General features: G+C 72.1%; 53 protein-coding genes and 2 pseudogenes (2 of these 55 only partly in view). 31 read left to right on the top strand and 24 right to left on the bottom strand.

The genetic code is table 11. The features are described 5' to 3' along the window. The 6 genes from gltB to AMETH_RS25360 form a co-directional block, all read left to right on the top strand. Positions 1-1059 carry the end of a glutamate synthase large subunit gene (gltB, locus tag AMETH_RS25385; protein ID WP_017983993.1) on the top strand. 3516 nt of this gene lie to the left of the window's left edge, so 1059 of the gene's 4575 nt are visible here — the last part of the coding sequence; the start codon falls outside the window, past its left edge; the stop codon is at positions 1057-1059. After that, on the top strand, positions 1052-2560 hold the full coding sequence (locus AMETH_RS25380; protein WP_017983992.1) for a glutamate synthase subunit beta: 1509 nt from the start codon (positions 1052-1054) through the stop codon (positions 2558-2560). The genes gltB and AMETH_RS25380 overlap by 8 nt, the downstream gene beginning before the upstream one ends. Positions 2561-2682: 122 nt before the next feature. Further along, positions 2683-3612: a trypsin-like serine peptidase gene (locus AMETH_RS25375; RefSeq protein ID WP_017983991.1), complete on the top strand. Its 930-nt coding sequence runs from the start codon at positions 2683-2685 to the stop codon at positions 3610-3612. Between the two features lie 46 nt (positions 3613-3658). Further along, the gene (locus AMETH_RS25370) at positions 3659-4192 is read left to right on the top strand and encodes a GNAT family N-acetyltransferase (protein WP_017983990.1); all 534 of its coding nucleotides are present in this window, start codon (positions 3659-3661) and stop codon (positions 4190-4192) included. 39 nt (positions 4193-4231) lie between these two features. Beyond that, positions 4232-4567 carry a hypothetical protein gene (locus AMETH_RS25365; protein WP_156131725.1) on the top strand — a complete coding sequence of 112 codons (336 nt, stop codon included), beginning with the start codon at positions 4232-4234 and terminating at the stop codon, positions 4565-4567. Then, entirely contained in the window at positions 4564-5955 is a 1392-nt protein-coding gene (locus AMETH_RS25360; RefSeq protein ID WP_026153352.1) for a class II 3-deoxy-7-phosphoheptulonate synthase, read from the top strand. The genes AMETH_RS25365 and AMETH_RS25360 overlap by 4 nt, the downstream gene beginning before the upstream one ends. Before the next feature lie 164 nt (positions 5956-6119). Here AMETH_RS25360 and AMETH_RS25355 read toward each other — a convergent pair whose 3' ends face one another. The 3 genes from AMETH_RS25355 to pknB form a co-directional block, all read right to left on the bottom strand. Continuing rightward, positions 6120-6698, bottom strand: a complete 579-nt coding sequence (locus AMETH_RS25355; protein WP_017983988.1) for a 2'-5' RNA ligase family protein — start codon at positions 6696-6698, stop codon at positions 6120-6122. 32 nt (positions 6699-6730) lie between these two features. Further along, positions 6731-8050, bottom strand: coding sequence for a wax ester/triacylglycerol synthase family O-acyltransferase (locus AMETH_RS25350; RefSeq protein ID WP_223842931.1), 1320 nt, complete (start codon positions 8048-8050; stop codon positions 6731-6733). A 166-nt stretch (positions 8051-8216) separates the two neighbouring features. Continuing rightward, positions 8217-10205: a Stk1 family PASTA domain-containing Ser/Thr kinase gene (gene pknB / locus AMETH_RS25345; protein ID WP_017983986.1), complete on the bottom strand. Its 1989-nt coding sequence runs from the start codon at positions 10203-10205 to the stop codon at positions 8217-8219. Positions 10206-10330: 125 nt separating this feature from the next. Between pknB and AMETH_RS25340 the strand changes: the two genes are divergently transcribed. Then, a complete protein-coding gene (locus AMETH_RS25340; protein WP_017983985.1) occupies positions 10331-10699 on the top strand; it encodes an Rv2175c family DNA-binding protein in 369 nt (122 codons plus the stop codon). Between the two features lie 45 nt (positions 10700-10744). Here AMETH_RS25340 and AMETH_RS25335 read toward each other — a convergent pair whose 3' ends face one another. Further along, a complete protein-coding gene (locus AMETH_RS25335) occupies positions 10745-11530 on the bottom strand; it encodes an LLM class F420-dependent oxidoreductase (RefSeq protein ID WP_017983984.1) in 786 nt (261 codons plus the stop codon). Between the two features lie 109 nt (positions 11531-11639). After that, a complete protein-coding gene (locus tag AMETH_RS25330; RefSeq protein WP_017983983.1) occupies positions 11640-12710 on the bottom strand; it encodes a polyprenyl synthetase family protein in 1071 nt (356 codons plus the stop codon). 78 nt (positions 12711-12788) lie between these two features. Between AMETH_RS25330 and AMETH_RS25325 the strand changes: the two genes are divergently transcribed. Continuing rightward, a complete protein-coding gene (locus AMETH_RS25325) occupies positions 12789-13583 on the top strand; it encodes a PIG-L family deacetylase (RefSeq protein WP_017983982.1) in 795 nt (264 codons plus the stop codon). Here AMETH_RS25325 and AMETH_RS25320 read toward each other — a convergent pair. After that, positions 13580-14017, bottom strand: coding sequence for a VOC family protein (locus AMETH_RS25320; protein ID WP_026153351.1), 438 nt, complete (start codon positions 14015-14017; stop codon positions 13580-13582). The genes AMETH_RS25325 and AMETH_RS25320 overlap by 4 nt on opposite strands. Positions 14018-14026: 9 nt before the next feature. Here AMETH_RS25320 and AMETH_RS25315 point away from each other — a divergent pair, with 9 nt between their 5' ends. Continuing rightward, on the top strand, positions 14027-14779 hold the full coding sequence (locus tag AMETH_RS25315) for a helix-turn-helix domain-containing protein (protein ID WP_017983980.1): 753 nt from the start codon (positions 14027-14029) through the stop codon (positions 14777-14779). A gap of 49 nt (positions 14780-14828) precedes the next feature. On the opposite strand, the gene AMETH_RS25310 is transcribed toward AMETH_RS25315, so the two are convergent. Beyond that, on the bottom strand, positions 14829-15386 hold the full coding sequence (locus AMETH_RS25310; protein WP_017983979.1) for a helix-turn-helix domain-containing protein: 558 nt from the start codon (positions 15384-15386) through the stop codon (positions 14829-14831). A 69-nt stretch (positions 15387-15455) separates the two neighbouring features. On the opposite strand from AMETH_RS25310, the gene AMETH_RS25305 reads away from it, so the two are divergent. After that, on the top strand, positions 15456-16118 hold the full coding sequence (locus AMETH_RS25305; RefSeq protein ID WP_026153350.1) for an AzlC family ABC transporter permease: 663 nt from the start codon (positions 15456-15458) through the stop codon (positions 16116-16118). After that, positions 16115-16426 carry an AzlD domain-containing protein gene (locus AMETH_RS25300; protein WP_017983977.1) on the top strand — a complete coding sequence of 104 codons (312 nt, stop codon included), beginning with the start codon at positions 16115-16117 and terminating at the stop codon, positions 16424-16426. The genes AMETH_RS25305 and AMETH_RS25300 overlap by 4 nt, the downstream gene beginning before the upstream one ends. Here AMETH_RS25300 and AMETH_RS25295 read toward each other — a convergent pair. Beyond that, positions 16423-17175, bottom strand: a complete 753-nt coding sequence (locus AMETH_RS25295; protein ID WP_017983976.1) for a group II truncated hemoglobin — start codon at positions 17173-17175, stop codon at positions 16423-16425. The genes AMETH_RS25300 and AMETH_RS25295 overlap by 4 nt on opposite strands. Before the next feature lie 143 nt (positions 17176-17318). Between AMETH_RS25295 and AMETH_RS37310 the strand changes: the two are divergent. Next, positions 17319-17486 (top strand): annotated as a pseudogene (locus AMETH_RS37310) (winged helix-turn-helix transcriptional regulator); the annotation flags it as partial. A 111-nt stretch (positions 17487-17597) separates the two neighbouring features. Here AMETH_RS37310 and AMETH_RS25290 read toward each other — a convergent pair. Then, positions 17598-18452 carry a LysR family transcriptional regulator gene (locus AMETH_RS25290; protein ID WP_017983974.1) on the bottom strand — a complete coding sequence of 285 codons (855 nt, stop codon included), beginning with the start codon at positions 18450-18452 and terminating at the stop codon, positions 17598-17600. Between the two features lie 84 nt (positions 18453-18536). On the opposite strand from AMETH_RS25290, the gene AMETH_RS25285 reads away from it, so the two are divergent. From AMETH_RS25285 to AMETH_RS25270, 4 genes are all read left to right on the top strand, one after another. Continuing rightward, positions 18537-19544 carry a bile acid:sodium symporter family protein gene (locus AMETH_RS25285; RefSeq protein WP_017983973.1) on the top strand — a complete coding sequence of 336 codons (1008 nt, stop codon included), beginning with the start codon at positions 18537-18539 and terminating at the stop codon, positions 19542-19544. A 59-nt stretch (positions 19545-19603) separates the two neighbouring features. Next, positions 19604-20488, top strand: coding sequence for a methylenetetrahydrofolate reductase (locus tag AMETH_RS25280; protein ID WP_017983972.1), 885 nt, complete (start codon positions 19604-19606; stop codon positions 20486-20488). Positions 20489-20519: 31 nt separating this feature from the next. Next, complete coding sequence (locus AMETH_RS25275) at positions 20520-22181, top strand: DUF885 domain-containing protein (protein ID WP_017983971.1); 1662 nt, start codon at positions 20520-20522, stop codon at positions 22179-22181. A 170-nt stretch (positions 22182-22351) separates the two neighbouring features. Beyond that, on the top strand, positions 22352-23245 hold the full coding sequence (locus AMETH_RS25270) for a DMT family transporter (protein ID WP_017983970.1): 894 nt from the start codon (positions 22352-22354) through the stop codon (positions 23243-23245). On the opposite strand, the gene AMETH_RS25265 is transcribed toward AMETH_RS25270, so the two are convergent. Together AMETH_RS25265 and AMETH_RS25260 are read right to left on the bottom strand one after the other, a co-directional pair. Next, positions 23230-23799, bottom strand: a complete 570-nt coding sequence (locus AMETH_RS25265; protein ID WP_017983969.1) for a GNAT family N-acetyltransferase — start codon at positions 23797-23799, stop codon at positions 23230-23232. The genes AMETH_RS25270 and AMETH_RS25265 overlap by 16 nt on opposite strands. Beyond that, on the bottom strand, positions 23796-24296 hold the full coding sequence (locus AMETH_RS25260; protein ID WP_017983968.1) for a YbaK/EbsC family protein: 501 nt from the start codon (positions 24294-24296) through the stop codon (positions 23796-23798). Before AMETH_RS25260 ends, AMETH_RS25265 begins: the two co-directional genes overlap by 4 nt. 169 nt (positions 24297-24465) lie before the next feature. On the opposite strand from AMETH_RS25260, the gene AMETH_RS25255 reads away from it, so the two are divergent. After that, positions 24466-25050 (top strand): DUF5134 domain-containing protein, encoded by a 585-nt coding sequence (locus AMETH_RS25255; protein ID WP_017983967.1) that lies wholly within the window; start codon positions 24466-24468, stop codon positions 25048-25050. Between the two features lie 43 nt (positions 25051-25093). Next, complete coding sequence (locus AMETH_RS25250; protein ID WP_017983966.1) at positions 25094-25996, top strand: DUF2268 domain-containing putative Zn-dependent protease; 903 nt, start codon at positions 25094-25096, stop codon at positions 25994-25996. Here AMETH_RS25250 and AMETH_RS25245 read toward each other — a convergent pair. Beyond that, positions 25965-26519 (bottom strand): copper resistance CopC family protein, encoded by a 555-nt coding sequence (locus AMETH_RS25245; protein ID WP_017983965.1) that lies wholly within the window; start codon positions 26517-26519, stop codon positions 25965-25967. The two genes, AMETH_RS25250 and AMETH_RS25245, sit on opposite strands and share 32 nt — an antisense overlap. A 422-nt stretch (positions 26520-26941) precedes the next feature. Between AMETH_RS25245 and AMETH_RS25240 the strand changes: the two genes are divergently transcribed. From AMETH_RS25240 to AMETH_RS25225, 4 genes are all read left to right on the top strand, one after another. Further along, positions 26942-27454, top strand: a complete 513-nt coding sequence (locus AMETH_RS25240; RefSeq protein ID WP_026153349.1) for an SAV_6107 family HEPN domain-containing protein — start codon at positions 26942-26944, stop codon at positions 27452-27454. Further along, positions 27451-28215 carry a maleylpyruvate isomerase family mycothiol-dependent enzyme gene (locus AMETH_RS25235; protein WP_017983964.1) on the top strand — a complete coding sequence of 255 codons (765 nt, stop codon included), beginning with the start codon at positions 27451-27453 and terminating at the stop codon, positions 28213-28215. The genes AMETH_RS25240 and AMETH_RS25235 overlap by 4 nt, the downstream gene beginning before the upstream one ends. Positions 28216-28258: 43 nt before the next feature. After that, positions 28259-28987 carry a VOC family protein gene (locus tag AMETH_RS25230; protein WP_017983963.1) on the top strand — a complete coding sequence of 243 codons (729 nt, stop codon included), beginning with the start codon at positions 28259-28261 and terminating at the stop codon, positions 28985-28987. 117 nt (positions 28988-29104) lie between these two features. Beyond that, positions 29105-30181 (top strand): GNAT family N-acetyltransferase, encoded by a 1077-nt coding sequence (locus tag AMETH_RS25225; RefSeq protein ID WP_017983962.1) that lies wholly within the window; start codon positions 29105-29107, stop codon positions 30179-30181. A 238-nt stretch (positions 30182-30419) separates the two neighbouring features. Here the strand turns inward: AMETH_RS25225 and def are convergent, their stop codons facing one another. Continuing rightward, positions 30420-30920, bottom strand: coding sequence for a peptide deformylase (gene def, locus AMETH_RS25220; protein WP_017983961.1), 501 nt, complete (start codon positions 30918-30920; stop codon positions 30420-30422). 81 nt (positions 30921-31001) lie between these two features. After that, positions 31002-35618 (bottom strand): ATP-dependent helicase, encoded by a 4617-nt coding sequence (locus tag AMETH_RS25215; RefSeq protein WP_017983960.1) that lies wholly within the window; start codon positions 35616-35618, stop codon positions 31002-31004. A gap of 112 nt (positions 35619-35730) precedes the next feature. On the opposite strand from AMETH_RS25215, the gene AMETH_RS25210 reads away from it, so the two are divergent. Continuing rightward, positions 35731-37581 (top strand): Hsp70 family protein, encoded by a 1851-nt coding sequence (locus tag AMETH_RS25210; protein ID WP_017983959.1) that lies wholly within the window; start codon positions 35731-35733, stop codon positions 37579-37581. Here the strand turns inward: AMETH_RS25210 and AMETH_RS41700 are convergent, their stop codons facing one another. Next, positions 37582-37707, bottom strand: a complete 126-nt coding sequence (locus tag AMETH_RS41700) for a hypothetical protein (RefSeq protein ID WP_017983958.1) — start codon at positions 37705-37707, stop codon at positions 37582-37584. Between the two features lie 42 nt (positions 37708-37749). On the opposite strand from AMETH_RS41700, the gene AMETH_RS25205 reads away from it, so the two are divergent. From AMETH_RS25205 to AMETH_RS25195, 3 genes are all read left to right on the top strand, one after another. Further along, positions 37750-37944 carry a DUF3046 domain-containing protein gene (locus tag AMETH_RS25205; protein WP_017983957.1) on the top strand — a complete coding sequence of 65 codons (195 nt, stop codon included), beginning with the start codon at positions 37750-37752 and terminating at the stop codon, positions 37942-37944. 204 nt (positions 37945-38148) lie between these two features. Then, on the top strand, positions 38149-39189 hold the full coding sequence (gene recA / locus AMETH_RS25200; RefSeq protein ID WP_017983956.1) for a recombinase RecA: 1041 nt from the start codon (positions 38149-38151) through the stop codon (positions 39187-39189). A gap of 3 nt (positions 39190-39192) precedes the next feature. After that, positions 39193-39729 carry a regulatory protein RecX gene (locus tag AMETH_RS25195; protein ID WP_017983955.1) on the top strand — a complete coding sequence of 179 codons (537 nt, stop codon included), beginning with the start codon at positions 39193-39195 and terminating at the stop codon, positions 39727-39729. Between the two features lie 349 nt (positions 39730-40078). Here the strand turns inward: AMETH_RS25195 and AMETH_RS40795 are convergent, their stop codons facing one another. Together AMETH_RS40795 and AMETH_RS36040 are read right to left on the bottom strand one after the other, a co-directional pair. Then, a complete protein-coding gene (locus AMETH_RS40795; protein WP_267283496.1) occupies positions 40079-40234 on the bottom strand; it encodes an ArsR/SmtB family transcription factor in 156 nt (51 codons plus the stop codon). Beyond that, positions 40213-41643 carry a hypothetical protein gene (locus AMETH_RS36040; protein WP_017983953.1) on the bottom strand — a complete coding sequence of 477 codons (1431 nt, stop codon included), beginning with the start codon at positions 41641-41643 and terminating at the stop codon, positions 40213-40215. The genes AMETH_RS40795 and AMETH_RS36040 overlap by 22 nt, the downstream gene beginning before the upstream one ends. 66 nt (positions 41644-41709) lie before the next feature. Here AMETH_RS36040 and AMETH_RS42205 point away from each other — a divergent pair. Continuing rightward, positions 41710-42558: pseudogene (locus AMETH_RS42205) on the top strand (MFS transporter); the annotation flags it as partial. Positions 42559-42704: 146 nt separating this feature from the next. On the opposite strand, the gene AMETH_RS25180 reads toward AMETH_RS42205, so the two are convergent. From AMETH_RS25180 to edd, 5 genes are all read right to left on the bottom strand, one after another. Beyond that, a complete protein-coding gene (locus AMETH_RS25180) occupies positions 42705-43754 on the bottom strand; it encodes a pyridoxal phosphate-dependent aminotransferase (RefSeq protein ID WP_017983952.1) in 1050 nt (349 codons plus the stop codon). After that, positions 43696-45213, bottom strand: coding sequence for an aminotransferase-like domain-containing protein (locus tag AMETH_RS25175; RefSeq protein WP_017983951.1), 1518 nt, complete (start codon positions 45211-45213; stop codon positions 43696-43698). The genes AMETH_RS25180 and AMETH_RS25175 overlap by 59 nt, the downstream gene beginning before the upstream one ends. Before the next feature lie 10 nt (positions 45214-45223). After that, entirely contained in the window at positions 45224-46660 is a 1437-nt protein-coding gene (locus tag AMETH_RS25170; RefSeq protein ID WP_017983950.1) for a lipase maturation factor family protein, read from the bottom strand. A 211-nt stretch (positions 46661-46871) separates the two neighbouring features. Beyond that, on the bottom strand, positions 46872-47495 hold the full coding sequence (eda, locus tag AMETH_RS25165) for a bifunctional 4-hydroxy-2-oxoglutarate aldolase/2-dehydro-3-deoxy-phosphogluconate aldolase (protein ID WP_026153347.1): 624 nt from the start codon (positions 47493-47495) through the stop codon (positions 46872-46874). An 8-nt stretch (positions 47496-47503) separates the two neighbouring features. Beyond that, positions 47504-49372 carry a phosphogluconate dehydratase gene (gene edd, locus AMETH_RS25160; RefSeq protein ID WP_017983948.1) on the bottom strand — a complete coding sequence of 623 codons (1869 nt, stop codon included), beginning with the start codon at positions 49370-49372 and terminating at the stop codon, positions 47504-47506. Positions 49373-49607: 235 nt separating this feature from the next. On the opposite strand from edd, the gene AMETH_RS25155 reads away from it, so the two are divergent. From AMETH_RS25155 to AMETH_RS25140, 4 genes are read left to right on the top strand one after another with little or no spacing between them, the layout of a single operon-like run. Further along, complete coding sequence (locus AMETH_RS25155; RefSeq protein ID WP_017983947.1) at positions 49608-49898, top strand: hypothetical protein; 291 nt, start codon at positions 49608-49610, stop codon at positions 49896-49898. After that, positions 49895-50701: a hypothetical protein gene (locus tag AMETH_RS25150; RefSeq protein ID WP_017983946.1), complete on the top strand. Its 807-nt coding sequence runs from the start codon at positions 49895-49897 to the stop codon at positions 50699-50701. The genes AMETH_RS25155 and AMETH_RS25150 overlap by 4 nt, the downstream gene beginning before the upstream one ends. A 29-nt stretch (positions 50702-50730) precedes the next feature. Further along, entirely contained in the window at positions 50731-52644 is a 1914-nt protein-coding gene (locus AMETH_RS25145; RefSeq protein WP_017983945.1) for a fumarate reductase/succinate dehydrogenase flavoprotein subunit, read from the top strand. Next, on the top strand, positions 52641-53396 hold the full coding sequence (locus AMETH_RS25140; RefSeq protein ID WP_017983944.1) for a succinate dehydrogenase/fumarate reductase iron-sulfur subunit: 756 nt from the start codon (positions 52641-52643) through the stop codon (positions 53394-53396). Before AMETH_RS25145 ends, AMETH_RS25140 begins: the two co-directional genes overlap by 4 nt. Here AMETH_RS25140 and AMETH_RS25135 read toward each other — a convergent pair whose 3' ends face one another. Continuing rightward, positions 53397-55109 carry a P-loop NTPase fold protein gene (locus AMETH_RS25135; RefSeq protein ID WP_017983943.1) on the bottom strand — a complete coding sequence of 571 codons (1713 nt, stop codon included), beginning with the start codon at positions 55107-55109 and terminating at the stop codon, positions 53397-53399. It abuts the gene before it with no gap. Positions 55110-55125: 16 nt separating this feature from the next. Continuing rightward, positions 55126-56090, bottom strand: partial view of an ROK family transcriptional regulator gene (locus AMETH_RS25130; RefSeq protein ID WP_017983942.1) — the 3' portion only. Its footprint extends 199 nt past the window's final position; only the last 965 of its 1164 coding nucleotides appear in the window; its start codon lies off the right edge, out of view; the stop codon is at positions 55126-55128.

Below are 56090 nucleotides of genomic sequence, written 5' to 3'. Positions count from 1 at the left end.
TACTTCCGGTTCGTCGCGCAGGAGGTCCGGGAACTGCTGGCGGAGCTGGGTTTCCGCACCCTGGACGAGGCGATCGGCCGCGCCGACGTGCTGGACACCGACGACGCCGTCGACCACTGGAAGGCCAGCGGCCTGGACCTGTCGCCGATCTTCGAGATGCCGACCGACACCCCGTACGGCGGCGCCCGGCGCAAGATCCGCGAGCAGGACCACGGCCTCGAGCACGCACTGGACCGCACGCTCATCCAGCTGTCCGAGGCGGCGCTGGAGGACGCGCACCCGGTCCGGCTGGAACTGCCGGTGCGCAACGTCAACCGCACCGTCGGCACGCTGCTCGGCTCGGAGATCACCCGCCGCTACGGCGGGGAGGGCCTGCCCGACGGCACGATCCACATCCGCCTCGTCGGCTCGGCGGGGCAGTCGCTGGGCGCGTTCCTGCCGCGCGGCGTCACGCTGGAGATGGTGGGCGACGCCAACGACTACGTCGGCAAGGGCCTGTCCGGCGGCCGCATCATCGTGCGGCCGCACCCGGACGCGACGTTCGCCGCCGAACGTCAGGTCATCGCCGGCAACACGCTGGCCTACGGCGCCACCGCGGGGGAGATGTTCCTGCGCGGGCACGTGGGCGAGCGGTTCTGCGTACGCAACTCGGGCGCCACCGTCGTCGCCGAGGGCGTGGGCGACCACGCCTTCGAATACATGACCGGTGGCCGTGCCGTGGTGCTCGGTCCGACCGGCCGCAACCTCGCCGCGGGCATGTCCGGCGGTATCGGCTACGTCCTCGACCTCGACGAGGGCAGCGTCAACCGCGAGATGGTCGAGCTGCTCCCGCTCGAGCCCGAGGATCTGAACTGGTTGAAGGACATCGTGACCCGTCACCACGAACTCACCCGCTCGGCGGTCGCCGCGTCGCTGCTCGGCGACTGGCCGCGCCGGTCGGCGAGCTTCACGAAGGTCATGCCGCGCGACTACAGGCGCGTGCTGGAGGCGACCAAGGCCGCGAAGGCCGCAGGCCGCGACGTCGACGAGGCGATCATGGAGGTGGCGTCTCGTGGCTGACCCCAAGGGCTTCCTGAAGTACGAGCGGGTCGAGCCGCCCAAGCGCCCCAAGGAGCACCGCGCCGAGGACTGGCGCGAGGTCTACGTCGACCTCGAACCGGCCGAGCGCGACCAGCAGGTGCGCACCCAGGCCACCCGCTGCATGGACTGCGGCATCCCGTTCTGCCACTCGGCCGGTTCCGGCTGCCCGCTGGGCAACCTGATCCCGGAGTGGAACGACCTGGTGCGCCGCGGCGACTGGACCGCGGCCAGCGACCGGCTGCACGCCACCAACAACTTCCCGGAGTTCACCGGGAAGCTGTGCCCGGCGCCGTGCGAGGCGGGCTGCACGCTGTCCATCTCGCCGTTGTCCGGCGGGCCGGTCGCGATCAAGCGCGTGGAGGCGACGATCGCGGAGAAGTCGTGGGAGCTGGGCCTGGCCCAGCCGCAGGTCGCCGAGGTGGCCAGCGGTCAGCGCGTCGCCGTGGTCGGGTCCGGCCCGGCCGGGCTCGCCGCCGCCCAGCAGCTCACCCGCGCCGGGCACGACGTGACCGTCTTCGAGCGGGACGACCGGCTCGGCGGGCTGCTCCGCTACGGCATCCCCGAGTTCAAGATGGAGAAGAAGCACCTCGACAAGCGCCTGGCCCAGCTCAAGAAGGAGGGCACGCAGTTCGTCACGGGCTGCGAGGTCGGCGTCGACGTCACCGTCGAGGAGCTTTGGGCGCGCTACGACGCGGTCGTGCTGGCCGTCGGCGCGCTGCGTGGCCGCGACGACACCACCACGCCGGGCCGGGAGCTCAAGGGCATCCACCTGGCGATGGAGCACCTGGTGCCCGCCAACAAGCAGTGCGAGGGCGACGGCCCGTCGCCGATCCACGCGCGCGGCAAGCACGTGGTGATCATCGGCGGCGGTGACACCGGCGCCGACTCCTACGGCACCGCGATCCGCCAGGGCGCGGCCTCGGTGGTCCAGCTGGACCAGTACCCGATGCCGCCGACGACCCGCGACGACGAGCGCTCGCCGTGGCCCACCTGGCCGTACGTGCTGCGCACCTACCCGGCGCACGAGGAGGGCGGCGAGCGGAAGTTCGGCGTCGCCGTGCGGCGGTTCGTGGGTGACGAGAACGGGCACGTCCGCGCGATCGAGCTGCAGCGGGTCAAGGTCGTGAAGGACCCGGAGACCGGGCGCCGCGAGGTGCTGCCGGTGTCGGACGAGATCGAGGAGATCCCGGCCGACCTGGTGTTGTTGGCCATCGGTTTCGAGGGCGTGGAGCACATGCGGCTGCTCGACGACCTGGGCATCCAGCTGACCCGGCGCGGCACCATCTCGTGCGGCCCCGACTGGCAGACCGAGGCGCCCGGCGTGTTCGTCTGCGGTGACGCGCACCGCGGCGCCTCGCTGGTGGTGTGGGCTATCGCGGAGGGCCGCTCGGTGGCCAACGCCGTCGACGCCTACCTGACCGGCGCGTCGGACCTGCCCGCCCCGGTGCACCCGACGGCTCTGCCGCTCGCTGTGGTGTAACGCAACCAAATATCGCGCATCGGCCGTTCGGGCTCACCCTGGGCCCGAACGGCCGATTGTTCACCCCGTCGCGTCCGCCTAACTTTCGGTGACAACGGGTCGACCGGCAGACGGGTGGCGTCATGAAGCGAACAGGTATCCGGGCACTGGTCCTCGCGGCGGTCGCCGCGGTCACCACGGCGGTGTTCAACGCGCCCGCCACGGCGGCGCCCGGCCCGGCGGTCCACGTCCACGGCGCCGGTGCCGCGGAGTACTGGACGCCGGAGAAGATGCGCTCGGCCAAACCGCTCGACGGCCTAATGACCGCCGCGCGGGACCTCAGCGCCGACGTCCGCACCGCGGTGCCGCGCCTGCTCCCGTCGCGGACCTCGAAGGTCGGCACCGGCGACCCGTGGACCGGCGGCGGCGCGGTCACCCACACCTCGGGACGGGTGTTCTTCACCTTCAACGGTTCCCCGGCCTCCTGCAGCGGGGACGCTGTCACCAGCGCCAACAGCAGCGTCGTCATCACCGCTGGACACTGCGTGAAGTACCAGGGCAGCTGGCACACCAACTGGGTCTTCGTGCCGGGCTACGACAACGGCAACGCCCCGTACGGCGAGTGGGCGGCCACCACGACCCTCACCACGCCGCAGTGGCAGGCGAGCGAGGACCTCAACTACGACGTCGGCGCCGCCGTCGTCGCCCCGCTCAACGGCCAGTACCTCACCGATGTCGTCGGCTCGCAGGGCATCGCGTTCAACCAGCCGCGCGGGCAGGTGATGTACAGCTTCGGCTACCCGGCCGAGCCGCCGTACGACGGCAGCGAGCTGACCTACTGCGCCGGCCGCACCTTCAACGACACGTTCGGCAGCAACGACCTCGGAATGCGCTGCAACATGACCGGCGGCTCCAGCGGCGGCCCGTGGTTGCTCAACTTCAACGAGGCGACCGGGACCGGCATCCAGAACTCGGTGAACAGCTTCGGCTACACGTTCCTGCCCGGCGTGATGTTCGGCCCGTACTTCGGCGCGGACGCGGAGGCGCTCTACAACGCGGCGGCTGCCCGGTAGTTCATATTCGGTTGCTGCGGCCGGTCCGGTCGGATAGGAAGCCCGCATGCTGAAGGGCGAGAAGGTCGGGCTGCGGGCCCGGTACGACGAGGACATCCCGATCCTGCGGACCGAGCTCTACGACGACGTCGTCAACGGTTCCCGGGCCGAAAGCCGGCCGTGGCGGCCGATCTCGCCGAGCTCGAAGGACCGGCGGCTGCACGTCGACGACAGCGGGGAGGAACACGTCCCGTTCTCGGTCGTCGAGCTGGCGGGCGACACGCTGGTCGGCACCGCGACGCTGTGGGGGATCGACACCCACAACCGGTCCGCGCACATCGGGCTGGGACTGCTGCCGTCCGCGCGCGGCAAGGGTTACGGCAGCGACGTGGTCGCGGTGCTGTGCCACTACGGCTTCGTGGTGCGCGGCCTGCAGCGGCTGCAGATCGAGACGCTGGCGGACAACTTCGCGATGCTGCGGGCGGCGGAGCGCAACGGCTTCGTCCGGGAGGGCGTGCTGCGCAAGTCAGCGTGGGTGATGGGCGAGTTCCTGGACGAGGTGCTCCTCGGGCTCCTCGCGCACGAGTGGAAGGCGCGCTAGGGCTCTTCCGGGAGCAGCTGACAGGCAATGGTGACCGCGGTGAGCCGCGTCGGCGAGGCGATCACGTCGGTGGCGGCGGTCGTGATCATCGTGTTCCTGTCGTTGTTCGGGTTCTTCCGTTCGATGGGCCCGTCACTGGCGATCGCGGTCACCCTGACCGACGACCCGAGTCCGGACGCGGCGATCGACACCGTGGCGGGCCAGCTGCGGACGGCCGCGCACGACGGCGCCCCACCCGGGACTCGCGCCGGGGAGCGTGGGACTCGCGGGCGGGGCGGCGAGTTCGACACTCGGACGCGCGAGTTCCACGTTCGGGGTGGCCCCCGCCACCTCGGGGCGGATCGTCCCAGCGCACCCCATATCCTGGGGTGGTGAACTGGACCGTGGACGTGCCCGTCGACACCCTTCCCGAGCTGCCGCCCCTGCCGCCGGAACTGCGTGCCCGGCTGGACGACGCCCTGTCCCGCCCCGCCGCCCAGCAGCCGGAGTGGCCCGACGCCGACGCGGTCGGCCGGGTCCGCCACCTGCTCGAGGCCGTGCCGCCCATCACCGTGCCCGCCGAGATCGACCGGCTCCAGGACCGCCTCGCCATGGTCGCCCGCGGCGAGGCCTTCCTGCTCCAGGGCGGCGACTGCGCCGAGACGTTCGAGTCCAACACCGAGCCGCACATCCGCGCCAACCTGCGCACGCTCCTGCAGATGGCCGTCGTCCTCACCTACGGCGCCAGCCTGCCCGTCGTGAAGGTGGGGCGCATCGCGGGCCAGTACGCCAAGCCGCGCTCCAACAGCACCGACGCGCTCGGCCTGCCCGTCTACCGCGGTGACATCGTCAACTCGCTCGTCGCCAAGCCCGAGCTGCGCGTCCCCGACCCGGGCCGCATGATCCGCGCCTACGCCAATTCCGGCGCGGCGATGAACCTGGTCCGCGCTCTCACCGGCGCCGGCATGGCCGACCTCGCCCAGGTGCACGACTGGAACAAGGACTTCGTCCGCACCTCGCCCGCGGGCGAGCGCTACGAGGCGCTGGCCGGTGAGATCGACCGCGGCCTGCGGTTCATGTCCGCGTGTGGCGTCAGCGACACCTCGCTGCACTCCACCGAGATCTTCGCCAGCCACGAGGCCCTGCTGCTCGACTACGAGCGCGCCATGCTGCGGATGGACAACGCCAACGCGGCCAACCCGAAGCTGTACAACCTGTCGTCGCACTTCCTGTGGATCGGCGAGCGCACCCGGCAGCTCGACGGCGCCCACATCGCCCTCGCCGAACTGCTGGCCAACCCCATCGGCGTCAAGATCGGCCCGACCACCACGCCCGAGCAGGCCGTGGAGTACGTGGAACGGCTCGACCCGCGCAACCAGCCCGGCCGCGTCACCCTCATCTCCCGCATGGGCAACGGCAAGGTCCGCGACGTCCTGCCCGCCATCGTGGAAAAGGTCGAGGCCACCGGCCACAAGGTCATCTGGCAGTGCGACCCGATGCACGGCAACACGCACGAGTCGTCCAGCGGCTACAAGACCCGCCACTTCGACCGCATCATCGACGAGGTCCAGGGCTTCTTCGAGGTGCACCACAAGCTCGGCAGCTACCCCGGCGGCATCCACATCGAGCTCACCGGCGAAGACGTCACCGAGTGCCTCGGCGGGGCGCAGGAGATCTCCGATTCCGATCTGGCCGGCCGGTACGAGACGGCTTGTGATCCGCGGCTGAACACGCAGCAGTCACTGGAGCTGGCGTTTCTGGTGGCTGAGATGTTGCGGGGTTGATTGCTGCGGCGCTACGCGAGTTTCTCGGGCGCCGGGCTTCGCTTCGCTACGCCCGGATCTTGGTGCCCTCCCGAACCCGATCCCCAGCCAAATCGGTTGCGGGAGAGGGGTGGTTCGGGGGTTGGCGCGTTTCGTTGCCGGGTGTCCGTTGCGTAGCCGCGTTCTCAGCTCGCGAAGTAGTCTTTGGCGGCTTCCCTGGGGCGCTGTAGCGGCGCGGGCAGCTCGAAGGCCGTCACCGTGCGCCACGGGCCGTGTTCGTCCTCGCCCGCTACCAGGTGCACGCGGTCGATCCAGGCCCGCACCGGGAGCGCCGCGGCCAGTTCCGCCGCCGCGCGCCGCCGGGTGTGGGCGTCGCCCGTGCGGTGGTCCACCACGGTCAGGTGGGGGACCGTGTCGGGGTGCTCGCCGCCGTAGGGCGGGTGCGCCGGGAAACGTTCGCACACCGCCTGCGTCAGCGCCCGGAAGTGCTCGTCCGGCTCCGGCGCCAGCCACACCACCTCCGAGCCGAACCACCCGACCTGCGAAAACTCGCACTCGAACGCCTCGATGCCGACCAGCGCGGCCTCCAGATCAGCCACCGTCGCGGCGTCGATGTCCCGCGGCGCCACGAACGGGTACAGCACGGTCACGTGCGCCGGCACGGTCCGCCGATGCCGGGTGACCAGGTGGTCCGTCTCGGGGACGGGGACGACGATGGCACTCTTCGTGGCACGGCGAAGCCACTGCGCGTCGGGGACCGGCATGGCTTCATCATGACTGAAACCGCGCCGGATGTTTAGATCGACCGCTCGTACAGAGCAGCGGCGGACTTCAGCACGGCGTCCCGCAGCGAACCGGTGTCGGACACCGCGTCGCCGTTCATTTGCAGTCCGATGTGGACGTGGTCGGCGTACGTGGCAGTCGCGACGCCCACCGCGTGGCGCGGCGCCAGCGGCACGGACGGGTAGATCTCGCACAACCGCGCGCCGCCCAGGGCCAGGTCCAGCTTCGGCAACGGCACGTTCGTGATCACCGTGTCGAACAGCACCCCCGCGGCCTTCCCGGCCACCTTCGTCGCCAGCCGGTGCAGCCCCGGCGGCAACCGGTCGGCCAGCACCGGCAGCGCACCCGCCCCGCGCTGCGGCCCCGCCGCCTTGTTCCGGTTCATCGACCAGCGGATCTCCCGCAACCGCCGCACCGGATCGTCCAGGTGCACCGGCAGATCGCACAGGTAACCGGACAGCTGGTTGGCGCCCAAGCCGCCCTCACGCGCCCGCATGCTCACCGGGATCAGAGCCCGCAACGTACGCGCGTCCGGGCGCTGCCCGCGGTTGATCATCCACTCCCGCAGCGCGCCGGCCAGGACGGCGAGCACGACGTCGTTGGGCGTGCCGCCGTGCGTGCCGCGGATGGTGCGGATGTCGGCGAGCGGCAACCGGACGAACCCGAGCCGCCGGCTGGCCGAATCCGGCGCCCCCAACGGGGAGAACGGGTACGGCCGTGCGGCACGCAGGACCGCCGACGCGATCGCCGCGTTCTCCCCGGCCTGTCTGACTGCCTCCACGACCCCGTCCCGCAGCGCCGCCAGCGGCGAACGGGGATCGGCCGTCCGGTCGGCCGCCTCGATGAGCATCCGCGTGATCGGCAGCTCGTCCAGCAGTCCGGCGGCCACCGCGAACGCGCCAGCCCCGTCGGTGAACGCGTGGTGCAGCTTGAGCAGCAGCGCGAACCGGCCCTCCGCCAGCCCGGTCACGACGTGCACGTCCCACAGCGGCCGGTCCATCGGCAGCGGCTGCTCTATCCACTCGGCCGCGTGCGTGGCGAGCGGATCGTCGGCGTAGAACCCGGTGAGCCGGTGCACGTGGATGTGCCGGCGCGGATCGAATTCCGGGTCCTCCACCCAGGTCGCTCCCCCCGGTGGGAACAACGACGAGCGGAACCGCTGGCGCAGGCGCGGGATCCGTCTCGCCCGCCGGGCGAGCAAATCGGCGATCCGGTGCGGGTCAGCGGGTTCATCCGGTTGGAAGATCACCGCCGCCCCCATGTGCATGGGGGTCGATTCCCCTTCCAGGCAAAGGAAAGCAACGTCCAGCCCACTGAGCTGACGGCCAGCCATAGACGACCCCTCTACGGTCGGTGACACGGGATTGCCTGCTACTTGAGCAAACGGACGTGACGAAACGGTAGTCCATTTGTTTCGGCAGCGCTAACGGCTCCCAATTCTCACTCGAATGGGGTACTGGTCCTTTGTGGACGTCAAATCACGTCGATCTCCTTGTCGATCAAGGAAATACTTGCAATTTCACCTTTTTGCCGCGTTCGACCCGCTCGCCGGGCTGGGGATCCTGGCCGACGACGATGGAGAAGTTCCGCGTGCGGCCCTTGACCTCGGCCTGCAGGCCCGCGTCGGTGAGCAGCTGGATCGCGTCCTGCACCGGCCGTCCGAGCACGGACGGGACCTCGACCGCGGTGGAGGTGAACACGCCGACCCGCTTGTCGCCATGGCCGTCGATGGTGGTCCCTGCTGCCGGAGTGGTGCGGGTGACGCTGCCGCTCGGTACGTCCGCGGAGAACTCGGTGCCGGCATCGTAGGGCTCGAATCCGGCCTCCCTCAACCGCTGGAAGGCCTCATTCCGGCTCAACCCGACGACGCTGGGCACCGGCGACGGCGGGGCGCCCTGCGACAGGCCGATCCGCACCGGCGAGCCGATGGTGAGCTGGGTGCCGGGCTTCGGATCGACCACGAGCACCTTCCCGGCGGGCACCGTGCTGCTGTAGGTGTCGATGCTCTCGTCCCGCCGCGGCGTGAGCCCGGCCGCCTTGACGGCCGCCTCCGCCTGCGCCAGCTCGATGCCCGGGCTGATGTCGGGCACCGTCGGCCGGCCCGAGGACAACACCAGGGTGACCAAGCTGCTGTTCGGCACCGACGTTCCGGCCTGCGGATCGCTGCCGATCGCCTTGCCCGCCGCGACGGTGTCGCTGAACTGGCGGGTCACGGTGACCGACAGGCCGGCGTCGTGCAGCGTCTTCTCCGCTGTGGCCTGGTCCAGGCCTGCCACCGGTGGGATCGCGATCGAGTCGGCGGCGTCCTCGCCGACGCTGAACCACCACACGCCGGTGCCGACCAGCGCCACCACCAGCGTGGCGATGACGGCCCACAGCACGACCGGGCGGCGCTGGACGAACGTCTTCAGGTCCTCCCGCGGCGGCGCGGGCGGCGGCATGGGCGCGGCCTGCGGGCGGACCATCGCGCGAGTGCCGCGCGGGCCTGCGATCGGGTCCGTCGTCGCGACCGGCGAGAACGCGGGCACGGTCTTTTCCGGGTCCACGGGCGGGGCGGACGGAGCGGGCGCGGCGGGCACCTTCTTCGGCGGCAGCACCGGGATCGGCGCGGGCGCGATGCCCAGCGCCGCCCGCACGCGGCGCAGCTCCTGCAGGAACGCGGCGGCGTCGGCCGGCCGCGCTTCGGGGGCGCGCCGCGTGACGCGCAGCACCAGGTCGTCCAGCAACGCGGGCAGGCCGGGCTCGACCGTGCTGGGCGCCGGGACGTCGTCGTTCACGTGCCGGTACGCGACCGAGATGGCGGTGTCGCCGGTGTAGGGCACCTGGCCGGTGAGCATCTCGTAGAGCACGATGCCCGCCGAGTAGACGTCGCCGCGCTCGCCCGCCATGCCGGTCGTGACCTGCTCGGGCGCCAGGTAGGACACGGTGCCGAGGATGATGCTCGAACTGGTGGTGCCCGCGCTCGCGACGGCCCGCACGAGGCCGAAGTCGGCGACCTTCACCACCCCGGTGGACGGGTGGCCGGTGGCGCCGATCAGCACGTTCTCCGGCTTCACGTCGCGGTGCACCAGGCCGGCCTGGTGCGCGGCCGACAACGCGGCGAGCATCTGCTCGGCCACGCTCAGCGCCAGCGGCACGTCCAGCTTGCCCCGCTGGTCCAGCAGATCGCGCAGCGTGCCCCCGTCGACCAGCTCCATCACGAGGAACACGTGCGAGCGGTCGCCTGCCACGTCGACGCCCTGGTCGTGCACTGTCACCACGTTCGGGTGGTGCAGCTTCGCGGCCAGCCGCGCCTCGCGCTCAAATCGCTCGACGAACGACCGGTCGTCGGCGAAGCGCGGGTCCATGATCTTGATGGCGACCGGACGGTCCAGCCTCGTGTCCGACCCCCGGTAGACGGCCGACATGCCGCCCCGCGCGAGGAGGCCGTCGACCCGGTAACGCCGCTCCAGGAGCGTCCCGGCCAGGCTGGTTTCCGTGCTCGTCACGCGCCCGATCGTACGGACTTTGCCGGAGTCGGTGGAGCCGCCCCGGGACTGCCGTGGTTGAGCTTTCGTTACGCCGTTCGCGCGACATTGCGGACAACCAGGCCTGATGTGGCACCCTGTCTTGCGTGAGTGCGATCCCAGTCGCTGATGACATCCTCGACGCCGACGTGGCCGTGCTGTCGCTGGCGCAAGTGGCGGAGCAGATCGGCCTTTCGGTGAACAAGGTCCGGCAGCTGCTCCGGGACGGTCAGCTGCTCGCCGTCCGGCGCGACGGCGACCTCATGGTCCCGGCCGACTTCTTCGTCGGCGGGCAGCCGGTGAAGGGGCTGACCGGGCTGCTGACGGTGCTCGCCGACGCCGGGTTCAGCCGCACCGAGATGCTGCGCTGGCTCTACGAGGCGGACGAGACGCTGCCCGGCAGCACCCCGATCAACGCCCTGCGCACCAACCACGGCACGGAGGTGAAGCGCCGCGCCCAGGCCATGGCGTTCTAGCGAGGAGGCGGGCGCGTCACCGCACCCGCCTCCGCCGAGCAGGTGTCAGCCGTTCTGGGCGTCGCGCCACGAGATCCACTTCTTCAGCAGGCCCAGGTCGTAGTCCGGGCCGCCGACGCCGACGGTGAACAGGCTCACACCCAGCCCCCGCAGCTTCGGGCCCAGCTCGTCCGGCTCGCCCTGCACGCCGGTGGAGATCTCGATCTCGCCGGCGTCGCGGCCGACGTCCGCGCAGTGCTGCTTCAGGATCCCGACCTTGCGCTCGACGGTCTCCGGGTCGCCGAAGCCGTGCCAGATGTCGGCGTGCTTCGCGACCAGCTTGAGCGTCTTCTTCTCGCCGCCGCCGCCGATCAGCACCGGGATCTTGCGGGTGGGCGCCGGGTTGAGCTTGCCCAGCCGCGACTCGATGCGCGGCAGCGCCTCGGCCAGGTCGTCGAGCCTGCCGCCCGCGGTGCCGAACTCGTAGCCGTACTCGTCGTAGTCCTTCTCGAACCAGCCGGAGCCGATGCCGAGGATCAGGCGGCCGTCGCTGATGTGGTCGACCGTGCGCGCCATGTCGGCGAGCAGCTCGGGGTTGCGGTAGCTGTTGCAGGTGACCAGCGCGCCGATCTCGACCCGCGACGTCGACTCCGCCCAGGCGCCGAGCATGGTCCAGCACTCGAAGTGCTTGCCGTCGGGGTCGCCGTACAAGGGGTAGAAGTGATCCCAGTTGAAGATGATGTCGACGCCGAGGTCTTCGGCGGCGGAGGCGGTTTCGCGGATGGTCCGGTAGTCGGCGTGCTGCGGCTGGAGCTGCAGCCCGATCCGGATCGGCCTGGTGGTGTCGGTCATACCGCCAGCCTAGCCACACCCGGGACACCCGCGCAGTGTGGCGGAAGTGCTTGCCGCGCATGGACTTCCACCTGGATCGCACTCCAGGTGGAAGTCCACTGTGTACCGGTCAGAAGGTGCGCTGGGTGGCGAGTTCGGCCAGCTCGGCGAGCCGGGTCGCCGCGGGTTCGGCCAGGCTGGCGCGCTCCAGCGCGGCCAGCGCGGTCCCGGTCAGCGCGGTGATCCGCTGCTCGACCGCGTCCACGGCGCCGACCTCGGTCAGCGTCCGGCGCACCCGGTCCACCTCGTCGTCGGCGAGGTCGGCGCCGATCGCGTCGGCGATGAGCTTGTGCTGCTCGGTGTCCTCGGCCAGTTGCAGGCCCAGTGCGACCAGCAGCGTGCGCTTGCCCTCGCGCAGGTCGTCGCCCGCCGGCTTGCCGGTGACCGACGGGTCGCCGAACACGCCGAGCAGGTCGTCCCGCAGCTGGAACGCCACGCCGAGGTCGTCGCCGAACTCGCGCAGCGTCGCGATGCGCTGCTCGTCCGCGCCGGCCAGCGCGGCGCCGAGGTGGAGCGGGCGCTGCACGGTGTAGGCGGCGGTCTTGAGGCGCGAGACCCGCAGCGCGGCTTCGGGCGAGGTGTCGCCGGTGGCCTGCGTGCGCACGTCCAGGTACTGGCCGGCGAGCACCTCGGTGCGCATGGCGCGCCACGCCGGGCGCGCGGCGTCGAGGGTCGCGGCGGGCAGCGGGGCGCTGTTGAACATGTCGTCCGCCCAGGCCAGCGCCAGGTCGCCGATCAGCACCGACGCGGCCAGGCCGAACGTTTCGGGTGCGCCGAGCCAGCCGTTCGCCCGGTGCTCCCGGGCGTAGGAGACGTGCACGGTGGGGCGGCCGCGGCGCGAGTCGGAGGAGTCGATGAGGTCGTCGTGGATCAACGCGCACGCCTGCACCAGCTCGAGGCTGGCGACGGCCCGCAGCACGCCCTCGGCGTCGGGGCCATGCGGGTCGCCGCCCGCGCCGCGCCAGGCCCACCACGCGAACGTCGGCCGCAGCCGCTTGCCGCCGCCGAGCACGAACCCGGTCAGTGTGTCGACGCCGGAGCCGAACGCCGGCTGCGCTGCCCGGACGGACGCGCCCGCCTCGGTGAGGAACGCGGCCAGGTGGCGTTCCAGGTGCTGGGGCAGGTCGGCGTCGAAGTCCATGCGCCTATCGTCGACGACATGCGCCGGGCGCGCTTGGCGGGGTGGCCGCGATGTGATCGGCGCCCGTAGGCTCGGCTCGTGGCGACCTTGGTGACGTTTCACGCCCACCCCGACGACGAGTGCATCGCCTGCGGCGGGATCATGCGCAAGGCCTTCGAAGAGGGGCACCGGGTCGTGCTCGTCGTCGCGACCCGTGGCGAGCACGGCGAGGTGCCGCCCGGCTTCCTCGCCGACGACGAGCCGCTGTGGCGGCGCCGGGTCGAGGAGACCAGGGCGGCGGCCGAGATTCTCGGCGCGAAACGGCTGGAGTTCCTCGGCTACACCGATTCCGGGATGATGGGCACGCCCGAGAACGACCTGCCCGGCTCGTTCTGGCGGGCGCCGGTGGAGGAGGCGGCGGCGAAGCTCGCGGCGATCCTGCGCGAGGAGCGGGCGGACGTGCTGACCGTCTACGACGACCACGGCACCTACGGCCACCCGGACCACATCCAGGTGCACCGCGTCGGGATGCGCGCGGCCGAGCTGGCCGGCACGCCGCGGGTGTACCAGAGCACGGTCAACACCGACCACATGCGCGCCGGCCTGGCGGAGTTCGCCGCGCGGGCCGCCGAGTCCGGCATCAAGATCCCCGGTGTCGAAACTCTCAGCGAGCTGGGCAAGCCGGCCGCGGAGATCACCGCCGCGGTCGACGTGCGGCCGTGGCTGGGCGCCAAACGCGCGGCGATGCGCGCGCACGCCAGCCAGATCAGCGAGCAGTCCCTGTTCCTGGCGATGCCCGAGGACGCGTTCACCCACGCCTTCGGCACCGAGTGGTTCATCCGCGCGGGCCAGGGGCCGGGCATCACCGAAACCGACGTGATGGCGGGGCTCTAGGACTCCACCAGGCCGAGCCGCACCCGGCCGTCCGGGTCGACCGACCACGACGGGTTGTGCGCGACCTCCCAGATCAGCCCGTTCGGGTCGCGGAAGTGGCCGTGGTAGCCGCCGAACGCGGCCCGCTCGCCGGGTTTCACGATGTCCGCGCCGACCTCGGCGGCCTTCGCGAGGCAGCGGTCGACCTCGTCCGGGCTGCCGACGTTGTGCGACAACGTCAGCCCGGCCGGCCCAGTGATGTCGGTGCTGTTCATGTCGGCGGCGAACTTCACCGTGTCGAACAGCCCGAGCGTGACACCGGGCGCGATCTGGAAGAACAGGATTTCGTCCGGCACGTCCAGCAACGGCTGCCAGCCCAGGCCGTCCACGTAGAACGCCCTGGCGACGTCGGTGTCCCGGGTCGCCACCGTGATGAAGTGCACGCCTTGTTCCATACTCGGAGCATGGCAGCCGCGCCCGGGGACGGCTTGAACGAAACGGACACCTACCGCGAACAGGTGGGTTCCGGTGTCGTGCGCTGCTGGTGGGCGCAGCGGGCGCCGGGCGAGTTCGTGCAGCGGGTGGTGCCGGACGCGGCGGCGGACGTGATCGTGGCATCGACCGGCGCGGCCTGCCTGGTGGGGCCCACGTTGGCGCCCGCGTTGCACCAGTTGCCGCATGGCGCGGAGCTGCGCGGGCTGCGGCTGCGGACCGAGGCGATCGCCGCGGTGCTGGGCCTGCCGGGCCACGAGGTGCGGGACGCGGTGGTGCCGTTGAGCGCGGTGCTGCCGGACGCGGCTGCCCGCACGGTCGCGGAATCGGTGTGGCGCGGTGCTTTCCCGTCGGCGTTGCGTCCGCGGCCGGGTGATCCGCGGGTGCGGCACGCGGTGAGCCGGATCTGGCGGGGCGCGCCGCTGGACTCGGTGGCGGACGAGGTGTCGCTGACGGGCCGCCAGTTGCGCCGGCTGTTCACCGAGCACGTCGGCCTCGGGCCCAAGGCGCTGCAGCGGATCGTGCGGTTCCAGCGTTTCCTGCGCAGCGCGGACGCCGTGCGCCCGTCGTCGCTGGCGGACTTCGCGGCGGCCGCCGGCTACGCCGACCAGGCCCACTTGACGCGCGAGACGCGTGACCTGGCCGGGGTGACGCCCGCGGTGCTGGTCCGGGAACGCCACGGCCTGGTCACACCGGACGCCGCGGGCGCGGTGGCCGTCTTCTGACGCAGCGGGAGGAGCCGCTCGTCCGTCGTCGAGCTAGCGACGCGCGCGCCTACGTGTGCTCGGAGACCAGCACCGCACGGGTGCCCGGCTCCAGGGCCTGGAAGATGTGCGCCACGTCGCCCGGGTAGGCGATGTAGTCGCCGGGGGCGAGTTCCACCGGCTCGTCCACCAGGCCGACCAGGGCCCGGCCCGAGCTGAGCACCACGTGCTCCACCACGCCGGGCATGTGCGGGTCGGAGCGGCGCGGCGTGCCCGGCTCGGCCGAGATGCGGAAGATGTCGCGGCGCGCGTTCGGCGGGCAGGACGCCACGAGCGTCGCCACGTAGTCGGAGCGCTCGGAGTAGAAGGTGGGCCCCTCGTCGGCGCGGATGACCTGCACCTGCGGCCGCACCGGCTCGACCAGCCGCGCGAACGGCACGTCGAGCACCACGCTGAGCGCCCACAGCGTTTCCACGCTCGGGTTGCCGCTGCCGGCTTCCAGTTGGGACAACGTCGACTTGGCGATGCCCGCCCGCTTGGCGACCTCGCTGAGGGACAGCCCCGTGCGGGCGCGTTCCCGTCGCAGGGAGGCTGCGATGACGTCCAGTGGTGCGCCGCGCTCGGCCATGCGTGTTCGCTCCAGAAGTCCGGTTGTTCGGCTTGACGAACGATCTGTCGGTGTTCAGTATGTAAGGTGATGCGTACGATATACCGAACACTCGACCGTCGCCTGCTGCGTGACGTCGCCCTGGTGGCGCTGGCCGACGGGGTCGTCGGCATCTCCTACGGCGCCATCAGCACCGGGTCCGGCTTCGGCGCCTGGCTGCCGGTGGTGATGTCGCTGGTGGTGTTCGCCGGCGCGGCACAGTTCCTGTTCGTCGGGCTGGTGGCGGCGGGCGGCAGCCCGTTCGCGGCGGCCGTCGCCGGGCTGCTGGTCAACAGCAGGCACCTGCCGTTCGGCATGGCGGTCAGCGACGTCCTCGGCCGCCGCGGGCGCATCCTGGGCAGCCACCTGATGACCGACGAGAACGTGGCGTTCGCGCTGGCGCAGGAGGACGCCGCACGCCGTCGCGCCGCCTACTGGGCTTGCGGGATCGGCATCTTCGTCTGCTGGAACGTGGGCGTGCTCGCGGGCGCCTTCGCGGGCACGGTCATCGGCGACACCGACGCGTTCGGGCTGGACGCCGCCTTCCCCGCTGTGCTGCTCGCGCTGGTGCTGCCGTCGCTGAAGGACCGCGACACCCGCCACGCGGCGGTGGCCGGCGGGGTGGTCGCGCTCGCGGCCACCCCGTTCCTGCCCGCGGGACTGCCGGTGCTGCTCGCGCTGGCCGGGGTGCTGGTGCTGGTGGTGCGGCGATGACCCTGCTGATCGCGATCGCGGTGCTCGCCGCGGGCACCTTCGCGTTCCGGTTCGCCGGGCCGGTGCTGCAGTCGAGGATCCAGCTCCCGGTCAGGGTGCAGAACCTGATGGCGGTCTCGGCGACGGTCCTGCTGGTCGCTGTCGTGGCGACGGGCGCGCTCGCGGAGGGCCACGGCTTCGCCGGGTTCGCCCGCCCGATCGGCGTCGCCGTCGGCGGTGTGCTCGCGTGGCGGAAGGCGCCGTTCCTGGTGGTGGTCGTCGCCGCGGCGGCGGTCACGGCGCTGCTGAGGCTGGCCGGCGTGCCCTAGCCCTGCCAGGGACGCACCGAACCCCAGCCCCAGACCGGCATCGGCTCGTCGACGGCTGGGCGCGCGCCGGGACGGGAGAAGAACACCGCCAGCCGCGTGCCCCACTCCAGGTAGGCGACGAACGCCGACCGGAACTCCGGGTCCGACGGCAGGCCCACCTCGTCCGCGGTCTCCAGCAGGAGGCCGATCCAGCGGCGGCGCTGCTCTTCGGTGATCGCCTTGCCGAGGTGCTTCGACACCATGTGGCGGTGACCGCCGCGGTGCGTGCTGTAGTCCTTCGGGCCGCCGAACACCTCGCCGACCCACTGCGCGACGTGCTTCGCGTGCTCGGCGTCCATGCCGGCGAACAGCGGCGCGAGCAGCTTGTCCGCGGGCACTTTCTGGTAGAAGGCGGTGAACAGCTTCTCGAACGCCCCGGCGCCGCCTGCCCACTCGTACAGGCTCGGCAGGGGACTGCCGATGTCGAGGGGTTCGTAGTGGCGCATTTCTTCGATGGCGTCGACGAAGCCGCGGACCTCGGCGAAGAAGGGCGGGAAGTGCGGGCCCTTCCGGAAATCGGTCAGGTGCGCGTCGGCGGAGGTCCAGGTGAGCCGGACGACGTAGCATTCCGGTTCGTCCACGCAGCGGGTCATCTCGAAGTCGTGGCACTCGGGAGCGGCGGCCAGGTGCACGGAGGCGCGCCGGTAGGCGTCCTCGAATTCCGCGCCCTGCCCGGCGGGAATCCGGTAGCGGATGTATTCGGTGAGCACCGGTCAAGTCGAGCACCTGTGCCGTGGCCCGGCAAGTACGTACTTTGTGGTGCGTGAACACGACCCGCACGCGCTACTACTGCCCGGTCGAACTCGCCGTCGACGTCATCGCCGGCAAGTGGGCCGTGGTGGTGCTGGCGTACTTGAAGGAGCGCGACCACCGGTACGGCGAGCTGCGCAGGCGGATGCCGGGCATCAGCGAGAAGGTGCTGACGACGCGGTTGCGGGAGCTGGAGGCGGCCGGGCTGGTGGAGAGGTCCGTGCAGGACGGCGCGATCCGGTCCGTCGCCTACCGCGTGTCCGCGGAGGGCGCGGAGCTGGCCCCGGCCCTGCAGATCCTGCACGACTGGGGACAGCGCCGGGCGCAGCGGGAGGGGTGCGCATCGAACCGGCCGGGTAGCGGCGGTTCCGGAAGTCCGGGCCTAACCGTGCAGCCGGCTCGCCTCCGCGCGGATCGCTTCCGACAGCGCCGCCGTGGGGCCGCGTGGCGTGGCCGACCGGGTGGTCAGCAGGAACTGCACCTCGCCAGGATCGGGCAGCCCGTGGCCGGCCGGGAGTTCCACCAGCCCGGCCGGGATCAGGCTCCGCGCGAAAACCACGACGCCGAGGCCGGCGAGCGCCGCCGCGCGCAGGCCGTTCAGGCTGCCGCTCGTGCAGACGATCCGCCACGGCTTTCCGTTGTCCTGCAACGACTCCAGTGCCCTGGCGCGGGTGATGCTCGGCGGCGGGTAGGCGATCAGCGGCACCGGTGCGCCCGGCTCCAGCTCGAACCCCTCGCGCCCCACCCACACCAGCGCGTCCGTCCACAACGGACTTCCCGCCTCGTCGCTCGCGCGCCGCTTGCCCAGCACCAGGTCCAGCTCGCCCACGCGCAGCTTTTCATGCAGCACACCGGACAGATCCACGGTCAGCTCGAGGTCGACCAGCGGGTGCAGCCGCCGGAACTCGCGCAGGATCTCCGGCAGCGGCCCGGCCACGAAGTCCTCCGACGCGCCGAACCGCACCCGGCCGCGCAACTCCGGCCCGGCGAAGTAGGCCAGCGCCCGCTCGATGTCCTCCAGGATCGTCCCGGCGAACCCGATCATCGCCTCGCCGTCCGGCGTCAGCGACACCGAGTGCGTGTCACGCAGCAGGAGTTGCTGCGAGGTCGCCTCTTCGAGCTTGCGCACGTGCTGGCTCACCGTCGACTGCCGCAGCCCGAGCCGCTGCCCGGCGCGCGTGAAGCTGCGGGTCTCGGCCACCGTCAGGAACGTCCGCAGCCACACGGGATCGAGCACGCCGGCATCCAGAACGAATCGCGATAGCAGTTATGCCCTTCATCATACTTCACAATCGCCCCAGTACGGCGGACCATCGGGAGCGTGAAAAGTCCCGCCGCGCTCCTCGCCAAGCTCCGCATCGACCCGTTCGTCGTCGGCATCCTCGCCGCGGTCGGGATCGCCTGCCTGGTGCCGGCGCGCGGCCAGGGCGCGGAGATCGCGTCCTGGGTCACCTCGATCGGCGTCGGTGCGCTGTTCTTCCTCTACGGCGCGCGCCTGTCTACCGCCGAGGCCGTGGCCGGCTTCAAGCACTGGCGGCTGCACCTGGTGATCCTGGCCACGACGTTCGTGCTGTTCCCGCTGCTCGGCCTGACCACGAAGCTGCTCGTGCCGTCCGTGCTGACCCCCGCGCTGGCCGCCGGCGTGATCTTCCTGTGCACGCTGCCCTCGACGGTCAACTCCTCGATCGCGTTCACCTCGATCGCCAAGGGCAACGTGGCCGCCGCCATCTGCGCCGCGTCGTTCTCCAGCCTGCTGGGCATCGTCATCACGCCGCTGCTGGTCGGCCTGCTGCTGCACAGCACCGGCAACGGCTTCTCGCTGGACGCGGTCACCTCGATCGTGTTGCAACTGCTCGTGCCGTTCATCGCCGGGCAGGTCGCGCGCCGCTGGATCGGCGGGTTCCTCACGCGTCACAAGAAGGTCCTCGGCCGCGCCGACCGCACCGTGATCCTGATGGTCGTCTACGCGGCGTTCAGCGAGGGCGTCGTGGCCGGCATCTGGCACCAGCTGACCCCGCTCGCGCTCGGCGGGCTGGTGGTCGTCAACCTCGCGTTGTTCTACGTCGTGTTCTGGACCCTCAAACTGGTCACGCCGAAGCTGGGCTTCGGCCGCGCGGACCGCGTGGCGATCATCTTCGCCGGGTCGAAGAAGAGCCTCGCCAGCGGACTGCCGATGGCCGCGGTCCTGTTCCCGGCGCAGACGGTCGCCCTGATCGTGCTGCCGCTGATGCTGTTCCACCAGGCCCAGCTCATGATCTGCGCGGTGCTGGCCAGGCGGTGGGGCGCCAAGGCCGATGCGGACCAACCCGCTGCGGCCGCGGTGCGTTAGCCGTTCTCAGGTGGCGGACCTCATTTCCCACCTTTCGGACACCGGTTACCATTGCCCGCATGACGTCGGTGATCGAGCGCCTGCGAGGGGAGTCCCCGGCGTTCTCCATTGAGTTCTTCCCGCCCCGCGACGCGGCCGACGAGGCCGTGCTGTGGCGGTCGATCCGCGAGCTGGAGCCGCTGGACCCCGCCTATATGTCGATCACCTACGGCGCGGGCGGGTCGAGCCGGGACGGCACCATCCGCAGCATCGCGCGGGTGGCGACCGAGACCACGCTGGTGCCGATGGCGCACCTGACCGCGGTGGACCACTCCGTCGCCGAGTTGCGCAACGTCATCGGCTGGTACGCCGCGGTCGGCGTGCGCAACATCCTCGCGCTGCGCGGCGACCCGCCGGGCGACCCGTACGGCGAGTGGGTGCCGCACCCGCAGGGCCTGAGCTACGCCGAGGAGCTGGTCGCGCTCGTCCGCTCGCTGGGCGACTTCTGCGTCGGCGTCTCCGCGTTCCCCTACGGCCACCCGCGCTCGCTCGACCTGGACACCGACACGAAGTACCTGGTGCGCAAGTTCCGCGCGGGCGCCGACTTCGGCATCGCCCAGCTGTTCTTCGAGGCCGAGGACTTCCTGCGGCTGCGCGACCGGGTCGCCGCCGCGGGCTGCGACGCGCTGGTCATCCCCGGCGTGATGCCGCTGACCACGCCGCGCACCCTGCACACCACGATCCGGCTGTCCGGCGCGCCCGCGCCGCAGCGGCTGCTGGACCGGCTCGAACCGCTGGCCGACGACCCGAAGGCGTTCCGCGCCGAGGGCCTGGACGTGGTCACCGAGCTGTGCGAACGGCTCATCGCCGAAGGCGTGCCGGACCTGCACTTCTACACCTTCAACCGGTCCAAGGCGACCCGCGAGGTCGTCCACCGGCTCGGTCTGGTGCCCGCGCGCGCGTAAATCCGGTTGCCGGATTCGGTAGGTTGCATCCATGGGCGTGCACCAGATCTGTGACCAGTTCGTCGAGGACTTCGCCGCCGCGCACCCCGTCGCGGCGACCGAGATGGGCATCCCGGGCTACGACGACCAGCTCACCGACTACTCGCCGGAGGGCTACGCCGCCCGTGCCGCGCTGGAACGGCGCGCGTTGGAGGCGGTCACCGCCGCCGAGGCGGCCGACGCGGGGGAGCGCGCCGCCAAGGCCGTGTTCACCGAGCGGATCGGGCTGGACCTGGAGATCCACGACGCCGGCCTGGACGTCGCGTCGCTGAACGTCATCGCGAGCCCGGTGCAGGACCTGCGCATGGTGTTCGACCTCATGCCCACCGACACGCCCGAGCAGTGGGCGACCATCGCCAAGCGCCTGGCGAAGGTTCCGGACGCCGTCGACGGCATCCGTGCGTCCCTGCTGGCCGCCGTCGAGGCCGGTAACGCGCCCGCGCTGCGCCAGGTCACCAAGGTCGCCGAGCAGGCCGAGACGTGGGCCGGGCTGTCCGGGGAGACCGGCTTCTTCCAGAACATGATCGCCGGCGCGCCCGAGGGTGCGCCGCGCGCGGACCTCGACCGCGGAGCCCGCGCCGCCCAGGAGGCCTACGCCGAGCTCGCCGGGTTCCTGCGCGCCGAGCTGGCGCCGAAGGCCCGCGCGAAGGACGCCGTCGGAGAGGACGCCTACCGGCTCTGGTCGCGTTACTTCATCGGCGCGAAGCTCGACCCGCGCGAGTCCTACGAGTGGGGCTGGGCCGAGTTCCTGCGGCTGGAAGCCGAGATGAAGGCCGTCGCCGAGCGCATCGCGCCGGGTGGGACCCTCGCCCACGCGGCCGCCGCGCTGGACGCTGACCCGCGCTACCAGGTGCAAGGCCGGGACGCGTTCCAGCGGTGGATGCAGGAACTGTCCGACACCGCGCTCGCCGACCTGCGCGGCAAGCACTTCGACATCCCGGATCCGCTGATGGCCTTGGACTGCCGCATCGCCCCGCCCGGCGGCGGCGCAGGCGCGTACTACACGGGCCCGAACGAGGACTTCACCCGTCCCGGCACCATGTGGTGGTCGCTGCCGCCGGGCCGCGACGAGTTCACCACCTGGCGCGAGGTCAGCACCGTCTATCACGAGGGCGTGCCGGGTCACCACCTGCAGATCGCCACCGCCGTGCACGAGCAGTCGCTCAACCGGTTCCAGCGGCTCCTGGCGTTCACGTCCGGGCACGGCGAGGGCTGGGCGCTCTACGCCGAGCGGCTGATGCAGGACCTCGGCTACCTCGCCGACGACGGCGACCTGCTCGGCATGCTGTCCGAGCAGCTGTTCCGCGCCGCGCGGGTGATCGTCGACTTCGGCATGCACCTGGAGCTGGAGATCCCGTCCGGCACCGGGTTCCACGAAGGCGAGCGGTGGACGCCCGACCTCGGCCTGGAGTTCATGCTGACCCGCACCATCACCGACGAGCCGCTCGTGCGCGACGAGATCAACCGCTACCTCGGCTGGCCCGGCCAGGCCCCGGCGTACAAGCTGGGGGAGCGCTTGTGGATCGAGGCGCGTGAGGACGCGCGCAAGCGCCAGGGCGACGCGTTCGACCTCAAGGACTTCCACACCAAGGCCCTCCGTCTCGGCGGCATGGGCCTCGACACCCTCCGCGAACAGCTCGCCGAACTCGACTGAAGGACATCGTGATGCACCGGGTCTTCCTCGTCACCCCACCGCCCCCGGCCTAGCGGGGCGGTCGCTTCTCGCCGCATTTGTGCGGCGCCACAAGGCATCACGTGTTCGCGTGATGCCGCATCGCCCCGCGTCCACGGCACTGTCCACACAAGACGCTGGAGCGAATTTCCATGTCCGTTTCCGTCGAGGCGCCCGCGCGCGCCCGATCGTCGTTGACCCTGCTCGTCGCCGGGGTGCTGTGGGGCACCGGCGGCCTGTCCGGGTCGCTGCTCGCCACCCGCGGTGGTCTCTCCGCGATTTCCGTTGCCACGTACCGGTTGCTGCTCGGCGGCGGCGCGCTCGTGGTGTTCCTGTGGCTCTCTCGCGGCCTGCGCGGGATGGTCTGGACCAAGCCGGTGGTCCGCCGGATCGCGCTGGCCGGCGGGCTCCTCGGCTCGTTCCAGGCGGCGTACTTCGCCGCGGTCACGCTGACCTCGGTCGGCACCGCGACGATGGTCACGATCGGCAGCGTGCCGGTCTTCGTCACCGCTGCCACGGCGATCCGCGCCCGCCACCTGCCCGGCCCGCTGACCCTCGTTTCGGTCGCACTCGGGCTGGCCGGGCTGGCCCTGCTGTCCGCCACCCCCGGCCACGGCGGCTGGCGGCTGCTCGGCGGCGTGGCGTTCGCACTGACCGCCGGCGCGGGTTTCAGCGTGCTGACGCTGGCGCTGCGCCGTCCCGTCGAAGGCCTGGACTACCAGCGCACCACCGCGTTCGGGCTGCTCACCGGCGGGTTGCTGCTGCTGCCCGCCGGCCTGGTCCTCGGCATGGCGCTCCCGCTGCGGCTGGACGTCCTCGCGGTCGCGCTGTACTTCGGCGTCGTGCCGACCGGGCTGGGGTACGTGCTGTACTTCCGCGTTCTCGGCACCGCGCGGCCCGTCGTCGCGGCGCTCGCGACCCTGCTGGAACCCCTCACCGCGGCGATCCTGTCCGCCGTCGTCCTGCACGAGGACCTCGGCGTCCAGGGCTGGTGCGGCGCCGCGCTGCTGGGCGCCGGACTGCTGGTGGGCTACCTGCGGTCCTGAGGCGCCAGCGGCAGGGTGCGGCCGAGGATGGCGAACGGGCGTGGATCACCGGCGAAGTGGTAGTCGCGCAGCGCGTCGACGAAACCCAGGCGCCGGTACAGCTTCCACGCCCGGCTCGGCCCCTCCGGCGTGGATAGCAGGACGTGCCTGCTGTCCACGCCGTCGAGCAGGCGGCGCAGCAGGTCCTCGCCGATCCCGCGGGCCTGGCTCGCCGGTCGGACGTGGATCTCGGTCAGCTCGAAGTAGTCGGCCAGCCACTGCTGGGCGAGCTGCTCGCCGCCCGCGGAGGTCAGCCCGCGCCGCACCTGCTCGTGCCACCACTGGCCGGGCGCGCCCCGGTAGCCGTAGGCGATGCCTAGCATCGTGCCCTCGGCGTCGAACGCGGCGATGCAGCGCCAGCCCTCGCGTAGCGCGTGCGTGAGCCACATCGGGGCGCGCTGCTCGGCCGTGCCCGGCGGGTAGCGCATCGCCTCGACGTAGATGGCGAGCGCTTCCCGCAGGCGAGTGCGGAAGTCGTCGGCGGACAGCTGCGTGTAGTCCAGGGACGTGGTCATGACGCGACGTCCGCGGGCTGTCCGCCGGTGACGGCGACGAGGTCGGCGAAGGTGGTCGGGAAGACCGACTTGGCGTGCCCGGCCGCCGCCCACACGGTGTCGTACGCCTGCAGCGCGGTGTCGACGAGGGTGAGCACCGGGGCCGGGTGCCCGACCGGGGCGACACCGCCGATGGCCTGCCCGGTGTGCTCCCGCACGAACGCCGGGTCGGCCTTCTCGACCGACTCGGCGCCGACCAGTGCGGCGAGCGTGTCCGTGTTGGCCCGGTGGGCGCCCGAGGTCAGCGACAGCAGCGGGACGGTGCGGTCGGCGAACACCGCGCGGAAGACGAGGCTGTTGGCGATCGCGCCGGTCTCGACCCCGAGGGCCTCGGCGGCCTGCGCGGCCGTACGCACTTCGGCCGGCAGGATGCGGATGCCGGCAGCGGCGTCGTGACGGCCGGCCTCGGCGAGCGCGGCAGCGACCTTCGCCACCGCCGGATGGTCCAGGCTGCTCATACGGATATGAGATCACGGGCCGGGACCGGTGGCGACGCGTATCCCCGCCGAGTCGTCCGGAACGGCCAGGGAGTTCCCGGCCGTGGGACTTTTCACCCCCGCCCGGCGAGCGTGTTTTTCCTTGTCCGCCAACGATATCGTGATCCGATCCGCGCGAAAGGTGGCCCGCATGTTCTCGTCCCCGGCATGGCTCGGCTGGTCGCTGGCCGGCCTGTTCACGGTGCTCGCGATCTTCTCCCTGATCCAGGTCCTCGCCCCCGCGACCCGCTCCTGGGCGGCGTGCTGCGACGGGGTGACCGGCGACCGCGAATCCGCGCTCGCGCACTCGGTGATGGCCGTGGCGATGGCGCTGATGTTCGTGCCGTGGGGCAACTCCGTCCCGGCGATCGCCCGGAACGCAGTGTTCGTGGCGATGGCCGCCTGGTTCGCGGCCACGCTGTTCCGCGCCGCCCCCGGGCTGCCGCGGTGGCGCTCCGCGGCGACGCACCACCTGCTGGGCGCGGTGGCGATGCTGGCGATGGTCAGCGCCATGGGTGGCGCGCCGGCGGCGAGCGGTGACCACGGCGGCCACTCCAGCGCGTCCGCAGGGTTCCTGCTGCCCGCCGTGATGGCCGGTCTGGTCGTGTACTTCGCCGCCGACGTCGCACTGTCCGGCTGGCGTGCGGTGCGGGGCGGGCCGGTCGGCCGCGGCTCCGGCGCCGCGCGGGCCGTCATGGGCGCCGGAATGACTGTGATGCTCGTGCCGATGCTCTAAACGGGTTGAGTCTCCCGTAGCTGGAGACTTTAACGTCGGGCTCATGACGATCACGGTTCTGGACACCTACCCCGCCATGCGGCGGATCCTGCGCGCCCCGCGGGAGGAGCGGGCCACGCTGCTCGAGGAAATGCTGCGGCCCGCCGCCGGCATGTACCGATACTTCCCCGGCGAGGTCGACCTCGTCGCGATGCACCGCATGGGCTCGGGTTTCCCGCTCGACCGCGACGAGGACCGGTGCCTGGAGGCGCTGGAGGCGTTGCACGACGCGGACGCGTGGGGCCGGATCGAGCGCGCGCTGCGGGACGCCCTCGCCGTGCAGCTGGAGGCGACCCCGGAGCTCGCGGTGCCTGACATGACCGTCCTGATCGTCCTCGGCGACCCCGCTGACGAGCACTTCATGGGCACGAGTCTGGGCATGGCGGCCAACGGCAGCGTGTCCGGCTACCTGTTCCTCAACTTCTGGCCGTTCCCGGAGAACCTGGCGCGGCTGGAGGCGACGGCGGTCCACGAGCTGAACCACAACCTCCGCTACTCCAGCGGCGGTGTGGTCTGGGACCCGGCGACGGTCACGGTGGGGGAGCAGGTGGTGTCCGAGGGGCTGGCGGACGCGTTCGCGCGCCAGCTGTACGGCGACGAGCTCGGCTACGCCCGTGTCGGCGTGCCGCACCTGCACGACGACGCGGTGTTCGACAAGGTCGTCTCCGGCCTGGAGGTTTCCGGCATGCAGAACTTCACCGCGTGGGTGCACGGCGACGCGCACGCGATCCGGTACGGCACCACCCCGGTCGGACTGCCCACCGGCGCCGGTTACGCCGTGGGCAACCGGCTGGTCGACGCGTACCTGGCCGCGACGGGACGCACCGCGGCGCAGGCGCTGCTGGTGGACAGCCGGGAGGTCATCGACACCGCCCTCAGCTCGATGAACGCCGCCCCCGGACGATGACCGCGACGACGGCGGCGACCACGACCACGGCGATGACGATCCACGCCCAGGCCGGGAAGCCGCCGTCGTCCGACGTTCCGGCCGCCTGCGGGGCGGCCGGGGTCTCCGTGGCGATGAACGAGTGCGTGACCGCACTCGGCGACGGTGTCGAGGCGGGCGCCGTGAGCGAGAAGTTGATCCGGCCGGTGACCGGGTCACCATCGGCCGCGACGATCGACCAGGTGAGCACGTAGGCCCCGGCTGGGCCGGACGGCTGGACCGGCGCGGTGACGGTCCGCTCGGTCACCGTCGCCGGGCCGACCGACCACTGCGCGCCGTCCGGTCCGGTGATCCGGATCGGGTCGGCGGGCAGCGTGAACGCGCCGCCGAACTTGAGGCTCACCTGCTGCGGCGCGGCCGACAGCGCCGCGCCTTCGGCCGGGTCGCTGCTCTGCAGCGTGGTGTGGGCCGATGCGGCGGGCGCGGAGGCCAGCAGCACCGTGCCGGCCAGAGCGAGCGCGACGGACAGACGCCGGACGAGCATGGGTGCACCTTCCTGGGGAGTCGGGTGTGGGGAGGCCCCTGGTCCAGGTCGTCCGGGGCCGCGGTGAAGTTCCCGCGGCCCGCAGTCTTCCGCATGCCGGTTTTCCGGAGGGTTGTGACACCGGGCAGGTGGGCTGGCCGGCGGACCGGCCCGGCGTGACGTCGTGCAGGTCGCCGGGCCCCCGGCGCGAGTTCCGCGGAATTTCCGTTCTGGCCCGATCGTGTGATCGAACGCGATCGAGTGCGGCACACCACGTCATTCGAGGACTTGAACGAACAGGTGTTCGAAGCTACGCTGGAACTCGCTCGAACAAGAGTTCGACATCCGGTGAGCGCTCGCCGGTCAGGCCACCCGGTGCCGGAGCGGGGGAAGCGTTTCGGCACCGGGGGCCGCCACCAGCACGTTGTTCCGAGGGAGGGGCAATGTCCATTGCCGTCGCATCCCACGCCGAGGAGAGGCAGCCGGCGCTGCCGCTACCGGTCCGTCCTCCGGCGGCACCCGCCGCCACGGCCCTGCTCGCCGACGCCCGGCGGGGCCTCGCCGAGGCCCGGCACGCCGCCCAGCCGGCGCCCAGGTTCATCGCGGCGTACCTGGCCGCGCTCCGCGCGGGCGCCGCGGTGCTCGCCGCGAGCGGCCGCCCGCACCGCGGCCGGTCCCGCCCGGCCAGCGTCTGGGTGTTGCTCGAGGCGGCGGCGCCCGAGCTGACCGACTGGACGGCGTACTTCGCCGCGCATTCGGCGGCCCGCGCCGCCGCCCAGGCGGGCAACACCCGCCGGATCACCCCCGAACGGGCCGACGACCTGCTGCGCCAGTCCGCGCTGTTCGTCGAGCTGGCCCGCGACCTCGTGCACGGGCGTACGCCCGTGACCGCGCCGAGCCGGGTGCGGCAGTGCGACGTGCCGCCGACCCTGGGGAAGGCGTCCCGAAGGCGATGACCGGGCAAGCACTCGTCGGCCACGGCCGCCTGCTGGACGTGCTGGGCGCCGAGGTCGAACGGCTCACCGCGACGGCGCGGGAGGCGGCGCCGGACACGCCGGTGCCCACCACACCCGGTCTCACGATCGGCGAGGTGGTCCGGCACGTCGGCGGTGTCTACCGCGTCGCCACGGGCTGGATGACCGAGGGCAGGCGGCCCGCGGGCTGGCAGCGGGACCCGGCGGAGGGTCAGAGCGGCGAGGAGTACCTGCGGGAGGGGTTCGCGGCCCTGCACCGCGAGCTGGCCTCGCACGACCCCGCCGAGTACGCGGCCGGCTGGTGGCCCGCCGACCGCACCTACGGGTTCTGGTGCCGCCGCATGGCGCACGAGACGACGGTGCACCGGATCGACGTCCAGAACGCCGCGAACCGGATCGTCACCGAGGTCGACGAGGACGTGGCGATCGACGGCATCGACGAGATCCTGGCGCTGTGGTTCGGGCAGCGGCTGCCGATGATCGGGCTGTCCGGCACGTTCACCGGGTCGGTCGGCATCCGCACCGGCGGCCACGACTGGATCGCCCGCGCGGGGCCCGGTGAGACGGTCGCCTGGCGCTGTTCGGCCGCCGACACCGACCGGGCGAACGGACTGGTCAACGGTCCGCCGATGGCGGTCTACCAGTGGCTGTGGGGCAGGCTCGGGCACGGGTCGGTCACCTGGGAGCGAAGCGACGATTCGATCGGGCAGTTCTGGGCGCTGCTGCGCCTGGCGACGAGGTGAAATTCCAGGACGCGGGGAAGCGTTGCTGGATATCGTCCCGGGCATGGCGACACGACTGGACAGCGTCGTGATCGACGCGAACCGGCCCCGGGAGCTGGCGGAGTTCTGGGCACAGCTGCTCGGCTGGACGATCACCTCCGCCGACGACGAGGAGATCGACGTCGAGGCGCCCGGGGACGACGGCCTCCTGCTGGTCTTCGGCACGGTGCCGGAGGTCAAGGATCCGGCCGTGAAGAACCGGGTGCACCTCGACCTCGCCAGCACGTCACCCGCGGACCAGGCGGCGAAGGTGGACCGGGCCCTGGCCCTCGGCGCACGCAAGCGCGACATCGGCCAGGGCGCGGTCCCCTGGGAGGTCCTGGCGGACCCGGAGGGCAACGAGTTCTGCGTGCTCGAACCGCGGCCCGGCTACACCACGACCGAGGCCATCGCGGCGGTCGTCGTGGACGCCCGCGATCCCTTGGCACTGGCCGGTTTCTGGGCCGAGGCCGCGGGGTGGCGGATCGGCAACCAGGAGCCGGTGATCGTCGGGCTGCGCGCGCCGACCGGGCGCGGGCCGTGGCTGGAGTTCCTGCGCAGCGACGAGGTGAAGGCAGGCAAGAACCGGCTGCACCTGGACGCCGCGCCGTTCGCGGACGGCGACACCGCGGCCGAGGCGGACCGGCTGTGCGGGCTCGGCGCGCGGCGCATCGACATCGGTCAGGGCGACGTCACGTGGGAGGTTCTGGCGGACCCGGAGGGCAACGAGTTCTGCGTGCTCTCGCCGCGCTGAGTGTTTCGGCGGCGTTGCGGCGGCGGCCGGAGCCTGACACGGGTGAAACACACGCGTCCACGGTCGGCAACAACCGTCCGCGATCGTTATGGGATGTTGATTAGCACGCGAAGAGCGGTGCCGCAGGTGGTCGTCGAGGACGAGGTCTCGTCGGTCGTCTGGCGGGTCCGCATCCGGATGGACGACCACCCCGGCATGCTGGCGCGCATCGCGATCCGGATGGCCGACCTGGAGTGCAACATCCTGGGGCTGAACGTGCTCCCGGTGCCGGGCGGGGTGCTCGACGAGGTGGTGATCCGGCCCGCGACCGGGCTCACCAAGGAGCAGCTGGTCGCGGCGATCCAGGCTGAGGGGTGCGAATGCTCGTGCATCACCGACGCCGACGTGCGCGAGCTGGTGGACGCCTCCGCCGCGACGCTCACCGCGGCCGCGCGGGCGGTCGACGACCCGTCGCGCCGGGCCGAGGTGCTGCGTGAGGTGCTGACCGCGGACCTCGTCACCGTCGTGCCGCTGGCCGAGGCCAACCCGGCGCGCGTCGAGGGCGGCCACCGGGTGGTGTTCGCCGTGGACGGGGAGACCGCGCTGGTGGCCCGGCGGCGGTGGGCCCCGTTCGTGCAGCTGGAACTGACCCGCGCGGAGGCACTGCTGGCACTGCTGGACGGCGCGCGGCGCAACGTGTCCAGTCCGCTGGCCCTGACCAGCGCCGACGGCGCGGCGGTCGTGCTGCGCGAAGGCAAGCCGGCCGACGCCGAGGCGGTGTCCGCGATGCACGCGCGGTGTTCGATGACCACGCTCTTCGCGCGCTACCACACGGGGATGCGCACCATGCCGCGCCGCTGGCTGCACCGCCTGCTGGTGCCGCCGCGCGGGATGAGCCTGCTCGCGGTGTGCGGGCGTGAGGTGATCGGCGTCGGGCAGCTCATCCCCGGCCCGACGGGCGAGATCGCCGAGGTGTCGCTGCTCGTCGAGGACGGCTGGCAGGGCAACGGCGTGGGCACGGCGCTGATGGGACGCCTGTCGGAGATCGCCGCGGCGCGCGGCTGCCGCAGGCTGGTGGCGGTGTCACTGCCCGGGCGGGACGGCATCTACCGGACGGCGCTGCGGGCAGGGTTGGCGCCGGAGCCGCCGGAGGAGGAGGGGCTGTTGCGGATCGATCTGGAGGCCGCGGGTGCTCGCGTGCTGAGTGAGCTGTAGCCGCCGCGTCGGTGGCGGCCTCCGCGCGGAAGCCGCGGGCGCCCATGGGCTGAGTCAGCTCTAGCTCCGCGGCCATGCGATTGCCTTCCCGCAACGCGCGGGGTCGCCCGAGGTTGCCTTCCAGCGGGGCCCGGTGCCGCGCTTGCCGCGGCCCTCGCGCTCCCTGGGGATGCCCACCACGGATCGCGGCCGCCTCTGCGCGAGGTCGTGTCATCAGCTCCGGGTCACCAGCTCCAGGTCAGCGGTTCCAGAACCAGTCCTTGTCGCGCGCCTGCTTGAGCGCCTGCCGCTTCCGGTCCTTCTCCAGCCGGTCGAGGTAGAGCATGCCGTCGAGGTGGTCGGTCTCGTGCTGGAGGCACTGCGCCAGCACATCCTCGCCCTCCACGGTGACCGGCTCGTTCCGCAGGTCGACGCCGCGCACCACCGCCCGCTTCGCGCGGCGGGTCGGGAACCACAGCTCCGGCACGGACAGGCAGCCCTCGTTGATCTCGTGCGTCTCCTCGGACAGCTCGACGATCTCCGGGTTGATCACGTACCCGAGCAGGTTGTCCACCTCGTAGCTGAACACCCGCAGGCTCACCCCGATCTGCGGCGCCGCCAGCCCCGCGCGCCCGTCCGGCCGCACGCTGTCCAGCAGGTCGGTCACCAGCTGCTCGAGCGTCTTGTCGAACTTGGTCACGGGATCGCAGACCGTCTTGAGCACCGGGTCGCCGAAGTACCGCAGCTCCCGCAACGCCATCAGGGTTGTCCTCTCACTCGTTCGGGTCACGAAAAGTAAATCGTGCTCGCCCGGAGTGAGCCAACGGAGGGTGGCGTGATCTCAGGCTCGCAGCCGGAGTCCCTTCGGTGTGGCACGGAACCCGGCGTCCCGGAGGACGTCGGCCAGCGCGGACGTCAGGGCCTGCTCGCCGTCCGCCCGTTGGACCGCCAGCTGCCCCAGCCAGCCCTCGCGCACGGCGCGGGACAGGGCGTGCGCGGCCGCCTTCAGCGTCGGCTCGTCCTCGGTGAACGACAGCAGCGACCGGCCGCCCCGTTCGACGTACAGCGCGGGCACGCCGTTGACCAGCACCACCAGCGCGCCTGCCTTGCGCGCCGGACGGTGCTTGGTGTCGCCCAGCGCCGCAGGCCACGACAGCGCCGCGCCGTACGGCTGGGCCGGGTCCGTCGCCGCCAGCACGACGGCGTCGGTCATCGCGTCCGGCCGCCGGGTGCCGCTCGGATCGGACAGCGCCCGCAGCCGGTCGACCGCGCCGCGCGCGGCGAACTGCGCCGCGCCCAGGCCCTCCACGACGTAGCCGCGGATCACCTGGCCCGAGTCCTCCATCGCCCGCAGCACCTTGTAGATCCCGGAGAACCCGCCGGTGACCCGCTCGGTCTCCAGCGCGCCCCGCGTCAGCACCCCGTGCCGCTCCAGGAACGCCTCCGTCCGCGCGTGCGTGCGCCGCGTCGGGTCGGACTCGCGGATCGGCGTGAGCGCCCACCGGCCGGCCACCGTCGGCGGCCCGGTGCGCGAGGGCATCGCCGGCCGCCCCGCGCGCATCCGCCCGTACCGGCTGCGTGGCGTCGCCTGACGGGGTTTGTGCGCCGCGCCCTTGCCCGACACCAGCGCCCGCAGCGGGGCCAGCGTGTCGCCGGTGACCCTGCCCGCCCACACCAGGTCCCACAGCGCGCCCACCACGTCGGCGTCGTTGGGCGCGCTGTCCAGCAACGGCGTCACCCGGTCGACGAGCTGGCGGAAGAACAACGCGCCGCCGTCGAGCGCGGCGAGGATCGCCTCGTGCAGCGGGCTGGTGGGCGGCTCCTCGTCGGCCTCGGGCAGCAGCAGGTCGGCCACGTCGGCGGGCGCCAGCGACACCCACCCGTCGCCGCCGGCCAGCGCCCCGGCGCCGCACCACACGACCTCGCCCGCGGTCATCAGCTCGTCCATCAGCGCCGGGTAGTACCCGGGCAGGCGGCTCGGCAGGATCAGCGACTCCAGGGCGCTCGCCGGCAGCGGCGCCCCCGCCAGCTGCTCGACCACAGACAGTACGTCGTCGACGCTCGGCGCGGCGCGCATCCGCGCCCCGATTCCGTGCCACGACGGCAGGAACCGGCCCAGCGCCGCGGGTTCCACGGGCTCGACCTCGGCCCGCAGCCGCGCCAGCGACGCCCGCCGCAACCGCCGCAGCACCGCCGCGTCGCAGTACTCGGTGCCCGCGCCGTGGGTTTCCGGATGCCCGACCGGCCGCAGCTCGCCGCGCACCAGGCGGCCTTCGGCGGTGAGCCGGTCGAGCACACCTGTCACCACTGCGGGCCCGAGCCCGAACCGCTCCGCGGCCTGGTGCGCCGAGAACGGCCCGCGGGACCGCGCGTACCGGGCCAGCAGGTCGCCGAGCGGATCTGCCACCGGTTCGGTGAACGCCTCCGGCACCCCGATCGGCAGCGCCACCCCCAGCGCGTCCCGCACCCGGCCCGCGTCCTCGATCGACAGGTTGCGGTCCGCGCCCGCGATGCGCACCCGGATCACCCGTCGCTGCGCGACCAGCTCGTCCAGCCACTCCCGCCGGACGCCGCGCGCCGCGGCCTCCTCATCGGACAGATCGCCGAGGAACCGCAACAGGTCCGCGGTCTCCTCCGCGTTGCGCGCGTGCCGGTCCGGCTCCAGCCGCTGCAACGACCGCTCGACCTCGTCGACCACCTCGGCGTCGAGCAGCTCCCGGATCGCCTCGGTGCCCAGCAGTTCGGCCAGCAGCGTCGAGTCCAGCGACAGCGCGGCCGCCCGCCGCTCGGCCAGCGGCGCGTCCGTCTCGTACAGGAACATCCCGACGTAGCCGAACATCAGGCTGCGCGCGAACGGCGACGGCGACGGCGTCTCCACCTCGGCGACCTTCACGCGCCGCGCCCGCACGTCCGCCATCAGCTCACGCAGGCCGTCCACGTCGTAGACGTCCTGCAGGCATTCGCGCATCGCCTCCAGCACGACTGGGAACCGCTCGTACTTCGCGGCCACCGACAGCAGTTGCGAAGCCCGCTGGCGCTGCTGCCACAACGGAGTGCGCCGCCGCGGATCCCGGCGGGGCAGCAGCAACGACCGCGCCGCGCACTCCCGGAACCGCGCGGCGAACAGGGCCGAACTGCCGACCTCGGCGACGATGATCTGCTCGACCTCCTCCGGGTCGACCAGCACGTCGTCGGTGCCGATCGTGACCTCGGCGCCGTCGCTGTCCAGCGCTTCCGGCAGGCGCAGCACGATGCCGTCGTCGGAGTGCATCACCTGGGCGTCCACCCCGCGCTGCTCGCGCAGCCGCGCCGCGATCGCCAGCGCCCACGGCGCGTTGACCTGCGCGCCGAACGGCGAATGCACCACCACCCGCCAGTCGCCCAGGTCGTCGCGGAAGCGTTCGAGCAGGATCGTGCGGTCGTTGGGCACGTGCCGCGTCGCCGCTTTCTGCTCGGTCAGGTAGGTCAGCAGGTTGTCGCACGCCAGCTCGTCCAGGCCCGCCTGACGCGCCCGCTCACGTGCCTTCTCGTCGTCCGAACTGGACAGTTCACGGACGAACGCGCCCAGCGCCCTGCCGAGTTCGAGCGGCCGCCCCGGCGCGTCGCCCTTCCAGAACGGCATCCGCGCCGGCTCACCCGGCGCGGGCACCACGATGACCCGGTCGTGCGTGATGTCGGTGATCCGCCACGACGACGTGCCCAGCAGGATCGTGTCGCCCACCCGCGACTCGTAGACCATCTCCTCGTCGAGTTCGCCGACCCGCGAGCCGGGGCTGCCGTCGCTGCCCGGCGTCATCACGGTGAACAGCCCGCGGTCGGGGATCGTGCCGCCGGAGGTGACCGCGAGCCGCTGCGACCCCGGCCGCCCGCGCAGCTCACCAGACACCCTGTCCCACGTGATGCGCGGGCGCAGCTCGCCGAACTCCTCGCTCGGGTAGCGCCCGGCCAGCATGTCCAGCACCGCCAGCAACGCGTCGTCCGGCAGCGCGGTGAACGGCGCGGCCCGTCGCACCGTCGCCGCGAGGTCCTCGACCGACCACGGCTCCAGCGCCACCATCGACACGATGTGCTGCGCCAGCACGTCGAGCGGGTTGCGCGGGTAGCGCACCGCCTCGATCGCGCCTGCCGTCATCCGCTCCGACACCACCGCGCAGGACACCAGGTCGCCCCGGAACTTCGGGAACATCACGCCGGTGGACACCGCGCCGACGTGGTGCCCGGCGCGGCCGACGCGCTGCAGCCCGGACGCGACCGTCGGCGGCGCCTCGATCTGCACCACCAGGTCGACCGCGCCCATGTCGATGCCCAGCTCCAGCGACGACGTGGCGACCACGCACGGCAGCAGCCCGGACTTCAGCTCCTCCTCGACCCGGGTGCGCTGCTCGCGCGACATCGAGCCGTGGTGGGCCTTCGCGACCGTCGCCGCCGCGCCCGTGGTGAGCCCGGACTCGCCGATCGCCTCGGCGGGGAACCGCTGGTCGGCAGCGAGTTCCGTCTGCTCGGCGGCCAGTTCGTTGAGCCGCGCCGTCATCCGCTCGGCCAGCCGCCGCGAGTTCGCGAACACGATGGTCGACCGGTGCTGCCGGATCAGCTCCAGCACCCGCTGCTCCACCGACGGCCAGATCGACGGCCTGCGCACCGCGGCCGGCTCGTCCGGCGGGCCGTCGTCGGGGAGCATCGCGTCCAGCCGCTCCAGCGGGCTCGGCGCGGGCGCGTCCAGGTTCGCCATGTCCTCGACCGGGACCTCGACCCGCACCTCGATGGTCTTCGCCGTCTTCGGCTGCACCACCCGCACCGGGCGGCCGCCGGTGAGGAACGAGCCGACCTCGTCGATCGGGCGCACGGTCGCGGACAGCCCGATGCGCTGCGCCGGCTTCGGCAGCAGCGCGTCCAGCCGCTCCAGCGACAGCGCCAGGTGCGCGCCACGCTTGCCACCGGCCACCGCGTGCACCTCGTCCAGGATCACCGTCTCGACGCCGCGCAACGACTCGCGCGCCGACGAGGTGAGGATGAGGAACAGCGACTCCGGCGTGGTGACCAGGATGTCCGGCGGGGTCTTGAGGAACGTGCGGCGCTCGGCGGCGGACGTGTCGCCGGTGCGCATGCCCACCGTGATCTCCGGCGGCGTCTGCCCGAGCCGGTGGCTGGCCTGCCGGATGCCCGCCAGCGGCGCCCGCAGGTTGCGCTGCACGTCGACCGCCAGCGCCTTCAACGGCGAGACGTAGAGCACCCGGCACCGGCGCTGTGCGTCCGCGGCCGGTGGCCCGGCCGCCAGCCGGTCCAGCGCCCACAGGAACGCCGCCAGCGTCTTGCCCGAGCCGGTCGGAGCCACGACCAGCGCGTGCTCACCCGCTTGCGCGGCGCGCCACGCCCCCGCCTGCGCCTCGGTGGGCGCGGCGAAGGCACCCGCGAACCAGTCGCGGGTGGCGGGCGAGAACAGGTCGAGCACGTCGGTCACGAATCCATGATGACCGGGGGGTACGACAATTTCTCGCGGGTGCCGCACGCGCGGTCCCGGGCAGCGTGGCAGCATCACGTCCTGGCCTGGGTGGATCGTGAGGGGAAGAGCTGTGCGCATCCTGTCGGTGGATCTCGGTACGTCCAACACCGTGGCGGTGCTGTCCGCGCACGGGCGGCCACCGCGCGTGGTCGAGGTGGACGGCTCGGCCACCATGCCCTCGGCGGTGTTCGCCGAGGAGGGCGGCACGCTCGTGGTCGGCCGCGACGCCGAGCGCCGGGCCCGCCTCGACCCGACCCGCTTCGAGCCCAACCCCAAGCGTCGCGTCGACGAGCAGACGCTGCTGCTCGGCCAGGACGTCGTGCCGGTCAACGAGGCGCTGGCCGCGGTGCTGCGCCGCGTGCTCGACGAGACCACCCGCCAGCTCGGCGGCGACCTGCCCGACGAGGTCCGCCTCACCCACCCGGCTCAGTGGGGCCCGACCCGGCGCAACGTGCTGCTGTCCGCGGCCCGGCTGGCCGGCCTGACCGGCCCGCTGCTGCTCGTGCCCGAGCCGGTCGCCGCGGCCGCGCACTTCGCGTCCTTCCCCGGCCGCGCGCCCGCGCCCGGCCAGGCGCTCGCGGTGTACGACCTGGGCGCGGGCACCTTCGACGTCGCGGTCGTCGGCGCCACCCAGAACGGGTTCACCGTGCTGGCCGAGGACGGCCTGCCCGACCTCGGCGGGCTCGACGTCGACCAGGCGCTGATGGTGCACGTCGGCCGCGAGGTCTCGCACTCGGACCCGCAGCGCTGGCAGCGGCTGCTGCGCCCGGAGTCGACCGCGGACCGGCGCACCCGGCGCGCGCTGCAGGAGGACGTCAAGGCCGCCAAGGAGGCGCTGTCCCGGCTGCCGCAGACCGAGGTGCCGATGCCCGAGCCGTTCACCGACGTCCTGGTGACGCGCGGCGAGCTGGAGGCGCTGGTGCGGCCGGCGCTGCTGCGCAGTGTCGAGCTGCTGGGCCGCACGGTCGCCGCGGCCGGGCTGTCCCCGGACCGGCTGGCCGGCATCTACCTGGTCGGCGGGTCGAGCAGGCTGCCGCTGGTCGGGTCGATGATCGCGGAGAAGCTCGGCATCGTGCCCACCAGCCTGGACCAGCCGGAGACCGCGGTCGCACTGGGCGCGCACCACGTGGCCCGCGACGGCATCAGCATGCGCACGCAGAACGTCGAAGGGCAGGTCGCCGCCACCGGGACGCCTCCGGGGTTCCCGCCGCCCCCGGTCGCGACCGTCCCGGGCACCCCGCCGGGCGGCTACCCTGGCGCGTCGCCGTACCCGCGGGCCGGGTACCGGCCCGCGCCGTCGAACTTCCCGAGCCTGCCCCCGGCCGCGCCGCCGAAGAAGGACCGGAAGAAGCTGGTCACCGGCGTCGCCGCGGTCGTCGTGGTGCTGCTGGCCGCGGTCGCCACCTACCTGTTCTGGCCGTCGTCCAGCTCGTCGGCGACGACGTTCAGCGCGGCCGAGTGCCAGCAGCCCGGCGCCGTTGACCCGTCCGGCTTCACCGGCTGCCTGCGCCAGCTGGCCGGCACGATCGCCGACGGCCAGTGCGCGCCGGGCGCCGGCACCGGGGACATCGCCCCGCCGGAGGACGAGAACATCGGCGTGCTGACCACCTGTTCGGCGCCCGCGCTGGCCGGGGCGCAGGTCACCTACCTGCACGGGGTGTCCGCGGCGAAGGTGAAGGAGTACACCGACCGGCTGCTCGGCGCGGTCGGCGGCAACCAGGTGCGGGCCGCGTGGAAGGGCAACGGCCTGGACGGCAGCTACTCGTCGGCGTCCGCGCGGAGTTCGGCGGTGCTGGTGTTCACGGTCGCCGACCGGCCGCTGGCCGGGATCGTCTACCAGAAGGCGGGCACCGGGCAGGCGCCGCTGTCGGCCGGCGACCTGGCCACCTACTTCGAGCAGCACGTGCAGCCCGGGGAGTAGCTACTTCCGGTTGCGCATGTTCCACAGCGCCCGCAGCGCCACGACGATGGCGGCGACCAGGACGGCCACCGAGGCCACGGCCATCGCGGTGGGGCCCCAGGACGGCATCGCCTGCGCGGAGGTCATGCGGACACCGTACCCGGCGCGCCGGTCGCTACCCTGGGTTCGATGCGCATCACCGTGTTCCGCCAGCTGATGGCCGACGAGTTCGGGCCCGGCCGGGCGGAGATCCTGGCGAAGGACCACGTCTTCAGCGGCCTCGGCGGCCGCACCGTCGAGCAGGCGCTGGCCGAGGGGACCCCGGCGAAGGAGATCTGGCGGGCGGTGTGCGCGGAGTTCGACGTGCCGCCGGAGCGCCGGTGACCGTTTCCCGGAAAATCCGCGCCCTCGGGTGTGTCACTCTTGCCTCGAACACGTGTTCGGCTATTGTGTTGTCCACATCGGGGTCAACGATCCACAGCCTCGTCTCGGCGCCCGGAATTGTCGGACCCCGCCCGTAGTCTCGGGCCACAGCGAAAACAAACTCGAACACCAGCCCCACAGGCTCTGACGACGAGGTGGATTTCCATGCCAGCAGCACCCGACAAGGACAAGGCGCTCGAGCTCGCCCTGGCCCAGATCGACAAGCAGTACGGCAAGGGCTCCGTCATGCGGCTGGGCGAGGAGACCCGCCCGCCCATCGGCGTGATCCCGACCGGCGCCATCGCCCTCGACATCGCACTCGGCATCGGCGGCCTGCCGCGCGGCCGCGTCATCGAGATCTACGGCCCGGAGTCCTCCGGTAAGACGACGGTCGCCCTGCACGCGGTCGCCAACGCCCAGAAGGCGGGCGGGATCGCCGCGTTCATCGACGCCGAGCACGCGCTCGACCCGGAGTACGCCAAGGCGCTCGGGGTGGACACCGACGCGCTGCTGGTGTCCCAGCCGGACACCGGTGAGCAGGCGCTGGAGATCGCGGACATGCTGATCCGCTCCGGCGCGCTGGACATCCTGGTCATCGACTCGGTGGCCGCGCTCGTGCCGCGCGCCGAGATCGAGGGCGAGATGGGTGACTCGCACGTCGGTCTGCAGGCCCGGCTGATGAGCCAGGCGCTGCGGAAGATCACCGGTGCGCTGTCCAACTCCGGCACCACCGCGATCTTCATCAACCAGCTGCGCGAGAAGGTCGGCGTCATGTTCGGCTCGCCGGAGACCACCACCGGTGGCAAGGCGCTGAAGTTCTACGCCTCCGTCCGGCTCGACGTGCGCCGCATCGAGACGCTCAAGGACAGCGGCGAGGCGGTCGGCAACCGCACCCGGGTGAAGGTCGTGAAGAACAAGGTCGCGCCGCCGTTCAAGCAGGCCGAGTTCGACATCCTGTACGGCGTCGGCGTGTCCCGCGAGGGCTCGCTGATCGACATGGGTGTCGACCAGGGCATCCTGCGCAAGTCCGGCGCCTGGTACACGTACGAGGGCGACCAGCTCGGCCAGGGCAAGGAGAACGCGCGGAAGTTCCTGCGCGACAACCCGGACATCGCCAACGAGATCGAGAAGCGCATCAAGGAGAAGCTCGGCATCGGGCCGCAGGTCGACGCCGAGGCGGCCGAGCCCGCCCCGGTCGACTTCTGATCGATGCCCAGGTTCGACCCGAAGGAGCTGTCCCGGGACGAGGCGTGGAAGAAGGCCAAGGAGGTCTGTTTCGACCTCCTGGCCATCCGCGCCCGCACCAAGGACGAGCTGCGGCAGGCGTTGCGGCGCAAGGGTTTCGACGACGAGATCCGCGAGCAGCTGCTCGGCAAGCTGGACGACGCCGGCCTGATCGACGACGCCGCGTTCGCCGAGCAGTGGGTGCGGTCGCGCCACGCCTACCAGGGCCTGGCGCGCACCGCGCTGGTCGCCGAGCTGAAGCGCAAGGGCGTCGACGCGGAGGTGGCCGCCCAGGCTGCGGGCGAGATCGACCGCGAGTCGGAGGAGCAGCGGGCGCGTGAGCTGGTGCGCAAGCGGCTCCGCTCGATGACGACGCTGGACGAGCAGACCGCGACCCGCCGGCTGCTCGGCACGCTCGCCCGCAAGGGCTACCCGCAGGGCCTGGCGTACACCGTGGTGCGCGACGAGCTCCGCAACGCAGGCGCCGACGCGACCCCCCTGGACGACGCGACACTGGACTGAGCCCGGCGCCTTCTTCTGGACCCACGACTGAGCCCACCGCAGATCTCTGTGGTGGGCTTCGTTGTGGGTTCACGTTGTCGGGGGTTCGCTCTGCCGTGGGTTCGCTCTGCCGGCTGTCGTGGCCTGTGACGGGGCCTGCGTTGTGGTTGCCGCGGTCGTGGGATCAACCCGGCTAAGCCCTCTGCACGGCCGGCGCACCCAGCGGACGGCGCTCCCACACTCCGCCGCATCGCCCGACTGCTCTCCGCGAGAATGACTTTCGTGTGGCAGCTGTGGACAACTCACACCACGAAATGCGTTCCTGGCAGCCGTACGAAATGACGACTTCGCGCACTCACCGCTGGTCCGCTCACCCACCCGCGACTCGGATCAACGCCTCACCGAGGGGCGTGATCACATACAGGACACTGCGACCGGACCGCTCCCGCGTCACGAGACCGTTCTCGCGCAGGATGCGGAGGTGCTGGGACACCGCACTGGGCGTCACGGCCAGAGCGCGGGCCAGATCGGTGGTCGTCGCGGGGGAGTGGAGTGCCTCCAGCAGCTCGGCAGGGCTCGGCCGAGCAGCCGGACCGCACTGGCGGACGGTGATCGCGCCGCCCAGAGCGCGCCGGCCTCGCGTGCTGAACCACAGACGCCCCCCGCCCCCGGAGCGGCTTGCCTGGCCGCCTGTGGCGTGGACTGGTGCGCCGAACTGCGGACGGCCACCGATGGTGACGCGACGTGGTTGGCCGGCTGCGACGCGGACTGGTGCGCCGAACTGCGGACGGCCACCGATGGTGACGCGACGTGGTTGGCCGGCTGCGACGCGGACTGGTGCGCCGAACTGCGGACGGCCACCGATGGTGACGCGACGTGGTTGGCCGGCTGCGACGCGGACTGGTGCGCCGAACTGCGGACGGCCACCGACGGTGACGCGACTTGGTTGGCCGGGTGGGGTGCGGACCGGTCCACCGGGGCGTGGGTGGTAATCGCCGGTGGGGCGGCGTGGTTGACCGGCTGCGGCGCGGATCGGTCTGCCGAACCGCGCACAGTCTCCGCCGACGGCGTGACGTGGCCGGCCGACCGGGGCGCGGACCGGCCGGCCGAGCCGCGCCCAGCAGCAGCCGGCGGCCCGGCTCTCCGGGGCGCGGACCGGCGAGCCGGGGCACGAACAGGTGCCACTGGCGGCAGGGCGGGCAGCGTCGCCGGCCACAACGAACCCACTCCACGCGCCGGGTAGCGGATCGTCGTCTGCGTTGTCGTGTGGCACTTGATCATCACGTGCGCCGGGCCGAGGGCGACGGGCATCAGCACCAGGCCACCCGGCCCCAGCTCGACCACCCGGTCCGCACCGGCCAGCACCAGCCGGCCCGCGCGCCAGCGCAGGTCCGGGTGCAGGCCGCCGAACAGCCGCGCCGCCCCGCCCGATGCGAGCTGCCGCGCGCGGTACACCACGTCCGCCTCCAGGGCCGCCCGGATCCGCGGCCAATGCGGCTCGATCAACCGGCGATACGCCGCCCGCAGCTCGTCGGTGATCATTTCCAGGCCTTCGCGCGGTTGGGCAGCCAACGGGACCACACTGTCCGGGAGAACGGCACCGAAGACACGGCCGAGGCTCGCGCGCACCTGGCCGGCCGTGGTCCGCCGCACCACCTCCAGATCGTCCACGAGCGAAGGACCCGCGCCCCGTGGCGCCGGGATCAGGAACGACGGCCAGCTCTCCCGGCCCCCGGCGATCAGCGGCCACAACCCGGGCAGGTCCAACGCCTCCCGGGCGAGTTCGGCCTCCGCCCACCGCACCCACGGCAGGTGCACCGCCCGCCGCACGTGCCCCGCCAGCTGTTGCAACCCCGCGACTGTTTCCGACAGCGGCGAGATCGCGAACCGCGTCGCCGCCAGCTCGGACACGTCCAGTTCGACCGTCAGGGGCATGATCCGAGTATGTAGCCCAGCGCTCAACGGTGCCGCACCGCGACCCGGGGCCGACACCCTCACCGCATGACCGGTACCTACTGGCGGCTGTGGTGGGCATCGGCCGTCGACGCCCTCGGCGACGGCGTGTTCACCGCGGCGATCCCGTTGCTGGCCACGACTCTCACACCCGATCCGCGGCTGATCGCGATCCTGTCCGCCGTGACCTACCTGCCGTGGCTGCTGCTGTCCCTCCCGTCCGGCACGCTCGTCGACCGCTGCGACCGGGCCACCCTGATGTGGCGCACCCAGACCGTGCAGGCGCTGCTGACCGGCATCGCAGCCGTCCTCGCCGCGCTGCACGCCCTGACCCTGCCCGCACTGGTGACGATCGCCTTCGGGCTGGTCGCGTGCGAGGTCCTGTTCGGCAACGCGGCACAGGCGATCCTGCCGGACCTCGTCGCGAAACCGTTGCTGCCCAAGGCGAACGGCTACCAGCAAGCGATCACGACCACCGGCCGGCAGTTCGCCGGCCCACCCCTGGGCAGCCTCCTCTTCGCCGTCTCCGCCGCGCTGCCCCTCACCCTCGACGCCGTGACCTTCGCCGTGTCCGCCGCGCTCCTCGCCACGCTGCCCGGCCAACGGCCACCGGAGGGCTGCGCTGGCTGCTCCGGCACAAGCTGCTCCGCACCCTCGCCGCGCTACTGGCCGTCAACCTTCTGCGCGCAACTCGGCAACGCCACCCTGGTCCTGCTCGCCACGCAGACGCCGCACGTGAGCACCAGCGGCTACGGTTTGCTCCTCACCGGCGCCGCCGTCGGCAGCCTCCTCGCCGGGGTGCTCGACATCCCCGCCCGCCTCGGCGCCCGGCGCACCCTGCGCGTCGCGCTGGTGGCCAACGCCGTGATCTTCGTGGCCATCGGCCTGAGCCCGACCGCGGTGGTGCTGGCCCTCCTGCTGGCCGCCAACGGTTTCGTCACCACGCTCTGGAACATCGCGGCCTTGCCGCGCACCTGTTCGGACTCCGCGCGCCCTATCCGATCGCGGGGCTGCTGCGCGGCCTCGCCCTGCTGGCCTTCCGGTCAGGGCTGTAGCGCCTGGCTCATCAGCTCGAGTGCTTCGCGCAGGCGCTCGACCGGTTCGTGGGCGAAGCCGAGCCGGAAGACGGCCGGGTCGTCGCCGAACCAGTCGCCGGGGGAGACTGCCACCCCGGCCGCCGCCAGGCGGTCGTAGAACTCCGGCGCTCCGGAATCCACGCGCAGGCAACAGAAAGCTCCCGCGTCGGGGCGGATCCAGCTCACCCGGCCGTCCTGGCGCGGCACCCAGGCGGCCACCTCGGCGAGCCCGGCGCGCATCCGTGCCCGCTTCCCGGCCAGCACCTCGTCCGCGCGCCGCAACAGTTCCAGCGCCAGGAACTCGTCCAGCGTGCCGCAGGACACCGCGCTCGTGAACTTCGCCTGGCGCAGCTCCTCGTACCACTCGGGGTCCCGCGCGGTGAGCCAGCCGATCCGCAGCCCGGGCGCCCCGTGCGCCTTCGAGAACGACCCGCACGTCAGCACCCGCGGCGACACCGCGGCGAACGACCCGATCTCCGAATACGCCGCCTCCCGGTAGGTCTCGTCGACCAGCACCCTCGCCTCCGGGCACACCTCGGCCGTCGCCGACAACACCGCCTCGATCTCGTCCCGGGTGAACGCCACCCCGGCCGGGTTCTGCGGCGTCGCCAGCATCACCAGCCGCGTCCGTGGGGTCAGCGCCGCCCGCAGCGCCGCCACATCCAGGCGGTACCCGGTCTCGAACCGCAACCGCACCGTCCGCACCCGCACCGCGAGCCCCCGCGCCAGCCCGAGCATCGGCGGGTACCCGGGCTGCACCACCACGACCTCCCCGTCGGCGACCAGCCCGACGAGGAACAACGCGGCTCCGGCGCCCGCGGTGACCAGCACCTCGTCCGCGGCCACCCCGAGCCGCGCGCCCAGCAGCGCCCGCAGCTCCTCGTCACCGGCGGACGTGCCGTACCCGAGCGGGAACTTCGCCAGGCGGCCGACATCGACCAGCTCGGCGACCGTCAGGTCACCGCAGGTGCTCTCGGCCAGGTCGTACCGGGGACTCTCGTCCAGCAGACTCGTCATCGCGCTCGGCGGGAAACGTCGCATGCCGATCACCCTCGCCGGTCCCGGCCCCGCCCGACAGAGCCAATCCCGCCGCATTGGCTCCCGGATAGTCGTCCCACGCCTTCCGCAGCCGCCGCACCGCCTCGGACAACGTCTCCGGCGGCAGCGTGAACGGCACCCGGATGTGCTCGCCGCTGGACTCGTGCGCGGCCAGCGAGGTGCCCTCCAGCAACGCGACGCCGTACCGCAACGCGAACTGCGCGAACCGCCGCGAATCGGCGCCCGGCAACCGGATCCACAGCGTCTGGCCGCCCGGCGGCGTCCGGAACTCCCACGACGGCAACGCCGCGCGCAGGTCCCGCACCACCTGGTCCCGCCGCGCCCGCAGTTCCGCCTGCCGCTCTGCCCGCAGCCGGCCGAGGCGCGTGAACAACGCGACCCCGATCGCCTGCGCGATGACGTCCGTTCCGAGGTCGGCGACCGCCTTGAGCCGCGCCAGATCGGCCGCGGTCCGCGGATCGGCCCGGACCCAGCCGATCCGCACGCCGCCCCAGATCAGCTTGCTCAGCGACCCCACGCTGATCACTCCGCTGCCGTGGCGGGCGAGCGGCGCGGGCTGCGGACCGTCGAGCGTGAGGTCGGCGAGCACGTGGTCGTCGACCAGCGGCACCCCGTGCGACTCGCACAGCGCCACCACCCGCCGCGCCGCGTGCGGCGGCAGCACCGAGCCGGTCGGGTTCTGGAACGCCGGCACCAGGTACACCAGCTTCGCCCCGCCGACGACCTCCGCCAGGTGCGGCACCGACACCCCGTCCGCGGTCAGCGGCACCCCGAGGATGCGCGCCCCACCGTCGCGGAACGCGTCCAGCGCACCCGGGTACGTCAGCTCCTCGACGGCCACCGCGTCGCCGGGCCGCAGGAACAGCCGCGCCAGCAACGAAATCGCCTGCTGCGCGCCTGAGGTGACGATGATCTGCGCGGGATCGGTGGGCACCCCCTGCGTGGCGTAGTGGTCCGCGATCGCTTGCCGCAACGCCGGGATGCCGGACGGGTGGTAGCCGATGCCGAAGTCGCCCACCGCCGCCTCGGCGACGACCTCGGCGAGGTACGCGGGCTGCGGCGGCGCCGCGCAGGTGAGGTCGATCAGGTCCGGCACCGGGTCGAGCAGGTGCAGGAACATCGGGTTGAACTCCGCGACCACCCCGCGACCCGGCCGCGGTGGCCGTCGCACGAACGTGCCGCTGCCGCGGCGGCGCTCGACCAGCCCGCGGTCGCGCAGCACGTCGTAGGCGGCGACCGCGGTGTTTCGGCTGACCGCCAGCTCCGCGGCCAGCGCGCGGTCGGTCGGCAGACGGCCGTCGGCCGGGATCTCACCCCGCTCGATCAGCCCCTCCAGGCGCGCGGCCAGCGTCAGGTAGAGCGGCTCGCTGCCAGTGGACCACCGGCCGAGCAGCTCCGCGAGCCGGCCAGCGTGCATCCCGTCCTCCTCAGTCGACGGCGACCACCGCGCCGTGCGGCCCGAGCTTCGTGGTCGGCAGCACCGGGCCCCGCGGTTCACGCACCCACCACGCCCCAGTCTCCCTGCGCTCACGCGGAGTCGTGAAGCGGTACCGGTAGAGCCGCGCCCGCAGGTAGGCAGGCCGCCTGCCGTCGAACGGGTCGCGCCGCAACAGCTTCAGCGTGCCCGGATCCGCCGCCAGCAGCTTCTCCGCCAGGCCGGGCAGCCACGATTCGGCGTACCGCGTGGACAGCGCGGCGAACCACATCAGCCAGTCCAGCCGAAGGTGGTAGGGCGCGAACTGCGGTGGACGCCGCCGCGGGTCGCCGGGCTTGCCCTTGAACTCGTACTCGCGCCACACCGTGTTCTCGTCGGGCACGGGGTCGTCCGTCGCCTCGATGACGATCTCGTGCCGCACCTTGGTGACGCTGCCGAACGCGCCGTAGGTGTTGACCAGGTGCAGCCGGTCGAAGCTGGTGTTCATCACCTGCTTGCGCGATACGAGGTTGCGTGCCGGACGGTAGCTGAGCACAACGACCAGCACGGTCAGCCCGATCACGAGGGCGTGCTGCCACCCCGGCGGTTCGGCCAGCTCCGGGACCGGCACCGGGATGATGTCCACAACGGACACCCCGATGGCGATCGTGAGGAAGTTCAGCCAGGAGAAGTTCCCGCTGGCGACCAGCCACAGCTGGGTGAGGATCATCAGCAGCGCGGCCGCGGTCGCGACGGGTTGCGGCGCGAACAACGCGAACGGCACCACCAGCTGGGTGAAGTGGCTGGCCGCGGCCTCGACCTTGTGCAGCGGTTTGGGCAGGTGGTGGAAGTACCAGCTCAGCGGACCGGGCATCGGCTGGGTTTCGTGGTGGTGGTAGAGGCAGGTCAGGTCGCGCCAGCACGCGTCGCCACGCATCTTGATCAGTCCGGCGCCGAACTCGAGCCGGAACAGCACCCAGCGCAGCAGCCACAGCACGAGCACGGGCGGCGGGGTGTCGGCCGGGCCGAGGAAGATCGCCAGGAACCCGACCTCGAGCAGCAGGGACTCCCAGCCGAACGAGTACCAGATCTGGCCGACGTTGACGATCGACTGGTACAGCAGCCACGGCACCAGCCACGCCAGCATCGTCGCCCACACGGGGGTGGTGTCGAACAGGCCGAGCACGAGCGCGCCCGAGATGACGACCCCGGTCCAGGCGACGCCCGCGAACAGCCGGTCCGAGTAGCGCCAGTGGAACAGGCTGGGCGCGCGGCGGAACGGCACGCGCCGGACGAACCGGGGCACCGGCAGCAGGCCGCGCTCGCCGATCAGCGGCCGGAACTGCAACGCGGCGCCCAGGAACGCGACGAGGTAGATCGCGGCGAGCGCCCGCTGGAACAGCAGCCGGGGCGCCCAGTAACCCGGGTCGGCGAGCCACTCCCATCCCACGGCGATCTCCTTCGCCAGACGAGGTGCCGTGAGGCTATTACCCGGGCGAGGCGATCCTCAATCAGGAGGCTGGGCGCTGGTGGATCTTCGGGACCGCCGATGCCACCGGTGGCGTGTTCATCAGCAGCGAAGTGTGCCGCGAGGGCGCGGTAACGCCGCTGAGTCCGCAACCGCCGCCCGCGGACTCCACGGGCGGCGGTTGCGAAACCGTTCAGCGCAGCGCCGCCGCCTCGCGCGCCAGCTGCTCGATCCGCCCGAAATCGCCCGCCGCGACAGCGTCCTTCGGGGTCAGCCAGGTGCCGCCGACACAGCCCACTGTGGACAGTGCCAGGTAGGTCGGCGCGTTCTGCACCGTGACACCACCCGTGGGGCAGAACCGCAGCTGCGGCAACGGCCCACCGAGCGCCTTCAGGTACGCCGCCCCGCCGCTGGCCTCGGCCGGGAAGAACTTCAGCGCGGTGATCCCGTGCTCGGCAACGCGCATGGCCTCCGAGACCGTGCTCACGCCGGGCAGGAACGGCAACCCCGTCCCGGACACGGCCTCCAGCAGCCGGTCCGTGCAGCCCGGCGTCACCAGGAACGCCGAACCCGCGTCCGCCGCCTGGCGAGCCTGCTCCGGCGTCACCACGGTGCCCGCGCCGACCACGATTTCCGGCACCTCGGCCGCCACCCGCTCGATCGCGGCCAGCCCGGCCGGTGTGCGCAGCGTCAGCTCGATCGCGCGGATCCCGCCCGCGACCAGCGCCTTCGCCAGCGGCACCGCGTCCGCGGCGTCGTCCACCACGACCACCGGCAGCACCGGCGACAGCTCGAGCACGTCATGCCCTGTCTTCACGTCTCTCCTCACACTCGCGCTGGGGCGCCGAAGTGCCCCGGGGTCATCGGCCCGAACACGCCGGCGCCCTGATCGGCCGGCCCGACCGCGCGGCGCAGCGCGGTGAACAACTCCCGGCCGGTGCCGACCCAGGATGCCTCGTCCGGCGGCGCGTCCCGCGACGGCCGGGCCGCCAGTGTGACCTCGTCGACCAGCAGGTCCAGCCGCCCGGCGACCGCGTCGACCACCACCTCGTCACCGTCGGCGACCCTGGCCAGCGGTCCGCCCGCCGCCGCCTCGGGGGTCACCTGGATCGCGGCCGGGATCTTGCCCGACGCGCCGGACATCCGGCCGTCGGTGACCAGCGCGACCCGGTGCCCGCGGTCCATCAGCACGCCCAGCGCGGGCGTCAGGCCGTGCAGCTCCGGCATGCCGTTCGCCTGCGGCCCCTGGTTGCGGATGACCACGACGACGTCCCGGTCCAGCTCACCGGCGCGGAACGCGTCGGTGAAGCCCTCCTGCGAGGTGAAGACCCGCGCGGGCGCCCGCACCACGCGGTGCTCCGGCGCGACGGCCGACACCTTCGTCACCGCGCGCCCGAGGCTCCCGGACAGCATCCGCAGCCCGCCGTCGGCCGCGAACGGGTTGTCCACCGGTCGCAGCACGTCCTCGTCCAGGCTGCGCGCCGGCACCTCGCGCCAGGTCAGCGAGCCGCCGGCCAGCACCGGCTCCGACCGGTACCGCGACAGCCCGTCCCCGGCGACCGTGCGGACGTCCTCGTGCAGCAGTCCGGCGTCGAGCAGCGAGCCGACCAGGACCTGCACTCCGCCCGCGGCGTGGAAGTGGTTGATGTCCGCGCTGCCGTTCGGGTAGACGCTGGCCAGCAGCGGCACCACCGACGACAGGTCGGCGAAGTCGTCCCAGGTCAGCTCGATCCCGGCCGCCGCGGCGATCGCGACCAGGTGCATCGTGTGGTTGGTCGACCCGCCGGTGGCCAGCAGCGACACCACGCCGTTGACCACCGAGCGTTCGCTGATCACCTCGGCCAGTGGCGTGTACTCGCCGTCCCGCGACAACGCGACCACCCGCCGCGCCGCCTCTTCGGTCAGCGCGCGGCGCAGCGGCGTGCCCGGGTGCACGAAGCTCGCGCCCGGCAGGTGGAGGCCCATGACCTCGACGACCAGCTGGTTGGAGTTCGCGGTGCCGTAGAACGTGCAGGTGCCCGCCGAGTGGTAGGACGCCGACTCGGCCGCCAGCAGCTCCTCCCGGGTGGCGCGGCCCTCGGCGTAGAGCTGCCGCACGCGCGCCTTCTCCTTGTTCGGCAGTCCCGACGTCATCGGCCCGGCAGGCACCAGGATCGCCGGCAGGTGCCCGAAGGCCAGCGCGCCGATCAGCAGGCCGGGCACGATCTTGTCGCACACGCCGAGCAGCAGCGCGCCGTCGAACATCTCGTGCGACAGGGCGATCCCGGTGGCCATCGCGATGACCTCGCGGCTGAACAGGGACAGCTCCATCCCGGCGCGGCCCTGGGTGATGCCGTCGCACATGGCGGGCACGCCGCCGGCGAACTGGGCGACGCCGCCCGCCTCGCGCGCGGCGTCCTTGATCCACGCCGGGAACTCGTCCAGCGGCTGGTGCGCGGAGAGCAGGTCGTTGTAGGCGGACACGATCGCGATGCCGGGCTTGCGCAGCCCGCGCAGGGCGATGCGGTCTTCGCCGCCGCACGCGGCGAAGCCGTGGGCGAGGTTGCTGCACGCGAGGCCGGCCCTGGCGGGCCCCTCGGCGCGGGCGGCGGCCATGCGCGCCAGGTAGGCGCTGCGGGTGGCGGCACTGCGCGCGGCGATGCGCTCGGTGACTTCCTCGACGACGGGGTGGACGGGTGTTCGGGCTTTTCGCACGGGAGAACCACCTGGAACTCGTCGGCTGGTCCGGCTGACGACTTCGCTGGCGTCGCACGGTCGTGACAGTGGACACAGTAGCTGCCGGATCCGCCGGATCAAAATCGATTAAGAAGATCGTTTCAGGTGACCCCGATCACAACATCAACCTAGGGTGTGCTACTTGTCACATTGCACGCCGAGCGGCAGAGTCGGTAGCAGCCCTGGCTCGCCGCCGAACTGACCGGAGGTAGTCATGACCACCACCGAACTCGCCGAACTCCGCCGCACGATCGGGCAGCTCAAGCAGTGCGTCGGCGCCCTGCGATCACGCTACGGTGACGCCTCCGCGGTCCGCCGCCTCGCCAACGACGTCGACCGCCTGGACATCGACGCGAGCGACCTGGAGCAGCCCAGCGTCCCGGTCCAGCCCAAGCCGCTGGACCCCTCGGCCGTCGTGAAGATCCCCGACGGCCCGTACGACCCGGCCCTGTGGCAGGGGGCCGACGACGAAGGGGTCGGCGGATACCACCGTGACCAGCGGTGAGCGCGCCCGCTACCAACGCCGCTAGCGGGCGCGCCCGGATCACCGCACGGACCCTGCGCACCGACCGGTGGTGGGTCCCGCCGCTGTTCACCACGCTCGGCCTGGCCACGTTCGTCATCTACGCGGGCATCCGCTCGTTCGTCCGCACCGCCTACTACGTGCCGGAGTACCACTACCTGACGCCGTTCTACTCGCCGTGCCTGAGCGACTCGTGCGTGCCCGGGTCGGCCCACTTCGGCACGCCGTTCGGGGAGCTGCCGGGCTGGATCCCGCTGGCGTTCCTGTCGCTGCCGTTCCTGCTCGGCTTCCGGCTGACCTGTTACTACTACCGCAAGGCCTACTACCGGTCGGTGTGGTTCTCGCCGCCGGCGTGCGCGGTCGCCGAACCGCACGGCAAGTACACGGGGGAGACCCGGCTGCCGCTGATCCTGCAGAACGCCCACCGCTACTTCTTCTACGTGGCGGTGCTGATCTCGGTGATCAACACCTACGACGCGATCGTCGCGTTCCACGGAAAGACCGGCGGGTTCGGCTTCGGGCTGGGCAACCTGGTGCTGCTCGGCAACGTGGTCATGCTCTGGGCCTACACCCTGTCCTGCCACTCGTGCCGTCACGTGATCGGCGGGCGGCTGAAACACTTCTCGCGCCACCCGGTGCGGTATCGGCTCTGGACCCAGGTCACCAAGCTCAACAACCGGCACATGCTGCTGGCCTGGATCACCCTGGGGACGCTCGTCGTCACGGACCTCTACGTGATGCTCGTGGCGAGCGGCGCCATCCCCGATCTGCGTTTCGTGGACTGACAAAGACCTCAAGGACTAGGTGGCAGGCAATGGCGGAAGTCGAGCGGCACAGCTATGACGTGGTGGTGATCGGCGCGGGCGGCGCCGGTCTGCGAGCGGTGATCGAGGCGCGGCAGCGCGGGCTGTCGGTGGCGGTGGTGTGCAAGTCGCTGTTCGGCAAGGCGCACACGGTCATGGCCGAGGGCGGGTGCGCCGCCGCGATGGGCAACGCGAACGAGCGGGACAGCTGGCAGGTGCACTTCCGGGACACCATGCGCGGCGGCAAGTTCCTGAACAACTGGCGCATGGCGGAGCTGCACGCGAAAGAGGCGCCGGACCGGGTCTGGGAGCTGGAGACCTACGGCGCGTTGTTCGACCGCACCGCGGACGGTCGGATCAGCCAGCGCAACTTCGGCGGGCACACCTACCCGCGGCTGGCGCACGTCGGCGACCGCACCGGGCTGGAACTGATCCGCACCATGCAGCAGAAGATCGTCTCGCTGCAGCAGGAGGACCTGCGTGAGTTCGGCGACTACGAGGCGAAGCTGAAGGTCTTCGCCGAGTGCACGATCACCGAGCTGCTCAAGGACGGCGACCGGATCGCGGGCGCGTTCGGGTACTGGCGCGAGAGCGGCCGGTTCATCCTGTTCGAGACGCCGGCCGTGGTGCTCGCGACCGGCGGCATCGGGAAGTCGTTCAAGGTCACCTCGAACTCGTGGGAGTACACCGGCGACGGGCACGCGCTCGCGCTGCGCGCCGGGGCCGACCTGATCAACATGGAGTTCGTCCAGTTCCACCCGACGGGCATGGTGTGGCCGCCGAGCGTGAAGGGCATCCTGGTCACCGAGGGCGTGCGCGGTGACGGCGGCGTGCTGAAGAACTCCGAGGGCAAGCGGTTCATGTTCGAGTACGTGCCGGACGTGTTCAAGGGCCAGTACGCCGACTCCGAGGAGGAGGCCGACCGCTGGTACACCGACCAGGAGAACAACCGCCGCACGCCGGACCTGCTGCCGCGCGACGAGGTTGCGCGGGCGATCAACTCGGAGGTCAAGGCGGGCCGCGGATCGCCGCACGGCGGGGTGTTCCTGGACATCGCCAGCCGCCTGACGCCGGAGGAGATCCGCAGGCGCCTGCCGTCGATGTACCACCAGTTCAAGGAACTGGCCGATGTGGACATCACGGCCGAGCCGATGGAGGTCGGCCCGACCTGCCACTACGTGATGGGCGGCATCGAGGTCGACCCGGACACCGCGGCGTCGAGCGTGCGCGGTCTGTTCGCCGCCGGCGAGTGTTCCGGCGGGATGCACGGGTCGAACCGCCTTGGCGGCAACTCGCTGTCGGACCTGCTGGTGTTCGGCCGCCGGGCCGGGCTGGGCGCGGCGTCCTATGTGGAGTCGCTGGAGACCCGTCCCGCCGTCGCGCAGTCCGATGTCGACAAGGCGGCCCGGACCGCGCTGGTGCCGTTCGACCCGCCGGCCGAGGGGGTGGAAGAGAACCCGTACACGCTGCACAACGAGCTGCAGCAGTCGATGAACGACCTGGTCGGGATCATCCGCAAGGCCGAGGAGATCGAGCAGGCGCTGGCCAAGCTCGACGAGATCAAGAAGCGGATCCGCAACGTCACCGTCGAGGGGCACCGGCAGTTCAACCCGGGCTGGCACCTGGCCGTCGACCTGCGCAACATGCTGCTGGTCAGCGAGTGCGTCGCGCGGGCCGCGCTGATGCGCACCGAAAGCCGCGGCGGCCACACGCGCGACGACTACCCGCGGATGGATTCCCACTGGCGCAACAAGCTTCTGGTGTGCAGCGCGTCCGGGGACGATCCGCTGGCGCTGGAGGTCACGGTGACGCCGAAGGACCAGGAACCGATGCGGCCCGAGCTGCTGGAGCTGTTCGAGCTCAGCGAGCTGGAGAAGTACTACACCGACGAAGAACTGGCCGGTCATCCCGGGAGGCAGTCGTGAGCTACAAGGCTTCGTTCCGGGTCTGGCGCGGCGACGCGGACGGCGGCGGGCTGCAGGACTTCACCGTCGAGGTCAACGAGGGTGAGGTCGTGCTCGACATCATCCACCGGCTGCAGGCCACGCAGTGCTCGGACCTCGCGGTGCGGTGGAACTGCAAGGCGGGCAAGTGCGGCTCGTGCTCAGCGGAGATCAACGGCCGCCCGCGGCTGCTGTGCATGACGCGGATGTCGGTGTTCGCCGAGGACGAGGTCGTCACCGTGACCCCGATGCGGACGTTCCCGGTGATCCGCGACCTCGTCACCGACGTGTCGTACAACTACACGAAGGCGCGCGAGATCCCCGCGTTCACCCCGCCGGTCGGCCTGAAACCGGGCGACTACCGGATGAAGCAGGTCGATGTGGAGCGCTCGCAGGAGTTCCGCAAGTGCATCGAGTGCTTCCTGTGCCAGAACACCTGCCACGTCATCCGCGACCACGAGGAGAACAAGGAGAACTTCGCCGGGCCGCGGTTCCTGATGCGGATCGCCGAGCTGGAGATGCACCCGCTTGACGTGGCCGACCGCCGGCACGCGGCGCAGGACGAGCACGGGCTCGGGTACTGCAACATCACGAAGTGCTGCACGGAGGTCTGCCCGGAGAACATCCACATCACCGACAACGCGCTGATCCCGATGAAGGAGCGCGTGGTGGACCGCCGCTACGACCCGGTGGTCTGGCTGGGCAGCAAGATCTTCCGGCGGAAGGCGGACTGATCACCCCTCGTCCGCGAGCGCGGACAGCCAGGCGGCCAGCTCGCGTGGCGAGGTGGTGACCCCGCCCGCGCCCACCTCCCTGGCCTTCTCCAGGCGGGACGGCGTCACCTGGCCGCAGTAGAAGAACGCCGGCCCGGCGTAGTTCCCGTGCTCACGCAGGTGGCGCAGGTCGGTGAACCCGGCCTGCGGATCGCCGTCCCGGCTGACGTCGGAGATGATCACCGTCGGGTTCAGCCGGGTCAGTGTCGTCATGGCTTCGTCCCGGTTGGTGGCGGTCTCGACGCGGGCGCCTGCCGCGCGGAACAGGTCCGGGAGCGATCCGGTGTCCGCCGGGTTGTCGTCGATCCACAGCACCCGCATGCCGAGCAGCGACCCCGCCGGGGGTGCGCCGTAGGCTCGCGCGCCGGTGTGCAGGGGACGGCGCAGCCACCGGCCGTCCCGCGGCAGGCTGCGCACCAGTTCGACGAACTCCTTGTCCTTGGCCAGTTCCGGGAAGCCGACGGGTAGTTCCTGGGTCACGCTGTCCAGGTCGGCGGCGGTGCCCGCCGGCGTGACGCCGGTGGCCGCGAACAGCCGGTCGCGGGCGGCCGGGTCCAGCTCCGCGCCGCGCCGGACGTGTTCGCGGAAGTCGTGGTAGTCCAGGAAGCGGGTGATCAGCGCGGGGCCTTCGAGCGCGACCATGGTGTGGAACTCGGGGTAGAAGTGCCGGAGCAGGACGACCTTGACCAGCGTCGCCGCGTCCAGGTCGTCGCTGCCGCGGCCGAGGTGGTGCTCCAGCACGAAGCTGTTGATCAGCCGTTTGATGCGCCGCGGGTTGCGGCCGGTGCGCTCGATCAGGAGCCTCTTCATGGCATCGTCGAAGAGGTGCGCCGTGCCGGAACGGCTGACGTAACCGTCCACCAGCTTCCGCGCCAGCGCGTCGCTCGGCGGCGGCACGGGGTAGCTGACCTGAATGATCTTCTCCAGGTACCGCACGCCGGCCCCGGGGTCGTCGTGGCCGACGGCGCGCCAGAGCACGGCCTGATCGCAGGCCAGCACGAACACGATCCCCGGCGAGTCCAGGTAGAGCTTGATCGCCTCGCAGACTTCGAAGATCCGCTCGTCCGAGCAGCGGTCGAGGTCGTCGACGAAGACCACGAGCAGGCGCTGCCCCGCGCCGCCGCCCCGCGCCAGCCAGTCGGCCGCCATCTCCCGGACGACCGTGTTGATCTCGTTGCGCGCCTTGGCATCCACGCTGAGCGCGCGCCACACCGCGTCCACCACCTGGCCGAGCCCGAAGACGCTGGACACGACGAGCGAGGCGGCGCGCAGCCCGCCGACGACGTGCGTGCGCCGCAACGCGCCGCGGATGACGCGCCGCACCACGTTGCGGTCGAAGCTCAGCAGCACGGACTTGATCAGGCCCTCGACGGCGCCCGCGCGCTCGGCCGTCCAGGCGTTGAACCACACCGTGCTGACCGCCGGGTCCGCGCTCAGCGCGGTGTCGAGGCCCCGCAGCAGGCTGCTCTTGCCCATACCCCACCCGGCGTCGACGGCGACGGTGAACGGCGCCGCGTCCCGGGAGGCGAGGATCAGCTCCGCGAGGTTGCCCGCGATGACCGTCGACTCCAAGAGGTCGGTGTTGCCACCCTCGCCGACGGGGGAGTCGTTGAGGACCGAGTAGCCCCCGGGCAGCTCGGTGACGGTGAACCCGTCGTCGTCGAAAGCGGTCACCCCTGGTTTATACCGGTCAGCGCAACGTCATCGCGTCGACCGCGGCCGGGTCCAGCACCTCGTCCGCGACGAGCCCGGCCACGCCGGTCAGCGTGGTGTTGACCCCGATCGTGCAGGGCCCGATGTCGAGGCTGTCCAGCGAGCTCGTGTGCGCGTTGGACAGCACCACCTCGCTCAGGCCCTCCAGGAACGGCGGCAGCACCCCGACCGCCCCGCCCACCCGCAGGTAGCGCGGGTTCACGATGGTCACCACGGTCGCCAGCACCGTGCCCACCAGGCGGCCGGCCTCGCGCGTCACCCGGACCGCCTCGGGGTGGCCGGCGCGCACCCGCCGCAGCACGTCCTCCGCGCTGCGCACGCCCGTCGGCCGCAGCGTCCGGATCACCGCCTGCCCGCTCGCGATAGCCGAAACACAGCCCCGCCGCCCGCAGTCGCAGCGCAGGTCGGAACCCTCGATGCGGATGTGGCCCACCTCCCCGGCGCACCCGGTCTCGCCGCGGTGCACCCGCCCGGAGATCACCATGCCCGCGCCGATCCCGGTGCCGACCTTCACCCCGACCAGCGCCGCTCGCGGCCGGTCCATGTCGCAGTACGCGCCGAACGCCAGCGCGTTCGCGTCGTTCTCGAGGAACACCGGCACCGACAGCGCGTCGGCGAAGGTGTCGCGCAACCGCACCCCGAGCCACTCCGACATCGACGGCGGCGCGATCGTCGTGCCGGTGTCGTGGTCGATCTGCCCCGGCACGCTCAGCCCGAACGCGCACAGGCTGTCCGCGCGCCCGGTCTCGGCCAGCAGCTTGCGCCCCGTCGCCAGCAGGAAGGACAGCGTTTCGGCGGGCCGGTGGCCTGCCGGCAACAGGCGGTGGACCTGACCGAACACGGTCCCGCGGAGGTCGACCACGGCGATCGTGGCGTGCCGCTGGCCGATGTCGCCCACGAGCGCGGTGCGGCCGACGTCGTCGGCGGTGAGCATCTCGGCGG

The sequence above is a fragment of the Amycolatopsis methanolica 239 genome (genome assembly GCF_000739085.1).
GTDB lineage: Bacteria > Actinomycetota > Actinomycetes > Mycobacteriales > Pseudonocardiaceae > Amycolatopsis_E > Amycolatopsis_E methanolica.
Note: the sequence above shows the minus strand (reverse complement) of the source record. Positions and strands in the feature narration are given on the sequence as shown.

Coding starts and splice junctions, on each gene's coding strand:
- AMETH_RS25375 (WP_017983991.1), top strand. CDS start 2,683: ATGAAGCGAACAGGTATCCGGGCACTGGTCCTCGCGGCGGTCGCCGCG.
- AMETH_RS25370 (WP_017983990.1), top strand. CDS start 3,659: ATGCTGAAGGGCGAGAAGGTCGGGCTGCGGGCCCGGTACGACGAGGAC.
- AMETH_RS25355 (WP_017983988.1), bottom strand. CDS start 6,698: ATGCCGGTCCCCGACGCGCAGTGGCTTCGCCGTGCCACGAAGAGTGCC.
- AMETH_RS25350 (WP_223842931.1), bottom strand. CDS start 8,050: ATGGCTGGCCGTCAGCTCAGTGGGCTGGACGTTGCTTTCCTTTGCCTG.
- AMETH_RS25335 (WP_017983984.1), bottom strand. CDS start 11,530: ATGACCGACACCACCAGGCCGATCCGGATCGGGCTGCAGCTCCAGCCG.
- AMETH_RS25330 (WP_017983983.1), bottom strand. CDS start 12,710: ATGGACTTCGACGCCGACCTGCCCCAGCACCTGGAACGCCACCTGGCC.
- AMETH_RS25320 (WP_026153351.1), bottom strand. CDS start 14,017: ATGGAACAAGGCGTGCACTTCATCACGGTGGCGACCCGGGACACCGAC.
- AMETH_RS25315 (WP_017983980.1), top strand. CDS start 14,027: ATGGCAGCCGCGCCCGGGGACGGCTTGAACGAAACGGACACCTACCGC.
- AMETH_RS25310 (WP_017983979.1), bottom strand. CDS start 15,386: ATGGCCGAGCGCGGCGCACCACTGGACGTCATCGCAGCCTCCCTGCGA.
- AMETH_RS25305 (WP_026153350.1), top strand. CDS start 15,456: ATGCGTACGATATACCGAACACTCGACCGTCGCCTGCTGCGTGACGTC.
- AMETH_RS25300 (WP_017983977.1), top strand. CDS start 16,115: ATGACCCTGCTGATCGCGATCGCGGTGCTCGCCGCGGGCACCTTCGCG.
- AMETH_RS25280 (WP_017983972.1), top strand. CDS start 19,604: ATGACGTCGGTGATCGAGCGCCTGCGAGGGGAGTCCCCGGCGTTCTCC.
- AMETH_RS25275 (WP_017983971.1), top strand. CDS start 20,520: ATGGGCGTGCACCAGATCTGTGACCAGTTCGTCGAGGACTTCGCCGCC.
- AMETH_RS25270 (WP_017983970.1), top strand. CDS start 22,352: ATGTCCGTTTCCGTCGAGGCGCCCGCGCGCGCCCGATCGTCGTTGACC.
- AMETH_RS25265 (WP_017983969.1), bottom strand. CDS start 23,799: ATGACCACGTCCCTGGACTACACGCAGCTGTCCGCCGACGACTTCCGC.
- AMETH_RS25260 (WP_017983968.1), bottom strand. CDS start 24,296: ATGAGCAGCCTGGACCATCCGGCGGTGGCGAAGGTCGCTGCCGCGCTC.
- AMETH_RS25255 (WP_017983967.1), top strand. CDS start 24,466: ATGTTCTCGTCCCCGGCATGGCTCGGCTGGTCGCTGGCCGGCCTGTTC.
- AMETH_RS25250 (WP_017983966.1), top strand. CDS start 25,094: ATGACGATCACGGTTCTGGACACCTACCCCGCCATGCGGCGGATCCTG.
- AMETH_RS25245 (WP_017983965.1), bottom strand. CDS start 26,519: ATGCTCGTCCGGCGTCTGTCCGTCGCGCTCGCTCTGGCCGGCACGGTG.
- AMETH_RS25240 (WP_026153349.1), top strand. CDS start 26,942: ATGTCCATTGCCGTCGCATCCCACGCCGAGGAGAGGCAGCCGGCGCTG.
- AMETH_RS25235 (WP_017983964.1), top strand. CDS start 27,451: ATGACCGGGCAAGCACTCGTCGGCCACGGCCGCCTGCTGGACGTGCTG.
- AMETH_RS25230 (WP_017983963.1), top strand. CDS start 28,259: ATGGCGACACGACTGGACAGCGTCGTGATCGACGCGAACCGGCCCCGG.
- def (WP_017983961.1), bottom strand. CDS start 30,920: ATGGCGTTGCGGGAGCTGCGGTACTTCGGCGACCCGGTGCTCAAGACG.
- AMETH_RS41700 (WP_017983958.1), bottom strand. CDS start 37,707: ATGACCTCCGCGCAGGCGATGCCGTCCTGGGGCCCCACCGCGATGGCC.
- AMETH_RS25205 (WP_017983957.1), top strand. CDS start 37,750: ATGCGCATCACCGTGTTCCGCCAGCTGATGGCCGACGAGTTCGGGCCC.
- recA (WP_017983956.1), top strand. CDS start 38,149: ATGCCAGCAGCACCCGACAAGGACAAGGCGCTCGAGCTCGCCCTGGCC.
- AMETH_RS25195 (WP_017983955.1), top strand. CDS start 39,193: ATGCCCAGGTTCGACCCGAAGGAGCTGTCCCGGGACGAGGCGTGGAAG.
- AMETH_RS36040 (WP_017983953.1), bottom strand. CDS start 41,643: ATGCCCCTGACGGTCGAACTGGACGTGTCCGAGCTGGCGGCGACGCGG.
- AMETH_RS25180 (WP_017983952.1), bottom strand. CDS start 43,754: ATGACGAGTCTGCTGGACGAGAGTCCCCGGTACGACCTGGCCGAGAGC.
- AMETH_RS25175 (WP_017983951.1), bottom strand. CDS start 45,213: ATGCACGCTGGCCGGCTCGCGGAGCTGCTCGGCCGGTGGTCCACTGGC.
- AMETH_RS25155 (WP_017983947.1), top strand. CDS start 49,608: ATGACCACCACCGAACTCGCCGAACTCCGCCGCACGATCGGGCAGCTC.
- AMETH_RS25145 (WP_017983945.1), top strand. CDS start 50,731: ATGGCGGAAGTCGAGCGGCACAGCTATGACGTGGTGGTGATCGGCGCG.